The following is a 42,047-nucleotide window of genomic DNA, read 5'->3' as shown; positions in this document are numbered from 1 at the left end:
GCGTTGGAGCCGCTGTTCGTGGCGGGCGACGCGGTCTCGGTGACGCTGTTCCTGTCGATAGGACTCGGGCTGATGGGGCTCACCTACGGCCCGCTCGGCGCCGCGCTCGCCGAACTTTTCCCGACCGCGGTGCGCTACACGGGCGCGTCGGTCGCGTTCACGCTCGCGGGGATCCTCGGGGCCTCGCCCGCGCCGTACGTCGCGACCGCGCTCGCGAAGGATCACGGGATCGCGGCGGTCGGCTGGTATCTTTCGGCCGTGGCGGGCGCCGCGGCGCTGTCGTTCCTGCTGATCGGACGACGGTTTCCGACGGCCCGGACGGTCCGGGCGTGATCCCCTGGGAACTGCTCGACAGCGCCAAGGCGCCCGGCGGCAGGCATGACCTTCGTCTCCTGAGGCGGGGCCAGGAGTTCTCGATCCGGCTTGGCCACAACGAGCTGATGAACAGCCGGCTGAGCGGGTCGGAGAAGGCGCTCGCGACGCTGCCCTGCGCCCGAATCGGGATCCGCAAGAGCCCAAAAGTGCTGATCGGCGGGCTCGGCATGGGTTTCACGCTCGGCGCCGCGCTGAAGAGCCTGCCCGCGGAAGCCAAGGTCGTGGTGTCCGAGCTGGTGCCGGCTGTGGTCGCCTGGGCGCGTGGCCCGATGGCGGAGATTTTTGGCGAGAGCCTCGCCGATCCGCGGGTCGAGATCCGGGAGCAGGACGTCGGCGCCGTCATCCGCTCGGCGCAAGGGGCCTGGGACGCGATCCTGCTCGACGTCGACAACGGCCCGGAGGCGATGACCTCGGCCGGCAATGACGGCCTCTATGACGAGATCGGTCTCGGCTCGGCGCGGGCTGCGCTGAAGGCCGGCGGCATCCTCGCGGTCTGGTCGCAGGGGCCCGACAAGGCCTTCGCCAAGCGGCTGCATTTCGCGGGTTTCACGGTCGAGGATCATCGCGTCTACGCCAGCGACAACGGCAAGGGCGCCCGCCACGTCATCTGGCTCGCGACCAGGAAGAATGGCTGAGGCGGATCGTCGTCGCCAAGCCTGACCTGCGCGCCGACATTTTTACATCACGCAGTCGGCGCCGGGGTCTTCGGCTCGAACGGGCAGAGATCCTCGATCAGGCAGCGCCAGCATTCGGGCTTGCGCGCCTTGCAGACATAGCGGCCGTGCAGGATCAGCCAGTGATGGGCGTGGCGGGCGTAGGCGGCCGGCACCGCCTTCTCGAGGCCGAGCTCCACTTCCAGCGGCGTCTTGCCCGGCGCGAGCCGGGTGCGGTTGCCGACGCGGAACAGATGCGTGTCGACCGCGATGGTGGGTTCGCCGAAGGCGGTGTTGAGCACGACATTCGCGGTCTTGCGGCCGACGCCGGGCAGAAGCTCGAGCGCCGCGCGCGAAGGCGGCACCGCGCCGCCATGCTCGGCGATCAGCCGTTCGGAAAGCGCGACGACGTTCTTGGCCTTGTTGCGGTAGAGCCCGATCGTGCGGATCAGCTCGCGCACCCGCTCCTCGCCGAGCGCGACCATCGCCTCGGGCGTCGAGGCCTGGGCGAACAGCTTTCGGGTGGCCTTGTTGACGCCGGCGTCGGTCGCCTGCGCCGACAGCACGACCGCGACCAGCAGCGTGTATGGGTCGACATGCTCAAGCTCGCCCCGGGGCTCGGGGTCCCGCTCATGGAACCGGCGGAAGATTTCCTCCACGACCGCGGGCTTCAGCCGGCGCGGGGCGGCGGGCGGCCGCTTCGCGGCGGCCGGGTCCTTAGGCCTGACCTCGGACTTGATCGGGTCGCGGCGCTTGGAAGACTGACGGACGGTCATGAACGGCTTATACTGAACGGATGATCGAGCAAGCCAGCACCGACGGGGGCTTCGACGACCGGGTGTTCGCGGCCGAGATTCGGCCGCACCGCTCGCTCGGGCCCCGCGGCGTCGCGATCGTGCTGGCCGCCTTCGCGACTTTGTCGGCGATCGTGAGCGTGCCCTTCGTGCTGATCGGGGCGTGGCCGGTGATCGGCTTCCTCGGCCTCGACGTGTTCGCGCTCTGGCTCGCCTTCCGCTTCTCCTTCGCGCAGGCGCGGGCCTGCGAACAGGTCGTCCTCACCTATGTCGAACTCGTGGTGCGCAAGATCTCGGCCCGCGGCGCGTCGCGGGAATGGCGCTTCAACCCGCTCTGGGTGCGGATCGAGACCGAGTCGGACGTCGATTTCGGGATGACGCGCGTCGCGGTCGCGGCCCGCGGTTCGCAGCTCGACCTCGGCGGCGCGCTGTCTCCCGACGAGCGCGCGGATTTCGCCGACGCCTTCGGCCGCGCGCTCGCGACCGCGAAGGCCGGGCCGAGATCGGCTGTGGCGGGCTGACGGCCGGCGCGCCGCCCGCCTCCGCCAAAAGATCAGGAAGACATTCCGGAACGACCGCGGCGTGGACGCGTTTCCACAGTGCGGCGGCGCGTAAATCGGGACGGGCCGACGGTCTCAGACGTTTCCCGAGGCGTCCAGCGAAGGATGACCAATCATGGAAGGCGCCCTTATCGGCATCGTGATCACCATTCTGGTGATCTTCCTCGTGCTCTACCTCGTCGGGATGCTGCCGATCGACGGCCGCGCCAAGCAGATCATCCGCATCATCGTGATCATCATCGGCATCATCTCGCTGCTGAAGTATCTCGCAGTGTTCTGAGCCGGCGAAGTCCGACGAAGAACCTCTAACGCGCGCGCCGTCCCGCCATGTCGGGGCGGCGTTCCGCGCCCGACCACCAAAGCTGCTCCCACCGCAGCGCGTCGCCGACGATGAGGTCGAGATCGGCGCGGGCGGGCCGCCACCCGAGCGCCTCCCGGATGCGCGTGGCGTCTGCGATGGAGACATGCGGATCGCCCGGCCGCGCGGGCTTTTCACGCACGGGGAAGTCCGACCCGGAAACCCGTCGCACCGCCGCCACGACGTCGCGCACCGAATAGCCCCAGCCATAGCCGCAATTGAGCGTGAGGCTTCCGCCGCCGGCTCGAAGGTGCCTGAGCGCCGCGACATGGGCGTCGGCGAGGTCGGAGACGTGGATGTAGTCGCGCACGCCAGTCCCGTCGGGCGTCGGCAGGTCGGTCCCGAAGATGTCGAGCCCCTGGTTGAGGCCGAGCGCGGCGCGGGTCGCGACGGTGATCAGATTGGCGGCGCCGGCCGCGCGCTGCCCGGTCCGCATCTGCGGGTCGGCGCCCGCGACGTTGAAGTAGCGCAGCGCCACGAAGCTCATGCCGTGGGCGACCGAGACGTCGCGCAGCACGCGCTCCGACATCATCTTCGAAGCGCCGTAGGGCGAGGCGGGGTCGAGCGGCGCGCTCTCCGGCGTCGGCGTCACAGGCGCGAGGCCATAGACAGCGGCGGTCGACGAGAAGATGAACCGTTTGACGTTGGCCGCCACCAGCGAGCCGAGCAGCACGCGGGTCTTGCCGGTGTTGGCGGCGTAGTAGCCGAGCGGGTCGGTTATGGATTCGGGCGCGATGATGCGTCCCGCGAAATGCGCCACGGCGTCGATCTGGTGGGCCGCCAGGGTGCGCAGCACGAGCGCTTCGTCGCCGACGTCGCCCACGACCAGCGGCACGCCGGCCGGAACCGCGTCGCGCGATCCGGTCGACAGATCGTCCAGCACCACGGCCGCCTCGCCCGCGTCGCGCAGCGCGAGCGCCATGTGCGACCCGATATAGCCGGCGCCGCCGGTGATGAGCACGGCCATCGCGATTGCTCCTTCGGCCGCCCGAAAGGATGACGGCCAGGACCCGACGCTAGCCGTCCGGGCCTTTCCGTTTGGTTGCGGCGATTGAAGAATGAGGGCGTCATCTCGGTCTTTCGACGATGTTGAGAGATATCGTCGACGCTTCGTTAACATCTCTCGTCAGAAATGGTGCGTTGATCGCCTCACGTGGACGAACGCTCTCCATGGCACAAGACGGAGCAGCTGGCGCGGACCGGTCAGACGGGCGCTGGTGGCGGGGCCTTGCGGCTCGCGCCGCGCTGCTCGTCGGCGCCATGCTCGCCGTTCTCGCCGCGCTGCTGATCGCGATCGGAGCGGCGCATGTCCGTCAGACGGCGGCGCATGCGATCGAGGTCGCGGCGGCGGCGGAGGCTGACCTCATCGCGGCCGATCTGGCGAATGGCCGGCTGACCCTGGCGGGCGCCGCGTCGCGCCTCCTCGACCCCGGATTTTCCTACGGTTTCCTTGCCCGTCCCGACGGAACCCCGATCGTCGGCAGCCCTCCGGCCGAAAGCGGCTTGTCGCCATCCGCAGCGACTCTCGCGAAGACCGAGGCTTCGCCCGAGACCGCGATCAGTGAAAGCGGCGGTCTCGCGCACGCCGCCAAGGCGGTGCTGCTTCCCAACGGAGAGCGCGCGATTCTGCGCTTTGCTGTGACGCTCGCCCCGGCGAACGCCGCGGGCCGGGACGCCGTGGGCCAGGGGCTGCTGGCCGCGCTGGCCTTCTTCGCGCTCGCGCTTCCCTCGCTCGCCCTGGCGGTCGACCGTGCGGCGGCGCCGCTGCGCGCCCTGACGCGCGCGGTGGCGCGCCCGGGCGCCGCCGAGGAGGAGGTGCGCGCCGCCGGGATCCGTCGCGACGAGGTGGGCGCGCTCGCCCGCGCCCATCTTGCGATCGCCCGCGACCTTGCCGAGAACGCCGATGCGCTTCATCGCCTCACCTTCGACGATCCGCTGACGCGGCTGCCGAACCGCGCGAGCCTGACGAGCCGGCTCGCGGTGGCGCTGCAACTCGGCCAGACGCTGGCGATCGCCAAGATCGAGGTGGAGGGCCTGAGCCGGGTGGCCGCGGGGCTCGGCCAGCAGCTCGGCGACGAGACCGTCAAGGCGGCGGCGAGGCGTCTGTCGATCGCCGCGGCGGCCTGGGCCAGGGGACGCCGGCTCGAAGGCGAGCAGTCCGTCATGGTCGCGCGCATCTCGGATTTCGGCTTCGCCTTCTTCGCGCATGGCGCGGACGCAGACGCGGCGACGTCGCTCGCCAGGGCGGCGATCGCGGCGTTCGAAGAGCCGCTCGAGGTCGGCGAGCATCGCGTCATGGCGGCGCTGTCGATCGGCGTGGCTCTGGCGCCCGAGGATGGCGACGAGGCCGCCGGCCTGCTGCGAAGCGCTTCCGCTGCGCTGTCGGCAGCCCGCGCGGCCGGCCCCCAGACCATCCGCATGGCCGGCGCCGAGCTCAACCGCATGGCCTATGGCCGGCTGCGCCTCGAACAGGACCTCAGGCGCGCGATCGAGACCCGCGAGCTCGAACTGCACTACCAGCCGCAGATCGCGCTGAAGACCGGCGCGGTCGCGGGCTGCGAGGCGCTGCTGCGCTGGCGCCATCCCATGCGCGGCATGATCTCGCCGGCCGAATTCATCCCGATCGCGGAGGAGTGCGGCCTCGTCGAGCCGCTCGGGCGCTTCGTCCTCGGCGAGGCGAGCCGCACCGCAGCAGAGTGGGCCAAGAAGGGGATCGAGCTGCGTGTCGCCGTAAACGTCTCGCCCCTGCAGTTCCGCAAGCCGCGCTTCGCCGAGACAACGCTCGACATAATCCAGGCGGCGGGGGCGTCTCCCTCTCAGATCGAGCTCGAGATCACCGAGAGCGCCGCGATGGGCGATCCCGAGCATGCGGCGCGCGAACTCGCGCCGCTGAAGGAGGTCGGCGTGCGGGTCGCGATCGACGACTTCGGCACCGGCTATTCGAACCTCGCGGTGTTGACGCGGCTACCTATCGACGTGCTGAAGATCGACCGCGGCTTCGTGAACGACGCCGCGCGCGCCGAAGGCGCGCGGGTGGTCGTCGGCACGGTGATCGGCATGGCCGAGAGCCTCGGCCTCGAGACCGTAGCCGAGGGCGTCGAGACCGCTGAACAGCTCGATTTGGTGACCAGCCACGGCTGCACGCACGCCCAGGGCTATCTGTTCGGTCGCCCGATGCCGGCGTCGGCCTTCGAGGTGTGGTACGGAGACCGGCTGGTGAGCGAGCTTCGCTCCATCGGCTCGCGCGCCGCGCGCGACAAGCGCCAGCGCGCCGCGCGGAGCGTCATTGAGCCGTCGCGCCGGACCGTCTAGAACCCCCGCCGCCGATTTTTCCAGACAGACGACGCCAGAGGCCGATGACCGCCGCCAATCCGCACGACACCGCGCGCATCCTGGTCGAGGCGCTGCCCTACATGCAGCGCTACGACGCCGCGACCATCGTGGTGAAGTATGGCGGCCACGCCATGGGCGACGCGGAGGCCGCGCGCTGGTTCGCGCAGGACGTCGCGATCCTCAAGGAGGTCGGCATCAATCCGGTGGTCGTGCATGGCGGCGGGCCGCAGATCGGCGCGATGCTCGACCGGCTCGGCATCAAATCGGAGTTCAAGGCGGGCCTGCGCGTCACCGACCAGGCGACCGTCGAGGTCGTCGAGATGATCCTCGCGGGCTCGATCAACAAGAACATCGTGGCCTCGATCAACGCCGAGGGCGGCCGCGCCATCGGGCTGTCGGGCAAGGACGGCGGGATGGTGGCGGCGCGCAAGGTGACGCGCAGCGTCATCGACCCCGAAAGCAAGATTGAGGAGGTGGTCGATCTCGGCTTCGTGGGCGAGCCCGATCGGGTCGACCGCACCGTGCTCGACTGGGTGATCGCGTCCGACCTGATTCCGGTCGTGGCGCCGGTCGCGAGCGCGATCGACGGCCCGCAGACCTACAACGTCAACGCCGACACGTTCGCAGGCGCGATCGCGGGCGCTGTCGGGGCCAAGCGCCTGCTGCTGCTGACCGACGTGCCCGGCGTGCTCGACAAGGACCGGAACCTCATCGACCAGCTGTCGGTCGAGCAGGCGCGCCGGCTGATCGCCGACGGCACGATCTCGGGCGGCATGATCCCGAAGGTCGAGACCTGCATCTACGCGGTCGAGCGCGGGGTCGAGGGCGTCGTCATCCTCGACGGCAAGACGCCGCATGCGGTGCTGATCGAACTCCTCACGGAGGGAGGGGCGGGAACGCTCATCACGCGCTAGACTGCGCGCCATGACCGTCGTCCCGTTCAAGCGTCCCGAGACCCGCGAAACGGCGCCGCCGCAGGCGAAGCGCCGTAGCCTCGGCGAATTCGCGATCGCGATGGGTCTGGTCGGTCTCGTGATCTTCCTCGTCCCTACGCTCTGGTCGGGCGTTCCGCAGCATCTGCTCGCCGTCATCCACCTGCTGGTCGCGGTCGTCTATCTGCAGCAGGGGCCGCGGATCGCCGCCGGGATCTGGATCGCGCTGACGCTCGCCCTTCTCGTCCTCGCCGGCGCCCCGTCGCCCGTCTCCTACGCGCTCGCCCGCGGCGCGGCGGCGCTCGACGCCGCCCTTATTCGCTAGGCCGACCCATGACCGTCGCAGAGAGCCGGCAGACTCAGTCTCGTCCGACGCCTTGGAAAAGCCGTGCTGCGGCGCGAAAAGACGTCGTTCACCCGACCGCGCGAAGCTTTATGCGGCCGCGGCCCACCGGATGAACGGCGTTCCATGAACGACATGCCAGATCCCGACAGCTTCGAAGCCCTGAAAGGCCACGCGCGCGCGGCCGAGGCCAAGGGCTTCGACCATGTCGAGACCTGGGTCTTCGACCTCGACAACACCCTCTATCCGGCCTCGTCGCGGCTGTTCGACCAGATCGACGCCAAGATCACGGCCTATGTCATGGAGCGCACCGGGCTCGACGGCATCTCGGCGCGGGCGCTGCAGAAATACTACTACCGCCAGCACGGCACGACGCTCGCCGGCATGATGGCCGAGGACGGGCTCGATCCCGACCATTTCCTCGCCTTCGTGCACGACATCGACCATTCGGTGCTGGTACCAGCCCCCGAGCTTGCGGCCGCGATCGCGCGGCTTCCCGGCCGGCGTTTCATCCTGACCAACGGCTCGCGCCGCCACGCCGAGAGCGTCGCCTCGCGGCTCGGCGTCGCCGATCTGTTCGAGGACGTCTTCGACATCGCGGCGGCCGGCTTCGTGCCGAAGCCGGAGCGCGTCGCCTATGACGCCTTCCTCAAGCTCCACGGAATCACGCCGGCGAGCGCCGCGATGTTCGAAGACCTGTCCAAGAACCTCGTCGTTCCGCACACGCTCGGCATGCGCACCGTGCTGGTCACCCCGAGGGATGGCGAGCCCGAGGGCCTGGAGCGCCTGACGGCCGCCGACGACGCCGAGGCCGGCCCCCATGTCGACCACGTCACCGACGACCTGCCGGGGTTCCTCTCCGCGCTCGCGATAGTCGCGGCCGACGAGCCGCGCTGACGCTTCACAGGTCGGGGTTGCGGACCCGGTCCTCGAGGTCGCTCCGGCGCTCCTCGGGCGTCGCCAGCCGGTCGAAGACCCGGCCCGCGAGCCACATGCCGACCAGTCCGATCGCGAAGAACGCCCCGAACGCCAGCGCCACCGAGTCGGCGGCTGCGAAGGCCACAAGCCCGGCGACCGCCGCCACGACGAAGACGGCGAAACTCGCGAGGCGCGCGCGGCTCATGACGGCGTCCCGCCGCGTCCCGCTGCCTCGGCCCGCATCTTCGCGATCGTCGTGGTCGGCGTGATCGCTTCCGGATCGATGCGGACATGGATCACCGCCGGCCGCCCGCAGCCGCGCGCCGCCGCGAAAGCTTCGGCGAACCGCCCGCGCTCCGTCACCGAGAAGCCCTCTGCGCCGAAGGCCCGCGCATAGGCGGCGAAATCGGGGTTGGTCAGCCTCGTCCCGAAGGGCTTGCCGGGATAGCTCCGTTCCTGATGCATGCGGATCGTGCCGTACTGGCCGTTGTCGAACACCAGCGCCACGACGGCGAGGTCGTGCTGCACTGCGGTCGCGAGTTCCTGACCGGTCATCAGGAAGCAGCCGTCTCCGGCGAGCGCCACGACCTCGCGGTCCGGAAAGGCGCGCTTGGCCGCGATCGCGGCCGGCAGGCCGTAGCCCATCGAACCCGAAATCGGCGCGGCCTGGGTCCCATAGGCCGTCACACGGTGGAAGCGGTGGAACCAGGCCGAATAGTTTCCGGCGCCGTTGGTGACGATCGTGCCGGCCGGCATGGCGTTGAGCGCCGCCACCGCCTCGGCCATCTGCGGCCCGCCCGGATGCTCGGGGACCTCGCCCGACCATGCGAGATAGTCGGCGTGGGCGTCGGTCCGTGCTTGCGTCCAGCCGATCCGCTGGGGCGGCTGAAGCCCCTCCAGCGCGGCCGCGAAGGCGTGGGGCGAGGCGTGGATCGCGAGCGCCGGCTGGTAGACCCGGCCGAGCTCCTCCGCCCCGGCATGGACATGGACGAGCGTCTGGCGCGGCCTGGGAATGTCGAGGAGCTCGTAGGCCTGGCTCGGGATCTCTCCGAGCCGGGCGCCGATCAGCAGCACGAGGTCGGCGTCGCGGACCCGCGCAACGAGCTTCGGGTTCGGCGCGATGCCGAGGTCGCCCGCATAGGATGGGTGAGCCGCCGAAAACAGCTGCTGGCGGCGGAACGTGACCGCGACCGGGAGCTCGAATCGCTCGGCGAACCGCGCGAGCCGCGCCGCCGCAGCCTCGGACCAGCGCCCGCCGCCGACGATCGCGATCGGCCGTTCGGCCGCCCAGAGCAGTTTCTGAAGCTGAGCCATGTCCGCGAGGCCGGGCCAGGTCTCGGCCGGCGTCACGGGCGGCGCGTCGTTGACCTCGGCGCGCTCGACCAGCATGTCCTCCGGCAGGCCGACGACCACCGGACCGGGGCGGCCCTGCGTCGCGACGCGGATCGCGCGCGAGACGATCTCGGGGATGCGCGCCGCGTCGTCGATCTCGACGGTCCATTTGGCCAGCGAGCCGAAGACGGCGCGCAGGTCGATCTCCTGGAACGCCTCGCGGTGCCGGAAGCCGCGCTCGATCTGGCCGACGAACAGGATGAGCGGCGTCGAATCCTGGCTTGCGACATGGACGCCCGCCATGGCGTTCGAGGCTCCGGGCCCCCGCGTGGCGAAGCAGAGGCCGGGCCTGCCCGTGAGCTTGCCGGCGGCGTCCGCCATCATCGCCGCGCCGCCTTCCTGGCGGCAGACGACGAAGTCGACGTCCTTCGCCCGCATCGCCTCCAGCACGGCGAGATAGCTCTCGCCGGGCACGCCGAAGCCGAGCGTCAGCCCATTCGCGAGGAGCGCGTCGACCAGGATTTCGGCGCCGGTCCGCGAAGCGGTCATCGGGGCCTCCTCGACCTCACCCGTGGCGGTCGGGCGCGATGTCGACCGGCACGCGACCGAGAATCATGCGCCGCACCGCTCGCGGCAAGATGCGGCCGACGCGGATCGCCGCCACCATCTGCCAGGGAAACGCGATGACGGGCTTTTGGGCCGCAAGTTTCCGCCGGATCAGCGCGGCGGCGTCGTCGGCTGACATCTCGAAGGGTTTTGGGCCGCCATAGCGGGCGCTCATGTCGCTCGTCACGAAGCCCGGGCAGATCACGCTGACCGCGATCCCGTCGCCGGCGAGGAAATCGCCCAGCGCCTCGCCCCAGGCAAGGATTCCTGCCTTGGAGGCCGAGTAGGCGGCCGTGTCCCCGACCGGCTGGAGCGCGGCGAGCGAGCTCATCAGCGCGATCTGGCCGCGCTTTCGGGCGCGCATCGGCTCGACCAGCGGCGCGACCGTCGCGATCGCGCCTTCCAGATTGATGCGGAGCTGCCGCTGCGCCGTCGCGAAGGTCTCGAAGCGACGCTGAGGTTCGAGCCCGCCCGAGACCCCGGCGTTCGCGATCACGAGGTCGACCGCATGCGCTGCGTCGAAGGCGACAAGGGCGGCTGCCAGCCGCTCGACCTCGGTCACGTCGACGGCTGCGGTCTCGACCGCCGCGCCGCGCGCCGCGCATTCGGCCGCGATCCCCTCGAGACGGCCCGCGTCGCGGCCGACCAGCAGCATGGCGACGCCCTGCGCCGCATAGGCGCGCGCCAGCGCCGCGCCGATTCCGCGGCCGGCTCCGGTGACGACGACGGACCGAGGGTTTTGGACGCTCACTCGCCCGGAACGGCCGAACCGGCCTCCGCATAGGCGCGGCCGCTGCTCCAGCCGAGCGCGACGGGACGGGCATGGCCGATCGGCGCGATCTCGACGAGGCGGCCCATCGCGTTCTGGACTGCGATCTCGATCGCCTCGCGCGAATAGAAGCCGCCATTGAGTTGCGTGCCAGCCGCGACCACCTTGCGGAACGCCGCCGCCATCTCCGGCTCGGGCGGCGTCGGCGCGGTCCAGAAGCTCTCGAGCGTGCCCTGATGAGTCAGGCCGTCGACGTCATAGATCGCCTGTCCGATCGCGATGGTGGGGCGGCCCCGCTCTATCGCCATCGTGCCCATGGTGCTGTTGACCACCACGAGGCCCGCCGCGCCGTCGATCAGCGACGCGCCGTCGCCGCCGTCGAGATAGACCAGCCGGTCGCCGAGGCCCGTGCGCTGCGCCGTCACCTGGCAGGCGCGTCGGCGGTTGACGAGGCCGTTGTCGAGCGGATGGAGCTTGACCACCAGCTTGGCGTTCGCCGGCGCATGGGCCGCGAAGGAGCGGGCCACGAACTCCACCACCTCGGTCATCGCGCTGAACGGCGAGTGCAGGCGGATCTGGTAGTCGCTGTCGAGCTGGAGCGGCAGCAGGAAATACGGCGCCTTGCCCCGGCGCAGCATGCGCTCGACCGCGGCGGCGCGGCGCGTCTCGGGCTTCTTGCGCATGATTCGCCCGATCCAGCCGGCGTATTCGACGAGGCAGTGGTTCGGCCGGTAGCGGCGGTAGTGAGGATAGAGATAGGGGAAGAAGGTGTTGGCGCAGTTGTAGAGCACGTCCCAGACCGACCGCGCCCGCATGTCGCCCGAGATCGGGAGCGCCTCGGTCGGTTCGGAGAGCTGCGCGGCGATCCGCTGGATGGTCTCGCGGTCGCGCGGCAGGCCCGAGAAGCCGTTGACGCCGCCTTCCTCCAGCGTGATCCAGTTCGGGCGATAATAGCCCTCCTCGAACACGTGGACGTTGACGCCGCGCAGCTGCGCTGTGGCGATCGCGGTGCGGTGATAGGGACGGCCATCGCCGAACAGCACGAGGTCTGTCACCCCGCGCTCGTCCATGAATTTGGCCAGGAAACCGCGCCAGTCCTCGAATCGGCCGCGATAGTCCACGGCCCCGGGGATGTTCCAGAACAGGCGGTCGCCGAGATTGAGGTTGACGCGGGCGACGCCATAGCCCTGCTCGCGCAGCGCATGGCCGAGACGGACGAAGAATGGCGAAGCGAGGCCTTGCAGGAACAAGAAGGTGCGCCCTGGCCGCGCTCCGGTCTGGTCTGCGCCTTGGTTCATCGGTCGCCTGCCCAAACGGACGGCGCCGACCTAGACGCCCCCCGCACATGCCATCTGCCCCCGTCCGGCCGATTGTGCGGTTGCGAAAGAAACCGACTTCCGGCTTGGTCTCGCAAGCGTTGCATCGCGAGCCAAGCGCGGATAGCGCTCACCCATCGACGGCTTGAGAAGACCTCGGACGACTCATTTGAACCACACGTCCGGCGAAGTGGCAATCATTTCCAGTCGTTTGCGCGGCCGAACCGTGGACGCTGAAGCGATTTCGGGCCTTCGTTCCAGAACCCGTTGGAACAGTCGCGGACCGTTGCTCGCCGCCATGACGACGGTCGCCGATCCTCAGGAGGCTGCCGCGAGGTCTTTCGCAGATGCGAAAAGCATCGGGCTGTTCGTTCTTTCTCCTCATCCCATTCGTTTAGTGGAATTGGATCGCCGGGGACGTCCTCTGGGGTATCGGGTGACGGGACGCGAGCCGCATCGCGCAGCGCCGGCGGCCGGGACGTTTCGTGACGCCCTCGACGAGCTTCTGCGGAGGGCCGGGCCCGGAGAGGTGCGGATCGACGGGGACGTCGACCCCGCCGATCCCGAGCTGGTCTGGCTCGACCCCTATGACCGCAAGCTGGTCTCCGCCGTGGAGGCGCTCGGGATGGCGTGCGATCTGCTGCGTCATCGGGCGCGGACCGCGCGGCGGACCTTCGCCGTCGGGTTGACGCGCTGGAAGCGCCCGGCCGCCCAAACGTTTCTGGACGGCCCGAACGGTCCGCCGCGTTTCCTGCGCGACGCCGAGGCCGCAGCGCGCGAGGCACAGGCCGCCTCGGGCCGCGTGGCGGCCTGGGCCTCGCGCCGCACGGAGGCGGTCGAGGAGGCCGCTCGCTCGGCCGGCGTCCCCTTCGGACGGCTCGAGGACGGCTTCCTCCGCTCGGTCGGGCTGGGCAGCGCCTTCGTCGGGCCGCTCTCGCTCGTTTTGGACGAGACTGGAATCTATTACGATCCGTCCGTTCCGAGCGATCTCGAGACGCTCCTTCGGGAGGCCGACATCCCGCCCGGATTGACCGCCCGCGCGGCGGCGCTCCGCGAGCGGCTCGTCGCCGCGAACGTCACGAAATACAATATCGGGGTCGATCGGCCGCCTGTCGTGCCCGAAGGGCGGTTCGGCGTGCTCGTGCCCGGTCAGGTCGAGGACGACGCCTCGATCCTGAAGGGAGCGGGCGCGATCCGCACCAATCTCGGCCTGCTGGGCGCCGCTCGCGAGCGCCGCCCGGACGCCTTCATCGTTTACAAGCCCCACCCGGACGTGGTTGCGGGCTATCGGCGCGGCGCGGCGCCGGAGGCCGAGGTGAGCCGGCTCGCCGACGCCGTGGTCATCGACGGGTCCGTCGCGGCGCTCTATCCGCAATGCCGCGCGGTCGAGACCATGACGTCGCTGTCCGGCTTCGAGGCGCTGCTGCGCGGGCTTCAGGTGACGACGCACGGCCAGCCCTTCTACGCCGGCTGGGGCCTGACCGAAGATCTCGCGCCGCCGCATCCCAAGCGCGGCCGCGCCCGCAGCCTGGACGAACTCGTGGCCGCCGCCCTGATCCTTTACCCTCTCTATGTCGACCCGGTCTCTGGTCTGCCCTGCGGGCCCGAGATCGCGCTCGACCGGCTGCTCGCGGCCCGCGCGCTCGCCGAGACGCCCAGGGGTCGGCTCGCCGCGCGCATCCGCCACGCCTACGCGCTCGGACGCCACCGCCTGCTCGGCCCGATCGCGCGGAGACTGCGGTGACGGAGCTTCTCCTCGCGTTCACGTTGTCCTTCGTCGCGTCGCTCCTGCTGGAGAGCCGCCCGCCGTCGCTCGCAGCTCTCCGCGGGCCGGCGACCGCGCAGGCGATCCGGCTGACGCTTCACCTCGCCGTCTTCGCCGGCGCCTTCGCGCTCTCGTGGCGGCCGTGGCACGCGGCGCTGGTGGTCTGCGTCGCAGCGTTCCTGTTCGGCGAAGGCAGCGCGATGAAGCGGCGCATCCTCGGCGAGCCGGTAGTGTTCTCGGACTTCGCACTGGTGAAGCTCGCGATCCGCCATCCGCGGCTCTATTACGCGGAGAAACTCATCGAGCCGCGGGCGCTCGCGATCTTCGCGGCGATCGCGGTCGCGACCGTCCTTTGGTTCTGGATCGAGCCGTCGATCCTGCCGGCCGGCTTCTGGGCGCTGCTCGCGGTCCCGCCGATGGTCTGCGCGGCGGCTGTTGCGGCGCTGCGATCCGAAGCGGCGTCGCGCGCCGCGCGGAAGCTTGTCGGCGAACGTCCCGACCTCGACGCCGACGTGGCGCGCTTTGGGATCGGCGGGTCGATGACGCTGCACTGGCTCGTCTGGCGGCGGCAGGCGCGCCCTTCGGCCGAAGCGCGCGCCGCGATGGCGGCCGCTCCCAAGCCTGCGACCGGCGGTCCGAGTCTCGTGGTCGCGATCCAGTGCGAGAGCTTCCTCGACCTCGCCGCGCGCGGGATTCCCGGTCCCGATCTGCCGGCCTTCCGGTCGCTCGCCCGCGAGGCGGTCGCCTGGGGCCGCTGCCGCGTGCCGGCCGAGGGCGCCTACACGATGCGGGCCGAGTTCGGCTTCCTCACCGGCCTGCCGTCAGAAGCGCTCGGCTTCGACGCCTTCGACCCCTACATCGTCGCCGAATCATACGCGCAAGCGTCGCTCGCGCGGCGGCTGAAAGCAGCGGGACGCCGGACCGTGTTCCTCCATCCCTATGACCGGCGGTTCTTCGGGCGCGACGAGCTCATGCCGAAGCTCGGCTTCGACAGATTCATCGACGGAGAGGCCTTTGCGGGAGCCGCGCGCGTCGGCCCCTATATTGGCGACGCTGCGGTGGCTGATGCGATCGAGGCTGAGATCGCGGCCACACGGGAGTCTCTCTTCCTGTTTGCGGTGACGATCGAGAATCATGGGCCCTGGGGGGCGGGCCGCCTGCCGGGCGTCGACGCTCCCGCCGAGCAGTACGCGCGCCACCTGCGGAACGCCGACGCCATGATCGGTCGCATCGCGGCGGCGTTGAAGGCCCAGCCCGGCGGCGCGCTGTTCTGCGTCTATGGCGACCACGCGCCCGCCCGCACGCTGCACCCCGGGCTCCCGGACCGGCGCGCCGCCGACTACCTCATTTGGGATTCGCGCGTGCGTCCCGACGCGCCTCCGGAGCGGCTCGACCTCGACGTCGACGCGGTCGGGCGGCTACTGCTCGAACGGGCCGCCTCAGCCTGATTGTTGCCCAAACGACGCATCGCCTCAGCCAACCGATGGCGCAAATGCGGCTCGGCCTTGAGAGCCCGTCCCGTTAGTTGGCAGGCAACACCTTCGATGCTAACCGGATCGCTCGGGGTTGAACTGTTTGTGAGGCTTTATGCGGTCCAGGAACGTTCTCGGCCTGGCGCTCGCCGTAGCCGCCTTCGGTCTTCTGGCCGGGTGCGACACGCTGCCATCGACGGGCCCGTCGACGAACCAGATCGTTCAGCCGGGCAATGCCGAGCACTTGCCGCCTTACGTGCTGGTGAACTTGGATCAGCGCGCCGTCGACATCCTGTCGCAGTATCGCGTGACCGCCTTCGCGCAGCGCTTCGCCGCGCCCGCGCCCGCGCCGAACCAGATCGTCGGCGTCGGCGACGTGCTTAACATCACCGTGTTCGAGGCGGGCCAAGGCGGACTGTTCTCCAGCGATTACGGGGCCCGCGTCACGCTCCAGCAGCGGGTCGACAGCGACGGCTCGATCACCGTTCCCTATGCGGGCCGAGTGAAGGCCGCAGGCGAGTCGCCGCAGGTCGTGGAGCGCGCGATCGTCGCCGCGCTCGAAGGCCGGGCGATCCAGCCGCAGGCGCTCGTCCAGATCACCGAGACCGTGCAGCGCAGTTTCGTCGTGAACGGCGAGGTCAATTCTCCGGGCCGCAAGCCGATCACCGCCGCCCGCGACCGCATTCTCGACGTCATCGCAGGCGCGGGCGGCACCAAGCAGCAGACTTTCGAGACCCGAATCACGCTGCAGCGCGGCTCGAAGCAGGGCTCGGCGATCATGAAGGACATGATCGACAACCCCGCCGAGAACGTCTTCGTGCAGCCCGGCGACCGCATCTACGTGACCAAGGACCCGGAGATCTTCCTTGCCTTCGGCGCAGTGCCGCAGCCGGGTCCGATCGAGTTTGGGCTCGAGAAGCTCACAATGCTCGAGGCGGTCGGCAAGGCCGGCGGCCTGATCGACACCCGCTCCGATCCCGGCGCGTTCTTCGTCTTCCGCTATGAGCCCGACTCGGCCGTGAAGCAGATGAAGCCCGACTATGACGGCCGCTACGGCGCCAAGGTCCCGGTGGTCTACCGCGTCAACCTCCGCGACCCGCAGGCCTATTTCTACGCCAAGGGCTTCACGATCCGCGACCGCGACGTGCTCTATGTGGCGAACTCCGCCGCGAGCGAGCTGCAGAAGTTCCTGCAGATCATCGGCTCGGTGCGCTCCGTCGCCTCGGTCGCGACCGACGCCGCGCAGTTCCCGCAGAGGCTCACGGGCGGCGGAAGCAACTGAGCCGCGCCCCGGTGGGAGGGCGCGGGCTCAGGTTCGGAAGACGATCGCGCCGCCCGTGAGGCCGGCCCCGGCCGCCGTCAGCAGCAGCGTCTCGCCCTCGCCGATCGGGCGGGCTTGGTGGGCGAGGGCGAGCGACAGCGGGATCGTGGCGGCTGAGGAATTGCCGTAGTCCGCGATGGTCGCCACCGTCGCCTCGTCGCCGACGCCGAGCTTGCGCCCGACCGCCGAGAAGATCCTCGAATTCGCCTGATGCGGGACGAACCGGTCGAGGTCGCCGGGCGCGATGCCGGCGGCGGCGAGCGCCTCCAGCGAACAGGCCGTCATCATCCTGACCGCCTCCGTAAAGAGGCCGCGCCCGTCGGTGATCGCCATGCGCGTGTCCTCGACGGCGACCCCCTCGGCGAAGGGACGCTCGCTGCCTCCTGCCGGGATGGTGACCAGTCCATAGCCCGCCCCGTCCGATCCAAGCGCCTGGCCGACGACGCCCCGTCCCTCCTCGCCCGGTCCCAGCACGACGGCCCCGGCCGCGTCAGCGAACAGCGCCGCGCCGCCGCGATCCTTGAAGGTGATGCGGCGGCTGAGCAGGTTCGCGGCGATCACCAGCACCGGCCGGCCGTGGACGCGGACCTGCGCGTCTGCGAGCGCGAGCGCGTAGACGAATCCCCCGCACGCCCCCGCCAAGTCGATCGCGCCCGCGCGCGGAAGCCCGAGCAGATGGGTGACCAGCGGGGCCGAGGGCGGCAGCAGCCGGTCGGGCGTCGAGGTCGCGAGCAGCAGCAGGCCGATATCGCGCCGGTCGATCCCTGAGTCGTCGAGCGCGCGACGACCGGCCTCCGCCGCGAGCCCCGAAAGGGTCTCGTGCGACGCCGCCCATCGGCGTTCGCGCACGCCGGTCCGGCGTTCGATCCAGCCCGGTTCGAGGGCGAGCCGGGCCTCGATCTCGGCGTTCGCGACGCGCCGCGCCGGGACCGCATGGCCGAGGCCGAGGAGCCGCGTCCCCAGGGTCATCGGGCAAGACCCACGGCGTCGGGCGCCTCGGCGATCGAGTCGTAGAGCAGGTCGAGCTCGGCTTCGGTCACGCAATAGGGCGGCATGAGATAGACGACGTCGCCGAGCGGACGCGCCAAGAGGCCTCGCGACAGGAAGAAGGCGCGAAGCCTCGGTCCGATCTCCGCCAGATAGCCGGCGTCCCCGACCTTGAGGTCGACGGCCGCGATCGTCCCGCAGGTCCGCGCATTCGTGAAGCGGGGATCGTTCTCGAAGCGGCGGATGCGCGCCTCCTGGGCGGCGGCGAGAGCGGCCACGCGCTTCGCGACCGGCTCGTCGCGCCAGACCGCGAGATTGGCGAGCGCGGCCGCGCAGGCGATCGGGTTCGCGGTGTAGGACGAGGAGTGGAAGAAGGTCCTCGACCGGTCGGTCGACCAGTGCGCCTCGAAGATCTCCGCCGTCGCGAGCGTCGCGGCGAGCGGGATCGCGCCGCCCGTCAGGCCCTTGGACGTGCACAGGATGTCGGGCGACACCCCCGCCTGCTCGCAGGCGAACAGCGTCCCGGTCCGCCCCCATCCGGTCATCACCTCGTCGGCGATCACCAGCGCGCCGGCGGCGCGCGCCAACCGCGCAAGTTCCGCCAACGCCGCCGGCTTGTAGATGCGCATGCCGCCGGCGCCCAGCACGAGCGGCTCGACCAGCAGCGCGGCGAGGCCGCCGCGCCGGCCCGCGCGCTCCAGCGCGTCATAGGCCGACTGTTCGCGGCCCGGCGCCGGGAACGGAATGCGCTCGACCTCGAACAGCAGCGGCTCGTAAGCGGCGTTGAACACGCCGCGCTCGCCGACGCTCATCGCTCCGATCGTGTCGCCATGATAGCCGCCCTCGAGCGCGGCGATCCGGGTCCTCGGCTCGCCGCGGTTGCGGAAGGCTCCGAGCGCCATCTTGAGCGCGACTTCGATTGCGGTCGATCCAGAGTCGGAAAAGAAGACATGGCAAAGCCCGGCTGGAGCGACCTGCACAAGCTCGCGCGCCAGCCGCTCCGCCGCCTCATGCGTCAGCCCCGCGAAGATGATCTGATCGAGAGTTTCGGTCGCCCCGCGGATCGCCGCCATGATGGCGGGATGCCGGTGGCCGTGGGTGGTGACCCACCAGGACGAGATCGCGTCGAGGATCCTTCGCCCATCCGCTGTGGTGAGCCACGCCCCCTCGGCCCGCGCGATCAGCGGCGGGTTGGGCTCGACGGCATGCTGGGTGAAGGGGCGCCAGACGGCGGAAGGGATCATCGGCTGACGGGCAAGAGGGATCGGCGATTGAGGGCGGGCCGCATCCCTAATCCCCGCCGGGTCGGGCGCCAAGCCGCGCGGCGGGCCTAAGCGTTCGTCACTGCGCTGCGCTCAATTTGCGCGCGATTTGGAGCGCAGCCGAATCACGCCCCCGTTCGCGCCTCCGTCGGGCTCCGACCCGGAGGCGTCGACGCCGTTACGGATTTTTTGTCTCCCCCCGAGGACAAGATCGCGCTCTCCGTCATTGTGTTCCGCCCGCTGACCAAGGCGTCGTTTCACCTTGGGACGGAGGCCGGCGACGCCGAACGACCACATCGTCTAGGACCAGGGCGACCGGAGATCTGCTGACCGGCGCCGGCTCCGGACGGAACGCGACTCCGCGAGCTTCGGGAAGCTCGTCGCGGGGACCGTGCTGCCGAGGCGTTCACGCTGCTCTGAGCGATCGCACCGAACGCCGAGGTCTCTCGCGTTTGGCACGCATGCTGCGTCGCTTTTGCGTCGATCGAAAGTATTAGGATCGGCGCCGTAGAAAACGATCCAAGTACCGTCTCCGTCTTCCGGGCGAAATCCAGCACCCTCCGGATTTCACCATTGGGAAATGCTAGCATCACGTTTATGGTCTTGCGAATGAACATCGTGGACCTGTCAGGCGATAGTCGTCTGGAGGGCGAGGATGCGAATAGCGGAAGCGTCTTTTGGGGGCGTCCGTTCGCGGAGCGTGGTGGCGCTCGGCCTCGCCATGGCGATGAGCGTGACCGTGCTGTCCGCCGGCCTGATCGTCTGGCGTTACGGAGAGGTCATCGAGCAATCGAAAAGCGACCTGTCGAACGTGGCTGCGCTTCTCGCGACCCAGAGCACCCATGCGTTCCAGGCGATCGACGTCACGCAGACCCAGTTGATCGACGCCCTGGGCGCGGCCGGGATCAGATCGGCTGAAGACGTCAGGGTCCGCGGGGGCGACCGCCAGCTTCACGACGAGCTGAAACAGCTCGTGCGCTCGATCGACATCCTGGACGCGATGTCGATCATCGACGCAGGCGGCCGTCTCGTGAACTTCTCGCGCGGTTGGCCGATCCCTGACGTGACGGTCTCCGACCGCGACTATTTCAAGGCGCTGTCGGCGCCCGGCGGCTCGACCTATTGGAGCAAGCCGGTCCGAAACCGGGGCAATGGCGAGTGGACGGTCTATCGAGCGCGCCGCCTTCCCGGCGCTGACGGAAGGTTCGTCGGGCTCGTCTTGGGGATGGTGTCGGTCAGCAAGCTGGAGCAGCATTACGCAAGCATCGCCCTGCCGGTCGGAAGCAGCATCGCGCTTTACCGCGACGACGGCGCTCTCTTGGTCCGCAATCCGACGGCGAGCCGGGACGACGCGCTCGCTTCTCCGCGAGTCGCCGAGATCGCGCGCGAACTGACGACGCGCGGCGGCGGCGCCGTCTTCGACGAGGCAGGAAAGAACAGTGTCGACCTGATCACCGCCGTCGCCAAGCTGTCCGACTATCCGCTCGTCATCGCCGCGAGCTCGCCCCGCGACGCGGTGCTGAGAGGATGGCGGCGGGAAGCGGCGGCGATCGGGACGCTCGCGATCCTGCTCGATCTCACTATCGCCCTGGCCGGACTGCTCGGTCTGCGGCAGCTCCACGCCAGCGATCAAGCCTTCCGCGCCGAGCAGCATTCGGCGCGTCACGACGTTCTCACCGGCCTGCCGAACCGGACCTATCTGAAGCAGCGGCTCGACGAAACCTTCCTCCGCACGAGTTCCTCGTCGTCCTTCGCGCTGCTGCTGATCGACCTCGACGGGTTCAAGGAAGTCAACGCTTCTTTCGGTCACGCCGCTGGAGACGAACTGCTCAAGATCGTCGCCGGCCGGTTCCGCGGCGTCCTGGGGTCTTGCGATTTCCTGGCGCGGCTCGGCGGCGACGAATTCGCGGTCGTGCATGTCCGGGGCGAGGGAGCGCTCGACGTCCTCGCCTTGGCGGAGGAATTGCGGCAGTCGCTCTCTGCGCCCGTCCGCCTCCAGGAGGCCCAAGTGCAGGTCTCGTGCAGCGTCGGCGCGGCGACGGCCCGAAAGGACGGCGCCGAAGCGGCCCAATTGCTCGCGCATGCCGACCTCGCGCTGTTCCGCGCCAAGGAGTCCGGCCGCAACGCCGTCCGCGAATATTCGGATGACATGGGGGCGGACCGCAAGGAGCGGTTGTCCCTGCTGCGCGACCTCCGGGCCGCGGCGGACGCTTCGGAGCTCATGGCGTTCTTCCAGCCGATCGTGGATCTGCGCACCCGGGAGATCATGGGATTCGAGGCGCTGCTGCGCTGGCGGCATGCGACGCGCGGCTTTGTGTCGCCAGGGCAGTTCATCCCGCTCGCCGAGGAAAGCGGCCTGATCTCGCGCATCGGCGCCTGGGTCCTGAACGAGGCCTGCCAGCGGGCGGCCGGCTGGCCCGGCGAGTTCAAGGTCGCGGTCAACCTGTCGCCGGCGCAGTTGCGGATCCAGGACGTCTTTTCGCAGATCTACTCGGCGCTGCAGAATTCAGGCCTTCCGGCCAGTCGGCTGGTGCTGGAGATCACTGAGTCGGTGCAACTCGATCAAACCCATGCGGGGCAGACGCTGCGCGCGCTGCGCGACCTCGGCGTCGGCGTCTCCCTCGACGATTTCGGAACGGGCTACGCCTCGCTCAGCTACCTGCGCAGCTTCCCGTTCGACGCGATCAAGATCGACCAGTCCTTCGTGCGCGACATCCACCGCTCGGAGGAGTCGCAGATCATCGTGCAGACCGTGCTCGCGATGGCCGGGCGGCTTGGCATGAGCGTGGTGGCGGAGGGCGTCGAGACCTTCGAGCAGCTCGAGACCCTCATTGCCGAGGGATGCGCCAAGGGACAGGGGCACCTCTTCGGGGCCCCCATGCCCGCCGCGGAGGTGGCGGGCTTCGTCGCTCAATGGAAATATCCGACGCGGGGCGGCCGATCCCGCTTCACGCTGGTGAGCTGACGCCGGCCTTGCGGCGCGAGCCTCACCCCACGAAGAAGTTCCTGAACTGCCAGGGGTCGCTCTCGTCGATGTCCTCGGGGAACAGGCCGGGCCGGTTCTGGAGCGGCGTCCAGTCGGTGTAGTAGCCGTTCACCGGGCCGAGATAGGGACGCTGGATCTCGAGGCAGCGCCTGAAGTCCATCTCGTCGGTCTCGACGATGCCCTCGTTCGGGTTCTCGATCGCCCACACCATGCCGGCGAGGATCGCCGAGGTCACCTGCAGGCCGGTCGCGTTCTGGTAGGGCGCGAGTTGCCGCGTCTCTTCGAGGGAGAGCTGCGAGCCGTACCAGTAGGCTCCCTTGCCGTGCCCGTAGAGCAGCACGCCGAGCTCGTCGATCCCGTCGACGAGCTCGTCCTCGTCGAGCACGTGCAGCGTGTCCTGCACCTTGCCCTCGGCCCCGAACAGCTCGTGCCAGGACAGCACGGCGTCGTCGGCCGGGTGATAGGCGTAGTGGCAGGTCGGCCGGTAGACCGCCTTCCCGTCCTCCCAGACGGTGAAAAAATCCGAGATCGAGATCGACTCATTGTGGGTGACGAGGAAGCCGTATTGCGGGCCGGGCGTCGGGCACCAGGTGCGCACCTTGGTCGCCGCGCCGGGCTGCATCAGATAGATCGACGCGGCCTTGGGGTCGTCGTGGCGCTTGGCGTTCGCCGGCGCCCAGGTCTCGTGGCTGCCCCAGCCGAGCTCGGCGGGCTGCAGGCCTTCCGAGATGAAGCCCTCGACTGACCAGGTGTTGAGGAACACGTTGCGAGGCTTGGGGTTGGTGCTGCGCTGGGTGTCGCGCTCGGCGATGTGCACGCCCTTGACGCCGATCTGGCGGAGCAGCGCCGCCCATTCCTCCCGTGTCGTCGGCTCCGGGACGTTGAGCTTCAGGTCCGAGGCGACGTTGAGCGCCGCCTGCTTGACGAAGAACGACACCATCCCGGGGTTCGCGCCGCAGGTCGACACGGCCGTCGGCAGGCCCTTCGGGCTGCGGCGGCGCAGGTCCAGCGTCATCTCGCGAAGCGCGTAGTTCGAACGTTCGCTCGGGCCCTTCGACTTGTCGAAATAGAAGCCGAGCCACGGCTCGTTAACGGTGTCGATATAGAGGCAGCCAAGCTCCTGGCAGAGCGCGATCAGATCCGCCGAACCTGTGTCGACCGAGAGGTTCACGCAGAAGCCCTGGCCGCCGCCCTTGGTCAGCAGCGGCGTCAGAAGCTCGCGGTAGTTCTCCTTCGTGACGTGCTGCTGGATGAACGGCACACCGTGCTTGTCGAGGATGTGCTTGTTGAGGTCGGACGGATCGATCGCGACGATCCGGTCCTTGTCGTATTCGAAATGGCGCTCGATGAGCGGCAGCGTGCCTCGGCCGATCGACCCGAAGCCGATCATGACGATCGGGCCGGTGATCTTCCCGTAGATCGGCCAGTCGGACATGCGGGGCTCCTTGCGCGATGGGGATGTCGGCCGGTCAGGGCGCGCCGCCGATAAAGCGGAAAGAGCCTTCAGAATCAACCGAGCGGCGCGACGCGGTCGTGCCGGGGGGACGGCGTCGGCGCGCTTAGCTCAAATGGGCGATTCTCGAGCCGTTCGGGGTGTGCCAAAAACGGTCGCCTGATCACAAGAAGCTGCGCTTCTCACCATGTGGCGGTGCGGTTCAACCGGAGACTGTTGCTCATGCCGACCATCACCGGAACCTCGAGCTCCGAGACGCTCAGCGGAAAAGACAAGGACGACCTGATCCTCGGGCTTGGGGGCGACGACACGCTGAACGGCAGGGGCGGCGGCGACACGCTGGTCGGAGGCTTCGGGGACGACGAGCTCATCGGCGGCAAGGGCGCCGACGTCTTCCGCTACAACGAGCGCGAGTTCGGCGACGACGTCGTCACGGACTTCGGCAAGGGCGACAAGATCAATCTCAAGGGCCTCAACGTCTCCGAATTTTCGCAGCTCGAACCCTTTCTCTCCGACACTCCGGACGGAGTGCTGATCGATCTTCAGTTCGGCGGCGACAACGAAAGCATCCTGATCGAGGGCCTCTCGCTCGACCAACTGTCGGGCAAGAATTTCATCTTCAACACGTCGGGCCGCGACCTCGTCGTCGAGGGGCAGACCACCTGGAACGACGTGCTGTTCGGCGCCGGGGGCGACGACAAGATTTCCGGCCTCAGCGGCGACGACAGTCTGAGCGGCGGCGGGCGAGAGGACACGCTGATCGGCGGCTTCGGGGATGACGCTCTCTATGGCGGCAAAGGGGCCGACGTCTTCCGCTACGACGAGCGCGAGTTCGGCGACGACGTCGTCGAGGACTTCGGCGAGGGCGACAGGATCGACCTCAAGGCCCTCAACATCGCTCAATTCTCACAGCTCGAGCCCTTCCTGAGCGACACGCCCGACGGGGTGCTGATCGACCTCCAGTTCGGCGGCGACAATGAGAGCATCCTGATCAGGGACGTCTCGCTCGACGAGCTTTCGGGGGCGGATTTCATCTTCAACGCCTCATCCAGGAATCTCACCGTCACGGGCCAGACCACCTGGAACGACATGTTGTTCGGCGGAAAGGGCGACGACGAGCTCTCGGGCCTTAGCGGCGACGACAGCCTGAGCGGCGGGGCCGGCAAGGATACGCTGATCGGCGGCTTCGGAGACGACGCGTTTTATGGCGGCTCCGGCGGCGACGTCTTCCGCTATGACGAGCGTGAATTCGGCGACGACGCCATCGAGGACTTCGGCAAGGGCGACAGGATCGATCTCAAGGCTTTCAACCTCGCTCAATTCTCTCAGCTCGAGCCCTTCCTGAGCGACACGCCCGACGGGGTGCTGATCGACCTCCAGTTTGGCGGCGACAATGAGAGCATCCTGATCAGGGACGTCTCGCTCGACGAGCTTTCGGGCAAGCAATTCATCTTCAACACGTCCGATCGCGACCTCTCGGTCGAGGGCCAGACCACCTGGAACGACGTGCTGTTCGGCGCCGGGGGCGATGACAAGATTTCCGGCTTCAGCGGCGATGACAGCCTCAGCGGCGGGGCCGGCGAGGACACGCTGATCGGCGGCTTCGGAGACGACGCGTTTTATGGCGGCTCCGGCGGCGACGTCTTCCGCTATGACGAGCGCGAATTCGGCGACGACGCCATCGAGGACTTCGGCAAGGGCGACAAGATCGACCTCCGCTTCCTCAACGTCTCCGAGTTTTCGCAGCTCGACCCCTATCTGACGAACACCTCCGAGGGCGTGCTGATCGATCTTCAGTTCGGCGGCGACAACGAGAGCATCCTGGTTAGGGATGTTTCGATCGACGAGCTCTCGAGCAAGGATTTTATCTTCAACACGTCCACGCGGGACCTTGTGGTCGAGGGGCAGACCACGTGGAACGACGTCCTGTTCGGCGGCGGCGGCGACGATCGGCTCTCAGGCTTCACCGGAAACGACGAGCTGAACGGTGGGGCGGGGAACGACACGCTGATCGGCGGGGGAGGCGAGGACGTGCTGCGCGGCGGCGCTGGCGCGGACACGTTCCGTTTCGACGATCTGCCGAGCTTCGGTCCGAGCGTCGACCGGATCATCGGCTACTCGGCGACGGACGACAGGATCGAGATCGACGACGCGGTCTTCGGCGGGCTCTCGGGAGGTCCGCTCAGCGGGGAGGCGTTCCGCGTCGGCACGGTCGCGCTCGATTCGAGCGACCGCTTCATCTACGACAAGTCGACAGGGGCGCTTTACTTCGACGTCGACGGGATGGGCGGCGCGGCCCAGAAGCAGATCGCGGCCTTCGACCCTGGAACCAGCCTCAGCGCCGGCGAGTTCGAGGTCGTCTGACGTCGACGATCTTCGCGGCCCGGCCCGGTCAGGGCCGGCCGCGTCTTCGACGGCAAGTTCATGCGGCCGACGTTTGGCGACCAGCCCGTGAGGCGATCAGGTGGTCGAGCGCAATCACGCCCGGCCCCCTGGCGATCACCAGAAGAAAGCAGGCGGCCCAGACTCCGTGCGTCGGCCACGCGTCTGGATAGACGAAGATTTCGATCACGAGCGTCATCATGAGCAGAGCGAGCGCCGAGAAGCGGCTCGCGAGCCCGACGACGAGCAGCACGGGGAAGAGATGCTCCGCGGCTGCGGCGCCGTAGGCTGCGACCGTGGGATCGACGAGCGGCAGCCGGTACTCCTCCTGGAAAAGGTAGACCGCGCTGTCGGATAGGCCGAAGCCCGAGACCTTGGTCTGGCCGGACTGCCAGAACACAGCGGCCGGAAAGATCCGGGCCGCGAGCGCGAGCGCCGAATAGGGGATGCGGTCGAAAACGTCGATCGTCGCCTCGATCAGGCCGGTGGGGCCGAGTGGGCGACGGCTGGCCGCGGGGGCGAGGGTGGAGGTCATGCGGCGCTCCTGTCGGTCGGCCGTCCGAGGCGGACCGCAAGGCCGCTCCCGATCAGGCCGGTGAGGTTCTGGGCGAGATCGAAGCGGGCGTCGCGCCGGGCGAGCCGCATGGCGGCGCCGAGCGTCGCGCCGCGACCGAGGGCGTCTAGAAAGTCCGCTCCGCCTGGCGGAAGACGGCGCGTCTCCACGACCATCTCCGGCCGGCAGACCATCGCGTCCTCGGCCGCCCAGTCCTCGATCGGGCCGAGCGCGGCTTCGCCGGCGTTCATGGCCCAGATCGTGACGACGGGCGCAGACGAGCGGACGATCTCGACCGACGGGTGCAGCGCGACGGCGGTCGCCTCGAGGCGCCGGAGGTCGAGCGCCGCGAAGTCCGAGGCCGCGACCGGCGCCGCGTCCGCGGCGTGATAGGCGCGGGTGCGCGCGGCTTCGAGCCGCGCGACGTCGGGGAGATAGTCGAGCTCCTCGAGACCCGGCGCGTCGCGCAGGAAATCGGCGAAGCCGTCCCCGAACGTCGCCATGATCGGGGAGGTCGGCGGATGCGCAAGCGCATAGGCTCGCGCCAAGCCCGTGAAGCACTCTTCCCCGACGATCATGCGAATCGCAGGGAAGCGCGTTTCGAGCGCCCCGATGAGCCCGACCGCGACATTGTTCCGATAGACCGCAAAGCGGCGCTCGGACGGGCGGCCGCCCGTCCGCGTGAGCGAGAGCGGCGGCGCGCGGCGCGGGTCGAGCAGGGCCGCGCCGAAGGCGGACTGGACCGCGCGCATCGCGCTCAGGCCGCCAACACGCGCGCGGCGCGGTCGAGCATGGACTGGGCGCGCGCGGCCTCGGCTGCAAGAGTCGGCAAGTCCGGCACGTCGTTGTCCCATTCGATGAGGCTCGCGACCGGGCCGACGCGCTCCAGAACCTGCGCATAGAGCGCCCAGACCGGGTCGGCGACAGGCGAGCCGTGTGAGTCGATAAGTAGCGGCCGGCCGGCCTCGTCGGACTGCGCGTCGTGGCCGGCGAGATGGATCTCGCCGACCTCGGCCAGCGGGAAGCGGTCGAGATAGGCTAGCGCGTCGGTTCCGTGATTGGTCGCGGAGACGAAGACGTTGTTGACGTCGAGCAACAGGCCGCAGCCCGTCCGGCGGGCGATTTCGGCGAGGAACTCGGTTTCGGGGATCTCGCTTTCGGCGAAGGTCACGTAGGTCGCCGGGTTCTCGAGCAACATGCGGCGGCCAAGCGCCTCCTGAGTCTCATCGACGTGAGCGGCGACCCGCGCGAGCGTCTCCTGCGTGTAGGGCAGCGGCAGCAGATCGTTGAGGAAAGCACCCTCATGGGTCGACCAAGCGAGATGCTCGGAGAAGCTCTCGGGCTCGTAGCGGTCGCAGAGCGCCCGGAGCCGCGCGAGGTGGGCGCGGTCGAGCGGCTCCGCGCCGCCGATCGACAGGCCGACGCCGTGCACCGACAGGGCGTGTTCCCGCCGAAGCGCGGAGAGCATCGTGTGGGGAGGGCCGCCGGCGCCCATGTAGTTCTCGGCGTGGACCTCGAGGAAGCCGGCGAAACCCGCCTTGATCAGAGACGCGAAGTGCTCGGGCTTGAAGCCGACGCCGGCGGCGCGCGGAAGCGTGGAGGCGATCATGTGCTGCCCCGTCCGGGAGGAATTGATGGTCGGCCGGCGGCGCACGCCGGACGGGTCGCGCCCGCCTCGCGCGCGCCGCTTGCGGCTGTTAGGACTTGATCGCTCCGAGCGAGCCCATGCCCTTGGGGGTCTTCATGGCGGAGCAGGTGCCCTTTGGCACCGCCTTCCAGGCGTTGCCCTGGTAGTCGACCTTCGAGGTGCCGGCGCAGGTGGTGCCAGGACCCGCGGCGCAGTCGTTCTGGCCCTTGAGCGCGACGCCGTAGCATTTCTCCTTGCCGGCCATCTTGTCTTCGGCCGACGCCGGGCCGGCTAACGAAACCGCCGAGAGGGCGGCGAGAAGCGAGCCGGCGAGGGCGGCGTTGACTGTGCGGCGATGCATTGGTCTGTCTCCATTGGCTGCGAGCCGTCGCGGCTCGTGACGACCTCTTCGGAGGCGGAGGCCCGCCGCGTTACGCCTTCACGCATCCGTGTTGTCGAAAATCGCAGGATCGGCGAAAAGGCCCGCGAGGCGTAACGCGCCGTCGCCTCGTTCCGTAAAGCCTGCCAGAGGACCCGTGTGAACGATCGCGAACGGGACTGGGCCTTCTGGATGAAGAGCGCCCTGGCGGGCGACGCCGGGGCGTATCGCAGGCTGCTCTCGGAGCTTGCGCCGTTCCTGCGCGCCGTGGTGCGCGGCAGGGCCGCGGCGTATGGGCTCGGGGCGGCGGATGTCGAGGACGTGGTGCAGGAGACATTGCTCGCCATTCACCTGAAGCGCGGCACTTGGGACGACCGGCAGCCGGTCGGGCCGTGGGTCGCGGCGATCGCGCGCAACAAGCTGATCGACGCGCTGAGGCGACGTGGGCGCCGCATTACCGTCCCGATCGACGACCTGTCCGAGATCCTGCCGGCCGAGGAGCAGGAGGAGGAAGGCCTGAGGCCGCACGAGGCGGACCGCCTGCTTTCGGTGCTGAAGGGTCGGCAGCACGACGTGGTGCGATCGATCTCGCTCGAAGGCGCGGAAATCGGCGAGACGGCGAAGAAGTTCGGGATGAGCGAGGGCGCGGTCCGGGTCGCCCTGCACAGGGGACTTCAGACGCTTTCGCGCGCATATCGGAGTTTCAGGGAATGAAGACCGGCGATCTCATCGAGGCGATCGCGGCCGACGCAGGCGCGGAACCCAAGCGACCCGCCCCGGCGCTGATGCTCGCGCTCGGCGGCTCGGCGGTCGCCGCCGGAGCTCTGTTCTTCGCGGCGCTCGGCCCGCGGCCGGACATCGCGGCGGCGCTCGGCACGATGCGCTTCCCGTTCAAATTCGTCGTCACGCTGGCGTTCGGCCTGGCGGCTGTCGCGCTCGCGCTCCGTCTCGCGCGGCCTGGCGCCGCCATCGGGCCGGCCGCAGGATTCCTCTTCGGGGCGGCCGCCCTGCTCGCCGTCGCGGTCGGTTTTGAACTCGCGACCATTCCCTCCAACGCATGGGAGCCGCGCCTCGTCGGGCGCAACGCGACGCTCTGCCTGGCCAGCATCCCGCTGCTGTCGGCGCCGCCGCTGACGTTGATCCTCGCTGCGCTCGGCCGCGGCGCGCCGGATAGACCGGCCGCGCTCGGGGCCGCCGCCGGCCTGCTCGCCGGCGCGGTGGGCGCGACCTTCTACGCGGCGCACTGCGTCGATGACAGTCCGCTGTTCGTGGCCGTCTGGTACACGCTCGCCGTCGGCCTCGTCACGATCGCTGGCGCGGCGATCGGATCGCGCGTCTTAAAGTGGTGATCGCTGGATCAGTGGCGCCAACCGACGCTGGAGCCCGAGTCGATCATACTTAACCAAATATTGCGCCAAGTTTTCGAAGCCGTTTTAGTTCTGGATCGCCCCTTCGCCTTGGGCTAACGATGCGGCCTTCTCGCCGCTGGGGCTCTCAAATGTATCGGATGGCGTTCGCCGCGGGCTTCGCCTTCGCGATTGGCATGGGCGGCGCGTCGACGGCGCGGGCCGGGCTGCTCGACTTCATCTTCGGATGGCGCGACCGCGCCCATGTTTCGCGGCCGGCCGCGGCGGCGCCCCATCCCGAGGTCACGATCCGGCCGAAGGCGAAGCGCGTCGCCAAGAACAGCACCAAGCCCGCCGCCCTTGCGCTCTCTCCCAAGGAGCAACTCGCCCGCACCATCGACCCGGTGAAGAACCCGCGCTGGTATCTCGAGGATCCGACCCTGAGAAAGGGCGACATCCTGGTCCTCGCTGACCGCGTGCTCGTCTTCGCCGGCGGCGAGATCGGCCGTCCGAAAAGCTATGTGGCGCTGAGCCGGACCAAGCTGCTGAGCGCGAAGGAGCGCGCGCGGGTCGCCCTGATCACGGGCCGGACCGCGCCGCCCGCCGCGGTGGCGGACGGCGCGAAGCCGCGGAAGCTCCGCGCCGCTTCTTTCAGGCTGCGCGCAGCGGAGCGTGGATAGCGGCCGCGCGGCGGGGCGCGAAGACGACCGCGCCGGTCGCCCGCACCACGCCGGAGGCGCCCGAAAGCGCGCCCTCCCGGAGCTCGAGCCCGAGGAAGCGCTCCTGCTCCACCGGACCGGGCAGGCGCAGCCCCTCGGTGGCCGTGGCCGCAAAGCCGAAGCGCTCGTAATAGGGCGCGTCGCCGACCAGGATGACGGCCCCGTGGCCGAGCGCCGCGGCCCGCGCAAGCCCTGCCTGCATCAGCGACGAGCCGACGCCGCCCTCGCGGGCGTCCTGTTCGACCGCGAGCGGTCCGAGCATGAGGGCCGGGCGCTCCGCGCCTAGCGACACATGCCAGAAGCGCAGCGTGCCGATCATGCGGCCGGTCTCGTCCACCGCCTTGAGCGCGAGACCGGCGGCCGGCATCCGGCCCTCGCGGAGACGCTGGCAGGTCTTGGTGAAGCGGCCTGCGCCGAAGGCGCGGTCGAGCAGAGCCTCGCGGGCCCCGGCGTCCGCCGGAGCCTCGTCAAGAATGACGGCCATGAAACCCTCCTGATGGGGGTCAGACGACCTTGCGGGTCATTTGGGAGAACGGGCGGTCCCCCGTGGGGGACCTGAGGGCTCAGATGACCACGGAGGCCAGCGGGGCGAAGCCGTTGAAGGCGACCGCCGCATAGGTCGTGGTGTAGGCGCCGGTCGCCTCGATCAACACCTTGTCGCCGATCGAAAGGCTGATCGGCAGCGGGTAGGGCGCCTTCTCGTACATCACGTCGGCGGAATCGCAGGTCGGGCCGGCGAGCACGCACGGCGCGACCGCGCCGCCGTCATGGGCGGTGCGGATCGGGTAGCGGATCGCCTCGTCCATGGTCTCGGCGAGGCCTCCGAACTTGCCGATGTCGAGATAGACCCAGCGGATCTCGTCCTCGGCGTCCGACTTTTTGGAGATCAGGACGACCTCGGCCTCGATCACGCCGGCGTCGCCCACCATGCCGCGGCCCGGCTCGATGATGGTCTCCGGGATACGGTTGCCGAAATGCGCCTTCAAGGCGTCGAAGATCGACGCGCCATAGGCGTCGACCGCCGGAATATCCTTGAGGTAGCGGGTCGGGAAGCCGCCGCCGAGATTGACCATCGACAGCGAAATTCCACGTCGCTCGCACTCGCGGAATATCTCCGCGGCGGAGGCCAGCGCCTGGTCCCAGGCCGCGACATTGTTCTGCTGCGAGCCGACATGGAACGACACGCCATAGGCCGTGAGGCCGCGGGCGTGCGCGTGCTCCAGCACGTCCGCCGCCATCTCGGGGACGCAGCCGAACTTGCGCGACAGCGGCCATTCGGCGCCGGCGCCGTCGGCCAGGATGCGGCAGAACACGCGGGCGCCGGGGGCGGCGCGCTCGATCTTCTCGACCTCCTCGCGGCAGTCGACGGCGAACAGCCGCACGCCGCGCGCGTGAGCCGCCGCAACGTCGCGCTCCTTCTTGATCGTGTTGCCGAAGGAGATGCGGTCCGGCCCGACGCCGGTGGCGAGCGCCATGTCGATCTCGACCACCGAGGCGCAATCGAAGCACGAGCCGAGCTCGGCCAGCAGCTTCAGGATCTCGGGCGCGGGGTTGGCCTTCACGGCGTAGAACACGCGCGTGTCCGGCAGGGCGCGCGCGAACTTCATATAGTTCGCGCGCACGACCTCGCTGTCGACGACCAGCACGGGTCCGTCGGCCTGCGCGGACTTCAGAAAACCTCGGATACGGTCGTTCTCGAGGGCGTCGAGGTGGGAGGCCATGGCACAAAACCCCAATCAAGCTGTGGCTCGATGGTCAGGCCCCTTCCGCCGGGGCGCGCGATGGAGACGCGCCGTCGCCGGGTTGAGCCGTTCCTTGGCCGCCCTCTTGCGAGAGCGGACCGCTCGGTCACGCCGTAGTCGCGACTGTTCCGCGGACGCGCCGCGTCCGTGCTTCGAAACCGTCGCCACGCTCGGGATGTGGGTTGGAACCCGCGACCCGCGCGCCCGGCAAGGATGTAGTCGCCTCTTTAGTGTCGCCGGCCTTTGGAGAGCCGGCAGAGACCAAAAAAGCCCTCTACGTCGTTGCTTCACGTCGCGTCCGCCGCCGGAGAGGCGACTTAGAGCCGGTTGGGATTTCCGGCCATCGGGTTGCCCGGCGGGGAGTTCCCGCCAACCCGACACACGACACAGGCACGCGCGAAATTGGGCAAGCGCGGAAATAAGGGCGTTCGGCCCCCGGCGCAAGAAAAACTTGCCGATTGTGACAGGGTTTTTTCTTAACGAATTCCAGACGCTTCACGACGTTCCGCGCGAGCCGCCGGAAGGTCCCGCGCCCGGCGGTCAGGCCCGAGACACCGCCACGCTCTTCACCAGCGCATGCACCATGCGGCCCGGCGCGAGACCGAGCTCGTCGGCGGCGCGCGTCGTGATCTCGGCGCGCAGCACAGCGCCGCCGACGTCGACCGAAACGATCGCGTAGGGACCGCCCGTGCGCTTCAGACTGCGGACGAGGCCCGGCAGGACGTTGCGGACCGACGACCGCTGCGGCGGATCGAGCGAAAGCGCGACGTCGCGCGCGAGGAAGCGCAGCCGCGCCGCCTCGCCCACCGCACCGAGCACGCCGGGCGCCCAGACGCGATGCTGGCCGAGCGCGAGGCCCGTGAGCTCGTAGCGCTCGTCGATCTCGGCGATGGTCGCCTCGACCGTCACCCCGTCGAGGAAGCGGTCGCCCGCGCTGGCGAGCCCAGCGGCCGCGACCGCGGCCTCGACGGGTCCTGAGGCGAGCACCGTCCCGCGCTCCAGAACGATCATCCGGTCGGCGAGCCTGCGCGCCTCCTCGAGCGCGTGGGTGACGTAGAGCACCGGGATCTCGGCGCCGGCCACGATGGTTTCGAGGAACGGCATGATCTCGGCCTTGCGCTCGGCGTCGAGCGCCGCGAGCGGCTCGTCGAACAACAGCGCGCCGGGGCCCGCGAGCAGCGCCCGGCCGATCGCGACGCGCTGTCGCTCGCCGCCGGACAGCGAGCGCGGTCGACGCGAGAGGAGCGCCCCGATCCCGAGCGTCTCCACCACCTGCTCGAAGCTCGGTCCCTGAGCCTCGGACCGCCGCCGGCGCCCGAACATCAGGTTCGAGCGTACGGAGAGATGCGGAAACAGCCGGCTTTCCTGGAAGACGACCGCGACCCGGCGCTTGCGGGGCGGTAGGTCGATCCTGGCCGCGCGGTCGAACAGCGTCGTCGATCCGAGGTCGATTCGGCCCGAATCGGGCCTCGACAATCCGGCGATCGCGGAAACCAGCGTCGACTTGCCCGCCCCGGAGCGCCCGAGCACGGCCGTCACGCCGGCCGGCGCCTCGAAGGCCGCGTCGAGCGCGAAATCGCCGGCGTGGCGCGTGATATCGACCTGGAGCGTCATCCCGAGATCCGCGTGGCGAGGCGGCGGGCCAGAAGCTCGGAGGCGACGAGCGCCGCGAGCGAGAGCGCGACGGCGATTAGCACGAGACGCCCGGCCGCGGCGTCTCCCCCGGGCGTCTGGGTCAGGGTGTAGATCGCGGCCGGCAGCGTCCGGGTCTCGCCGGGGATGTTGGACACGAAGGTGATGGTCGCGCCGAACTCGCCGAGCGCCTTGGCGAAGCCCAGCACGACGCCCGCCAGCAGGCCCGGGACGCTGAGCGGCAGCGTGACGGCGAAGAACACGCCGAGCCGCCCCGAGCCCAGCGTCGCGGCCGCGTCCTCCAGCCTGCGGTCGACCGCCTCGATCGACAGCCGGATCGCCCGCACCATCAGCGGGAACCCCATGACGCCCGCGGCGAGCGCGGCGCCGGTCCACCGGAACGAGAACACCAGCCCGCAGCAATTCTCGAACGTCTGGCCCAGAATTCCCCGCCGGCCAAAGGCGATCAGCAGCAGGTAGCCGGTGACGACGGGCGGCAGCACCAGCGGCAGGTGCACCAGCCCGCCGAGCAGCGTCTTGCCCCAGAATTTGCCGCGTGCGAGCGCGAGCGCGACGAGGACCGCGAAGGGCAGGCTCGCGAGCGTGCCGACGGTCGCGACCAGCAGGCTGAGTCTAACCGCGACGAGGTCGTCGGGCTCGAGACCGAGGCTGGTCGCGATCCAGTCCAGCGGTCAGCTCCCGGACGGCGGCGCGATGACGGTGAAGCCAACCTCCTCGAAGGTCTTCTTCGCCGAGGCCGAGGACAGTCGCTTCAGGAAGGCGTCGGCGTTCGGGCTCCTGGCGTCTTTGAGCTTCGCCGCGGGGTAGACGATCGGCGGGTGGCTATCGGCCGGAAAAGTTCCGACGATCTTGACGCCTTTGTCGGCGGCGGCGTCAGTCTTGTAGACGATGCCGAGCGGCGCTTCGCCGCGTGAGACCAGCGCGAGCGCCGCCCGCACGTTCTCGGCGCCCGCGACTTTGGATGACACCTTGTCCCAGACGCCGAGCTTCTCGAGCGCGGCTTTGCCGTACTTGCCGGCCGGCACCGAGCCCGGCTCGCCCATGGCGAGGCGCTCGTTCCCGAGCAGGCCGGCGAGATCGACGCCTTTCTTCAGTTCGACGTCGCCCTTCGACCAGCTCTGGCCGGCTACGAGCACGAGCTTGTTGCCGAGCAGGTCGACCCGGCTCGAGGGCGCGATCAGGCTCTTCTCGGCCACATAATCCATCCAGGGCACGTCGGCGGAGATGAACAGGTCGGCGGGCGCCGCCTGCTCGATTTGCTTGGCGAGCGCCGAAGAGGCGGCGTAGCTCGCCTTGACCTCGATCCCCGTCTCCTTGGTCCAGTCCTTGGCGATGGCGTCGAGCGCGTTCTTCAGCGAGGCGGCGGCGAACGCGACGACGGGCTGCTTGGCCGAGTCCTGCGCGGAGGCGGCGAGAGGCGCGACGACGAGGGCGGCCGCAAGCGCGAAGCCACCGAACAGTCTGCGGGTGATGGACATGAATTCGTCTCCGCGCCGCGGCGGCTGGCCGGCGGCGGTTCTGGTCTCGAACTCCTCGCCTCCGCCTCCATCGGGGCCGAGGCTCAGGATATGCGGGTGACCCGCCCTCAGCGGCGGAACGACGGCGCGACGATGCCCGAGCGGCGGTCCGGCGGCAAGTCGGCCCATCAGCGGTCCCGGCGAGCGATTCGCCTTCCCGGGGGCCGCGAACTGTGGCGGCGACGCCACGAGGCCGTCGCCCCAAACGGGCGGAATCGAGGCGGCGGCGCCGAGGCGCCCGGAACGACCCTTCGATTCCGAGGGCGACGGGCTTGGGGCGCGTACGGCGCCGCAAAATTTCGCCCCAATTGAAACCCGAAGCCCGCTTCCGCGTTCAGCATCGGATTGTTAGGGATCGCCGGCGCATGATGATGCGCTGCGTTACAAGTCGAGTTCTCCGATGCGCCTCGCCATTTTTGTCTCTTCGATCCTGTTCGTCGTCGCCGGCGCCGCGGCTCTGCCCCCGTCCGGCCCGGCCAATGCGAGCGCGCCGCAGTTCCACGCGCAGGACGCCTACGGCCGCTGACCGGCCGGAGCGCCGTTCCGTCCGACATCGAGAGCATTGCGAGGACGGCGGGGGAGCGCATATGAGTGCGCGCCGTCGCCAGCCATCAGCGAGCCTCCCATGTCAGTTCGGCGTTCCTCTGACGCCCAATCCGTCTGCCTGCTCGACCGTCGCGGCCTGCTCCAGCTCGGCCTCGCCGCGCAGGCCGCGCTTGCGCTCGGCGGCGGATCGGCCGCGGCGCAGGGCGCGGCCGACAATCTGAAGTTCGGGCCGCCGGCGCCGTTCTCGTTCGACATCCTGAAGAAGCTCGCCAAGGACTTGGCGTCGCGCCCTTACGTCGAGCCCGCGCGTCCCAACCCGGACATCGTGCGGCGCATCGACTACGACGCGCATGGCAAGCTGAAGTTCAAGGCCGATGACGCGCTTTACGCGAACTCGCCTGGCGCCTATCCGATCACCTTCATGCATGTCGGTCAGTATTTTCAGAAGACGGTGCGCATGCATGCGGTCTCGGGCGGCCAGGCGCGCGAGATTCTCTATGATCCGTCGCAGTTCGACATGCCGCCCGACAGCGTCGCCCGCAAGCTCGACCCGCAGCCGTCCGCCTTCGCCGGCTTCTGGATCCGCGAGGCCAAGGATCAGGTCACCGACAAGGGCGACTGGAAGACCCGCGAGCCGTTCGCGACCTTCCTCGGCGCGTCCTATTTCCGGGCGATCGGCCAGAAGGGGCAAGTCGGCCTCTCGGCCCGCGGCGTCGCTCTGTTCCCGAGCCCGGGCGCCCAGGAGGAGTTTCCGGACTTCATCGCGCACTGGTTCGAGCCGGCCAAGGCCGACGGCGATCCGGTCACGGTCTGTTCGCTGCTCGACGGTCCCTCGCTCTCAGGCGCCTTCCGCTTCCTGATCCGCCGCACCTCCGGGACCGTGATGGACATCGAGGCGGAGGTGACGCTGCGCCGGGACGTCGACCGGCTCGGCCTCGCGGCGCTTACCTCGATGTACTGGTTCTCAGAGACCGCGAAGCCCTTCCTGATGGACTGGCGGCCGGAGGTCCACGACTCGGACGGGCTCGCCATGTGGACGGGATCGGGCGAGCGCATCTGGCGGCCGCTCAACAACCCGCCGCGGGTCATGACGTCGACCTTCGCGGACGAGAACCCGCGCGGCTTCGGCCTGATGCAGCGCGACCGCGTCTTCGACCACTACCAGGACGGCGTGCGCTACCAGGACCGCCCGTCGACCTGGATCGAGCCCACCGGCGAGTGGGGCAAGGGCGCGGTTCAGCTCGTGGAGCTTCCGACCGACGATGAGATCCACGACAACGTCGTGGCCTACTGGCTGCCCGACGACCCGAAGAAGGCCGGCGTCACCGTCCCGATCGCCTACCGGTTGACCTGGCAGGACGGCGAGCCCTCCCCCGACAACCTCGCGCGCTGCGTCGCGACCCGGCTTGGTCGGGGCGGTCAGCCAGGCCTCCCGCGGCCGCAGGGTGTGCGCAAGTTCCTGGTCGAGTTCCTCGGTGGGCCGCTCGCCGATCTGCCCTATGGCGCGACCGTCGAAGCCGTGCTGTGGGCCTCGCGCGGGACGTTCTCCTACGTGATGACGGATGCGGTCCCGAGCGACGTCAAGGGCCACTGGCGGGCCCAGTTCGACCTGACGGCCCAGGGGCCGGAGCCGATCGAGATGCGCTGCTACCTCAAGGCCGGCGACCAGGTGATGAGCGAGACCTGGCTCTACCAGTATCACCCGACGCCCTGAGCGCGCGGTCGTAGCCGCGCGTCGCGCTCATGACGACAGCAACGATCCGGAAAACGAGCAGGCGCGCGAGCCCTTTCGGCTTCGCGGCTCGCGCTCGTCGCGCGGCTCTTCATGTCGCCAGAGATGGCAAGTAGAACCAGAATTAGAATAACTACAATATCGAAGAATTCCAATATATACGTAAAGTATTGCGCGCCTTTTCTTTCGTGTGGTACGCCACCTGACGTAAAGGGGGCCCCGACCTTTCGGGGCGCTTACTGTTGATCTGAGGCGTGACCGTGAAAACCGGGGGGGCGCGTCGGACCGTCCGGTCCGTCGCGGCGATGACGTGCGTCCTGACGGCGGGGCTGTCGTGCTCCCCCCTCGGCGCCCAGGAGGCCGCGGCCGAGGGCGAAGTCGCGCTCGAGGAGCTGTCGCTGATCGGCCGGATGTTCTTCGGCTGGCAGGGCGCGTCCGACGCCGTCTACGACACGCCGGGCGCCGTCGCCCAGATCGGCCGAGAGGCGATCGACGACCGCGGCGGCGCGCGCAACACCGCCGACATCCTGCGCAGCGTCTCCGGCGTCAACGCCGTGATCGACCGCCAAACGCCGGGCCTCAACGTCAACATCCGCGGGCTGCAGGACCAGGGCCGCGTGTCGATGACGATCGACGGCGCCCGGCAGAACTTCCAGCAGTCCGGACATGGCGCTCCATCCTTCGCCTTCATCGATCCCGAACTGATCGGCGGCGTCGACATCGACAAGGGGCCGACCTCCACGGCCGGCGGCGCCGGCGTGATCGGCGGCGTCGTGAACTTCCGCACGCTGGTGTTCGACGATATTGCTTTGCCGGACAAGGATTACGGCGTCCGGGTGAACGCCACCACGGGCACGAACGCGTTCGACTTCAACGGCAGCCTCGCGGCGGCGGCGAAGGTCTCGGAAGCCTTCGAGCTTGTCGGGGCGGTGGGCCGCAAGAAGCTCGGCGAGTACGACGCCGGCACGCATGGCGATCTGGTCTACGACAAGGAAGGCGGCTTCGGTAAGTTCACGACCCAGGACCAATGGTCCTGGCTCGCCAAGGCGACCGCCGAGGTCGCGGAGAACCAAAAGGTCACCCTCGCCTATACGGGGCTCGCGGCCGATTTCGGCACCGGCAGCGGCGAGTTCATCGACACGAACAAGGTCACCACCCACACCGTGGTCGCCGACTGGCGCTGGGCGCCGGGTCTCTGGTGGGCGGACTTCGCCGCCAAGCTTTACTACACGCGCACAAGCAACGACCAGTTCCGGCCGGACCGCAACCCCGACAGCACGGTTGGGACGGACGCGTTTTCGGTCGACTACAAGATCGACACGGTCGGCGGGTCGCTGACCAACACGTCGCGCTTCACGATCCCGATGTTCGACGTCGCCCTGACCTATGGCGTCGAATATTTCCACGACAAGACCGCGACCGCGTCGGTGGCCGAGGATCCGGCCGACGATCCGACGGGGTCCAGCTTCTCGGGCTCGAATCCGAATGGCGAACGTGGCGTGGGCGGCGCCTTCGCGCGCGCGGAATTGAAGCGGGATTGGCTGACGATCCTGCTGGGCGGACGTCTCGACGCCTACAACATGACGGGCTCGGGCGTCGTCTTCGACGGCCTCACGACGGGCTGCGGCCTGAGGAGCTGCCCGACGCCATTCGACGTCGATAAGTCGGGCGCGCGGTTCTCGCCGACCGCCACCGTCGCGGTGACGCCGCGCGAGGGCGTGCAGGTCTACGCCTCCTACGAGCAGGGCTATCGGCCGCCCAACATCATGGAGACGGTCCTGGGCGGCACGCATCCGGGCGGCGCCCTGTCGGTGCCGTTCGGGCCGAACCCGGACCTGAAGCCCGAGGTCTCGCGCACCTACGAGCTTGGCCTCAACCTCAAGCGTGACGGTCTCTTCATCGAGGGCGACGCGTTCCGCGCCAAGGCCTCAGTCTATATGACCGACGTCGACAACTACATCACCGACGCATACGTCTTCACGGACGTTCGCGACTTCTTCATGAACGTCAATCTGACGGACCGCACGCGGCTGAATGGCATCGACCTCGAGCTGAACTACGACGCCGGCGTCGCCTATCTCGGCGGTTCAGCGACCTTCCTGAACTCGGAGTTCGGCGACAAATACGACGCCGGCCCCGGCAACCGCTTCACCGAGCTGTCGGGCATCTACCTCGCTCCGAAGCGCAAGCTCGTGCTTGACGGCGGCCTGCGCTTCCTCGAGCGCAAGCTGACGGTCGGGGCTCGCGTCACCGATGTGCTGCCCGAGCGCGGCCTGTCGGGCGAGCTGACCGGGCTGTTCCGCTATGAGCCCTACACGCTTCTGGACCTCTACTCGTCCTACAAGCTCAACGACAATCTCACTTTCCGGGCAGCGATCGAGAACCTGACGGACGTGGCCTATGTCGAGGCCATGGCCGCGGCCTTGTCCGCCTCGCCCGGCCGAACCTTCACCATCGGGGCCACGGCTCGCTTCTGACGGAGCCCCATTCGCAAGGGCGCTGGAAAGACGGCGCCGTAGAGGAGGACTGACGACATGGCTATCAACATCAAGGCCTATGACGGACTGGATTTCAGCGCGTATCTCAAGGCGTTCGACCAGACCTTCGAGGCGTCGAGCTTCGGCTATTTCAGCGACGATCCGAGCGACATCGACGGCAACCAGTACGCCCTGACCTCGAGCTCTGACACGAGCCTGCCGGTCGAGGGCGGCCTCAGCTTTATCGCCGACTCCGGCGAAGAGGGCGAGATCGTTTATGACTTCGCGAGCCACGTCATCGGCGGCGTGATGGACGGGGTCATCTTCGGCGAGGGCCTGACCTATGACGCCGACAGCGACAGCTTTTCCACCGACCGCGACGTGGCGATCTCGGGCCTCGGCCTCGAAGGGGAGGGTTCGGGCAACCCGGTCTCCGGCATGATCGGCGCGCTGCGCGGCGGCAGCACCGAGGCGCTGCGCGACCTGCTGAAGGGCCAGGACATCGACTTCACTGGGTCGAGCAAGAGCGACGCCTTCAAGGGCTTCGGCGGCGGCGACGACGAGATCAGCGGCGGCAAGGGCGCCGACACGCTGAACGGCGCCGCGGGCGACGACCAGATTTCGGGCGGCGCGGGCGCCGACGACCTCAAGGGCGGCGCGGGCGCCGACACCCTGCAGGGCGGCAAGGGCGACGATGCGCTCGCCGGCGGCAAGGGTGCGGACCTGTTCGTGTTCGACGGCGCGGGCCTCGGCGACGACACGATCTCCGGCTTCCAGGCCGGCAAGGGCCAGGTCGACCAGATCGGGATCGGCGACTTCTTCGACGATTTCGACGCCGTGCTCGCCGCCACCACCGACCAGGGCGGCAACGCCGTGATCGATCTCGGCGGCGGCGCTTCGATCACGCTGACCGGCGTGCTCGAGGCCGACCTGCACGCCAACGACTTCTTGTTCGACTGATCGAACGGGCTTCCAGTCATTGATCGGGGCGTGCGCCAGGCCTAACTGGCGCACGCCTTTTCGCATCGGGGGATACTGATGTCTGACGCCGCAGCCGACCTCGTCGACGAGAAGGTCGAGACGCGCTCGCAACGCCTGAAGCGCGCCACGCGCGATCTGCACGAGGCGCTCGACCAGCGCATGATGCAGGGCGACCTTTTTTCCGACCGCACGCGCTACGCGCTGTTTCTCGCGATGCAGTGGCGGTTTCACGCCGAGATCGCCGCGCTCTATGGCGCCCCCGATCTGATCGCGATCGCGCCGGATCTTCCGTCCCGCCGAAAGCTCGAGGAGATCGAGAACGACATCTCCGATGTCGGCGCCGCGGTTCCGGCGGCCGACCTTCGGCCGGTCGACGCCGGCGACCGGGCGTCGGGGCTCGGCTGGCTCTATGTCGCGGAAGGGTCGAGCCTCGGCGCGGCCTTCCTGCTCAAGGAGGCGGAGAAGCTCGGCCTCGGAGCGGAGTTCGGAGCCCGCCACCTCGCGGCCCATCCGGAGGGGAGGGGACTGCACTGGCGGCGCTTCACCCAGGCGCTCGACGCCGCGGAGCTCACGGAGGACGAGGAGGCGCGCGCCGAAGCGTCCGCGGTCGCCGCTTTCCGGAGGGTCAGGGAGATCGCCGAGGAGACGCTGCGAGGGTGAGGGTCAGTAGTCCGAAGCCTCCGCGCCGCGCGCGGAGGCTTTGGGGCCTCATTTTTCGACGAAGGCCTTTTCGATGACGAAGTGTCCGGCCTCGCCGTGGTTGCCTTCTTCATAGCCGCGCTCGAGGAGCATGTCCTTGGTGTCGCGGATCATGTCGGGCGAGCCGCACAGCATGAAGCGGTCGCGTTCGGGCGACAT

Annotated in this window: 38 protein-coding genes and 2 pseudogenes; 21 read left to right on the top strand and 19 right to left on the bottom strand. The window is 69.2% G+C overall.

The features are described 5' to 3' along the window. Positions 1-333 (top strand): annotated as a pseudogene (locus EK403_RS23465) (MFS transporter); the annotation flags it as partial. Further along, complete coding sequence (locus EK403_RS19820; RefSeq protein WP_128779190.1) at positions 330-1,010, top strand: spermidine synthase; 681 nt, start codon at positions 330-332, stop codon at positions 1,008-1,010. The pseudogene EK403_RS23465 and the gene EK403_RS19820, both read left to right, overlap by 4 nt. A 47-nt stretch (positions 1,011-1,057) precedes the next feature. Here the strand turns inward: EK403_RS19820 and nth are convergent, their stop codons facing one another. After that, on the bottom strand, positions 1,058-1,804 hold the full coding sequence (gene nth, locus EK403_RS19815; RefSeq protein ID WP_128779189.1) for an endonuclease III: 747 nt from the start codon (positions 1,802-1,804) through the stop codon (positions 1,058-1,060). A gap of 20 nt (positions 1,805-1,824) precedes the next feature. Between nth and EK403_RS19810 the strand changes: the two genes are divergently transcribed. Together EK403_RS19810 and EK403_RS22550 are read left to right on the top strand one after the other, a co-directional pair. Next, a complete protein-coding gene (locus EK403_RS19810; protein WP_128779188.1) occupies positions 1,825-2,343 on the top strand; it encodes a DUF2244 domain-containing protein in 519 nt (172 codons plus the stop codon). A 154-nt stretch (positions 2,344-2,497) separates the two neighbouring features. Continuing rightward, entirely contained in the window at positions 2,498-2,662 is a 165-nt protein-coding gene (locus tag EK403_RS22550) for a Thivi_2564 family membrane protein (protein ID WP_164919687.1), read from the top strand. A 25-nt stretch (positions 2,663-2,687) separates the two neighbouring features. On the opposite strand, the gene galE is transcribed toward EK403_RS22550, so the two are convergent. Continuing rightward, positions 2,688-3,707: a UDP-glucose 4-epimerase GalE gene (galE, locus tag EK403_RS19805; protein ID WP_128779187.1), complete on the bottom strand. Its 1,020-nt coding sequence runs from the start codon at positions 3,705-3,707 to the stop codon at positions 2,688-2,690. Between the two features lie 203 nt (positions 3,708-3,910). Between galE and EK403_RS19795 the strand changes: the two genes are divergently transcribed. The 4 genes from EK403_RS19795 (at position 3,911) to EK403_RS19780 (ending at position 8,245) form a co-directional block, all read left to right on the top strand. Next, positions 3,911-6,052 (top strand): putative bifunctional diguanylate cyclase/phosphodiesterase, encoded by a 2,142-nt coding sequence (locus tag EK403_RS19795; RefSeq protein ID WP_245479809.1) that lies wholly within the window; start codon positions 3,911-3,913, stop codon positions 6,050-6,052. A gap of 44 nt (positions 6,053-6,096) precedes the next feature. Next, positions 6,097-6,987: an acetylglutamate kinase gene (gene argB, locus EK403_RS19790; protein ID WP_128779184.1), complete on the top strand. Its 891-nt coding sequence runs from the start codon at positions 6,097-6,099 to the stop codon at positions 6,985-6,987. Positions 6,988-6,997: 10 nt separating this feature from the next. Then, positions 6,998-7,330 carry a hypothetical protein gene (locus EK403_RS19785; protein ID WP_128779183.1) on the top strand — a complete coding sequence of 111 codons (333 nt, stop codon included), beginning with the start codon at positions 6,998-7,000 and terminating at the stop codon, positions 7,328-7,330. 144 nt (positions 7,331-7,474) lie between these two features. Continuing rightward, positions 7,475-8,245 (top strand): pyrimidine 5'-nucleotidase, encoded by a 771-nt coding sequence (locus EK403_RS19780; RefSeq protein ID WP_206659594.1) that lies wholly within the window; start codon positions 7,475-7,477, stop codon positions 8,243-8,245. 4 nt (positions 8,246-8,249) lie between these two features. On the opposite strand, the gene EK403_RS19775 is transcribed toward EK403_RS19780, so the two are convergent. The 4 genes from EK403_RS19775 to EK403_RS19760 are packed head-to-tail and all read right to left on the bottom strand — an operon-like array spanning position 8,250 to position 12,271. Further along, complete coding sequence (locus tag EK403_RS19775) at positions 8,250-8,471, bottom strand: hypothetical protein (RefSeq protein WP_128779182.1); 222 nt, start codon at positions 8,469-8,471, stop codon at positions 8,250-8,252. Further along, complete coding sequence (locus EK403_RS19770; RefSeq protein ID WP_128779181.1) at positions 8,468-10,147, bottom strand: thiamine pyrophosphate-binding protein; 1,680 nt, start codon at positions 10,145-10,147, stop codon at positions 8,468-8,470. Before EK403_RS19770 ends, EK403_RS19775 begins: the two co-directional genes overlap by 4 nt. Before the next feature lie 16 nt (positions 10,148-10,163). Continuing rightward, on the bottom strand, positions 10,164-10,955 hold the full coding sequence (locus EK403_RS19765; protein ID WP_128779180.1) for an SDR family NAD(P)-dependent oxidoreductase: 792 nt from the start codon (positions 10,953-10,955) through the stop codon (positions 10,164-10,166). Continuing rightward, entirely contained in the window at positions 10,952-12,271 is a 1,320-nt protein-coding gene (locus tag EK403_RS19760) for a capsule polysaccharide biogenesis protein (protein WP_128779179.1), read from the bottom strand. Before EK403_RS19760 ends, EK403_RS19765 begins: the two co-directional genes overlap by 4 nt. 454 nt (positions 12,272-12,725) lie before the next feature. Here EK403_RS19760 and EK403_RS19755 point away from each other — a divergent pair, with 454 nt between their 5' ends. The 3 genes from EK403_RS19755 (at position 12,726) to EK403_RS19745 (ending at position 16,808) form a co-directional block, all read left to right on the top strand. Continuing rightward, complete coding sequence (locus EK403_RS19755) at positions 12,726-14,033, top strand: capsular polysaccharide export protein, LipB/KpsS family (RefSeq protein WP_245479808.1); 1,308 nt, start codon at positions 12,726-12,728, stop codon at positions 14,031-14,033. Beyond that, positions 14,030-15,502, top strand: a complete 1,473-nt coding sequence (locus EK403_RS19750; protein WP_128779177.1) for an LTA synthase family protein — start codon at positions 14,030-14,032, stop codon at positions 15,500-15,502. The genes EK403_RS19755 and EK403_RS19750 overlap by 4 nt, the downstream gene beginning before the upstream one ends. Positions 15,503-15,641: 139 nt before the next feature. Beyond that, positions 15,642-16,808, top strand: a complete 1,167-nt coding sequence (locus EK403_RS19745; RefSeq protein WP_128779176.1) for a polysaccharide biosynthesis/export family protein — start codon at positions 15,642-15,644, stop codon at positions 16,806-16,808. 27 nt (positions 16,809-16,835) lie between these two features. Here EK403_RS19745 and EK403_RS19740 read toward each other — a convergent pair whose 3' ends face one another. Further along, positions 16,836-17,816 carry a beta-ketoacyl-ACP synthase III gene (locus EK403_RS19740; RefSeq protein WP_128779175.1) on the bottom strand — a complete coding sequence of 327 codons (981 nt, stop codon included), beginning with the start codon at positions 17,814-17,816 and terminating at the stop codon, positions 16,836-16,838. Further along, entirely contained in the window at positions 17,813-19,078 is a 1,266-nt protein-coding gene (locus tag EK403_RS19735) for an adenosylmethionine--8-amino-7-oxononanoate transaminase (RefSeq protein ID WP_128779174.1), read from the bottom strand. Before EK403_RS19735 ends, EK403_RS19740 begins: the two co-directional genes overlap by 4 nt. 673 nt (positions 19,079-19,751) lie before the next feature. Here EK403_RS19735 and EK403_RS19730 point away from each other — a divergent pair. Next, on the top strand, positions 19,752-22,061 hold the full coding sequence (locus EK403_RS19730; protein WP_128779173.1) for a putative bifunctional diguanylate cyclase/phosphodiesterase: 2,310 nt from the start codon (positions 19,752-19,754) through the stop codon (positions 22,059-22,061). A gap of 22 nt (positions 22,062-22,083) precedes the next feature. On the opposite strand, the gene EK403_RS19725 is transcribed toward EK403_RS19730, so the two are convergent. Next, positions 22,084-23,517 carry a homospermidine synthase gene (locus EK403_RS19725; protein ID WP_128779172.1) on the bottom strand — a complete coding sequence of 478 codons (1,434 nt, stop codon included), beginning with the start codon at positions 23,515-23,517 and terminating at the stop codon, positions 22,084-22,086. Positions 23,518-23,757: 240 nt separating this feature from the next. On the opposite strand from EK403_RS19725, the gene EK403_RS23695 reads away from it, so the two are divergent. Beyond that, positions 23,758-25,899 carry a calcium-binding protein gene (locus tag EK403_RS23695; RefSeq protein ID WP_128779171.1) on the top strand — a complete coding sequence of 714 codons (2,142 nt, stop codon included), beginning with the start codon at positions 23,758-23,760 and terminating at the stop codon, positions 25,897-25,899. Positions 25,900-25,957: 58 nt separating this feature from the next. Here the strand turns inward: EK403_RS23695 and EK403_RS19715 are convergent, their stop codons facing one another. The 4 genes from EK403_RS19715 to EK403_RS19700 all read right to left on the bottom strand — a co-directional run bounded on the left by EK403_RS19715 (position 25,958) and on the right by EK403_RS19700 (position 28,458). After that, a complete protein-coding gene (locus tag EK403_RS19715) occupies positions 25,958-26,452 on the bottom strand; it encodes a DoxX family protein (RefSeq protein WP_128779170.1) in 495 nt (164 codons plus the stop codon). Next, positions 26,449-27,222, bottom strand: a complete 774-nt coding sequence (locus EK403_RS19710) for an HvfC/BufC N-terminal domain-containing protein (RefSeq protein WP_128779169.1) — start codon at positions 27,220-27,222, stop codon at positions 26,449-26,451. Before EK403_RS19710 ends, EK403_RS19715 begins: the two co-directional genes overlap by 4 nt. A 5-nt stretch (positions 27,223-27,227) precedes the next feature. Beyond that, on the bottom strand, positions 27,228-28,079 hold the full coding sequence (gene bufB / locus EK403_RS19705) for an MNIO family bufferin maturase (protein ID WP_128779168.1): 852 nt from the start codon (positions 28,077-28,079) through the stop codon (positions 27,228-27,230). An 88-nt stretch (positions 28,080-28,167) separates the two neighbouring features. Next, positions 28,168-28,458 carry a BufA1 family periplasmic bufferin-type metallophore gene (locus EK403_RS19700; protein ID WP_128779167.1) on the bottom strand — a complete coding sequence of 97 codons (291 nt, stop codon included), beginning with the start codon at positions 28,456-28,458 and terminating at the stop codon, positions 28,168-28,170. 177 nt (positions 28,459-28,635) lie between these two features. Between EK403_RS19700 and EK403_RS19695 the strand changes: the two genes are divergently transcribed. From EK403_RS19695 to EK403_RS19685, 3 genes are all read left to right on the top strand, one after another. Then, positions 28,636-29,190, top strand: a complete 555-nt coding sequence (locus EK403_RS19695; RefSeq protein WP_128779166.1) for a sigma-70 family RNA polymerase sigma factor — start codon at positions 28,636-28,638, stop codon at positions 29,188-29,190. Then, the gene (locus EK403_RS19690; RefSeq protein ID WP_128779165.1) at positions 29,187-29,825 is read left to right on the top strand and encodes an NrsF family protein; all 639 of its coding nucleotides are present in this window, start codon (positions 29,187-29,189) and stop codon (positions 29,823-29,825) included. The genes EK403_RS19695 and EK403_RS19690 overlap by 4 nt, the downstream gene beginning before the upstream one ends. A gap of 158 nt (positions 29,826-29,983) precedes the next feature. Further along, positions 29,984-30,502: a hypothetical protein gene (locus EK403_RS19685; protein WP_128779164.1), complete on the top strand. Its 519-nt coding sequence runs from the start codon at positions 29,984-29,986 to the stop codon at positions 30,500-30,502. Here EK403_RS19685 and EK403_RS19680 read toward each other — a convergent pair. The 5 genes from EK403_RS19680 to modA all read right to left on the bottom strand — a co-directional run bounded on the left by EK403_RS19680 (position 30,474) and on the right by modA (position 35,414). Then, entirely contained in the window at positions 30,474-31,025 is a 552-nt protein-coding gene (locus EK403_RS19680) for a GNAT family N-acetyltransferase (protein ID WP_128779163.1), read from the bottom strand. The two genes, EK403_RS19685 and EK403_RS19680, sit on opposite strands and share 29 nt — an antisense overlap. 79 nt (positions 31,026-31,104) lie before the next feature. Beyond that, positions 31,105-32,262 carry a type III PLP-dependent enzyme gene (locus tag EK403_RS19675; RefSeq protein ID WP_128779162.1) on the bottom strand — a complete coding sequence of 386 codons (1,158 nt, stop codon included), beginning with the start codon at positions 32,260-32,262 and terminating at the stop codon, positions 31,105-31,107. A gap of 561 nt (positions 32,263-32,823) precedes the next feature. Continuing rightward, on the bottom strand, positions 32,824-33,897 hold the full coding sequence (gene modC, locus EK403_RS19670; protein ID WP_128779161.1) for a molybdenum ABC transporter ATP-binding protein: 1,074 nt from the start codon (positions 33,895-33,897) through the stop codon (positions 32,824-32,826). Continuing rightward, positions 33,894-34,595 (bottom strand): molybdate ABC transporter permease subunit, encoded by a 702-nt coding sequence (gene modB / locus EK403_RS19665; protein ID WP_428979632.1) that lies wholly within the window; start codon positions 34,593-34,595, stop codon positions 33,894-33,896. The genes modC and modB overlap by 4 nt, the downstream gene beginning before the upstream one ends. Before the next feature lie 12 nt (positions 34,596-34,607). Further along, positions 34,608-35,414, bottom strand: coding sequence for a molybdate ABC transporter substrate-binding protein (gene modA, locus EK403_RS19660; protein ID WP_128779159.1), 807 nt, complete (start codon positions 35,412-35,414; stop codon positions 34,608-34,610). 439 nt (positions 35,415-35,853) lie between these two features. On the opposite strand from modA, the gene EK403_RS23690 reads away from it, so the two are divergent. The 5 genes from EK403_RS23690 to EK403_RS19640 all read left to right on the top strand — a co-directional run bounded on the left by EK403_RS23690 (position 35,854) and on the right by EK403_RS19640 (position 41,849). After that, positions 35,854-35,979 carry a hypothetical protein gene (locus EK403_RS23690; RefSeq protein WP_280986770.1) on the top strand — a complete coding sequence of 42 codons (126 nt, stop codon included), beginning with the start codon at positions 35,854-35,856 and terminating at the stop codon, positions 35,977-35,979. Between the two features lie 99 nt (positions 35,980-36,078). Then, positions 36,079-37,713 (top strand): OpgD/OpgG family glucan biosynthesis protein, encoded by a 1,635-nt coding sequence (locus EK403_RS19655; RefSeq protein WP_128779158.1) that lies wholly within the window; start codon positions 36,079-36,081, stop codon positions 37,711-37,713. Positions 37,714-38,036: 323 nt separating this feature from the next. Further along, on the top strand, positions 38,037-40,208 hold the full coding sequence (locus tag EK403_RS19650) for a TonB-dependent hemoglobin/transferrin/lactoferrin family receptor (RefSeq protein ID WP_245479807.1): 2,172 nt from the start codon (positions 38,037-38,039) through the stop codon (positions 40,206-40,208). 57 nt (positions 40,209-40,265) lie between these two features. Further along, positions 40,266-41,168, top strand: a complete 903-nt coding sequence (locus EK403_RS19645) for a calcium-binding protein (RefSeq protein WP_128779157.1) — start codon at positions 40,266-40,268, stop codon at positions 41,166-41,168. A gap of 78 nt (positions 41,169-41,246) precedes the next feature. Beyond that, positions 41,247-41,849, top strand: a complete 603-nt coding sequence (locus tag EK403_RS19640) for a biliverdin-producing heme oxygenase (RefSeq protein ID WP_128779156.1) — start codon at positions 41,247-41,249, stop codon at positions 41,847-41,849. 48 nt (positions 41,850-41,897) lie between these two features. Here the strand turns inward: EK403_RS19640 and EK403_RS23445 are convergent. Next, positions 41,898-42,047: pseudogene (locus EK403_RS23445) on the bottom strand (ferredoxin--NADP reductase); the annotation flags it as partial.

Origin of the sequence: Hansschlegelia zhihuaiae, from assembly GCF_004103825.1 — a bacterium.
GTDB lineage: Bacteria > Pseudomonadota > Alphaproteobacteria > Rhizobiales > Methylopilaceae > Methylopila > Methylopila zhihuaiae.
Note: the sequence above shows the minus strand (reverse complement) of the source record. Positions and strands in the feature narration are given on the sequence as shown.

Excerpts from the sequence above, each read along its gene's own strand:
- nth (WP_128779189.1), bottom strand. The coding sequence starts at position 1,804 with ATGACCGTCCGTCAGTCTTCCAAGCGCCGCGACCCGATCAAGTCCGAG.
- EK403_RS19810 (WP_128779188.1), top strand. The coding sequence starts at position 1,825 with ATGATCGAGCAAGCCAGCACCGACGGGGGCTTCGACGACCGGGTGTTC.
- EK403_RS22550 (WP_164919687.1), top strand. The coding sequence starts at position 2,498 with ATGGAAGGCGCCCTTATCGGCATCGTGATCACCATTCTGGTGATCTTC.
- galE (WP_128779187.1), bottom strand. The coding sequence starts at position 3,707 with ATGGCCGTGCTCATCACCGGCGGCGCCGGCTATATCGGGTCGCACATG.
- EK403_RS19795 (WP_245479809.1), top strand. The coding sequence starts at position 3,911 with ATGGCACAAGACGGAGCAGCTGGCGCGGACCGGTCAGACGGGCGCTGG.
- argB (WP_128779184.1), top strand. The coding sequence starts at position 6,097 with ATGACCGCCGCCAATCCGCACGACACCGCGCGCATCCTGGTCGAGGCG.
- EK403_RS19785 (WP_128779183.1), top strand. The coding sequence starts at position 6,998 with ATGACCGTCGTCCCGTTCAAGCGTCCCGAGACCCGCGAAACGGCGCCG.
- EK403_RS19780 (WP_206659594.1), top strand. The coding sequence starts at position 7,475 with ATGAACGACATGCCAGATCCCGACAGCTTCGAAGCCCTGAAAGGCCAC.
- EK403_RS19775 (WP_128779182.1), bottom strand. The coding sequence starts at position 8,471 with ATGAGCCGCGCGCGCCTCGCGAGTTTCGCCGTCTTCGTCGTGGCGGCG.
- EK403_RS19770 (WP_128779181.1), bottom strand. The coding sequence starts at position 10,147 with ATGACCGCTTCGCGGACCGGCGCCGAAATCCTGGTCGACGCGCTCCTC.
- EK403_RS19760 (WP_128779179.1), bottom strand. The coding sequence starts at position 12,271 with ATGAACCAAGGCGCAGACCAGACCGGAGCGCGGCCAGGGCGCACCTTC.
- EK403_RS19745 (WP_128779176.1), top strand. The coding sequence starts at position 15,642 with ATGCGGTCCAGGAACGTTCTCGGCCTGGCGCTCGCCGTAGCCGCCTTC.
- EK403_RS19740 (WP_128779175.1), bottom strand. The coding sequence starts at position 17,816 with ATGACCCTGGGGACGCGGCTCCTCGGCCTCGGCCATGCGGTCCCGGCG.
- EK403_RS19735 (WP_128779174.1), bottom strand. The coding sequence starts at position 19,078 with ATGATCCCTTCCGCCGTCTGGCGCCCCTTCACCCAGCATGCCGTCGAG.
- EK403_RS19730 (WP_128779173.1), top strand. The coding sequence starts at position 19,752 with ATGCGAATAGCGGAAGCGTCTTTTGGGGGCGTCCGTTCGCGGAGCGTG.
- EK403_RS19725 (WP_128779172.1), bottom strand. The coding sequence starts at position 23,517 with ATGTCCGACTGGCCGATCTACGGGAAGATCACCGGCCCGATCGTCATG.
- EK403_RS23695 (WP_128779171.1), top strand. The coding sequence starts at position 23,758 with ATGCCGACCATCACCGGAACCTCGAGCTCCGAGACGCTCAGCGGAAAA.
- EK403_RS19715 (WP_128779170.1), bottom strand. The coding sequence starts at position 26,452 with ATGACCTCCACCCTCGCCCCCGCGGCCAGCCGTCGCCCACTCGGCCCC.
- EK403_RS19710 (WP_128779169.1), bottom strand. The coding sequence starts at position 27,222 with ATGCGCGCGGTCCAGTCCGCCTTCGGCGCGGCCCTGCTCGACCCGCGC.
- bufB (WP_128779168.1), bottom strand. The coding sequence starts at position 28,079 with ATGATCGCCTCCACGCTTCCGCGCGCCGCCGGCGTCGGCTTCAAGCCC.
- EK403_RS19700 (WP_128779167.1), bottom strand. The coding sequence starts at position 28,458 with ATGCATCGCCGCACAGTCAACGCCGCCCTCGCCGGCTCGCTTCTCGCC.
- EK403_RS19690 (WP_128779165.1), top strand. The coding sequence starts at position 29,187 with ATGAAGACCGGCGATCTCATCGAGGCGATCGCGGCCGACGCAGGCGCG.
- EK403_RS19685 (WP_128779164.1), top strand. The coding sequence starts at position 29,984 with ATGGCGTTCGCCGCGGGCTTCGCCTTCGCGATTGGCATGGGCGGCGCG.
- EK403_RS19680 (WP_128779163.1), bottom strand. The coding sequence starts at position 31,025 with ATGGCCGTCATTCTTGACGAGGCTCCGGCGGACGCCGGGGCCCGCGAG.
- EK403_RS19675 (WP_128779162.1), bottom strand. The coding sequence starts at position 32,262 with ATGGCCTCCCACCTCGACGCCCTCGAGAACGACCGTATCCGAGGTTTT.
- modC (WP_128779161.1), bottom strand. The coding sequence starts at position 33,897 with ATGACGCTCCAGGTCGATATCACGCGCCACGCCGGCGATTTCGCGCTC.
- modA (WP_128779159.1), bottom strand. The coding sequence starts at position 35,414 with ATGTCCATCACCCGCAGACTGTTCGGTGGCTTCGCGCTTGCGGCCGCC.
- EK403_RS23690 (WP_280986770.1), top strand. The coding sequence starts at position 35,854 with ATGCGCCTCGCCATTTTTGTCTCTTCGATCCTGTTCGTCGTCGCCGGC.
- EK403_RS19655 (WP_128779158.1), top strand. The coding sequence starts at position 36,079 with ATGTCAGTTCGGCGTTCCTCTGACGCCCAATCCGTCTGCCTGCTCGAC.
- EK403_RS19650 (WP_245479807.1), top strand. The coding sequence starts at position 38,037 with ATGACGTGCGTCCTGACGGCGGGGCTGTCGTGCTCCCCCCTCGGCGCC.
- EK403_RS19645 (WP_128779157.1), top strand. The coding sequence starts at position 40,266 with ATGGCTATCAACATCAAGGCCTATGACGGACTGGATTTCAGCGCGTAT.
- EK403_RS19640 (WP_128779156.1), top strand. The coding sequence starts at position 41,247 with ATGTCTGACGCCGCAGCCGACCTCGTCGACGAGAAGGTCGAGACGCGC.